General features: G+C 59.0%; 54 protein-coding genes (2 of these 54 cut by a window edge). 29 read left to right on the forward strand and 25 right to left on the reverse strand.

From position 1 onward, the window contains the following. Both B3527_RS16525 and B3527_RS16530 read left to right on the forward strand, forming a co-directional pair. Positions 1–616 carry the 3' portion of an SDR family oxidoreductase gene (locus B3527_RS16525; RefSeq protein WP_290480472.1) on the forward strand. It extends 242 nt beyond the left edge of the window, so 616 of the gene's 858 nt are visible here — the last part of the coding sequence; the start codon falls outside the window, past its left edge; its stop codon occupies positions 614–616. Positions 617–723: 107 nt separating this feature from the next. Next, complete coding sequence (locus tag B3527_RS16530; RefSeq protein WP_206992171.1) at positions 724–2451, forward strand: tetratricopeptide repeat protein; 1728 nt, start codon at positions 724–726, stop codon at positions 2449–2451. 66 nt (positions 2452–2517) lie between these two features. Here the strand turns inward: B3527_RS16530 and B3527_RS16535 are convergent, their stop codons facing one another. Together B3527_RS16535 and B3527_RS16540 are read right to left on the reverse strand one after the other, a co-directional pair. After that, positions 2518–3096 carry a type 1 glutamine amidotransferase domain-containing protein gene (locus B3527_RS16535; RefSeq protein WP_034816447.1) on the reverse strand — a complete coding sequence of 193 codons (579 nt, stop codon included), beginning with the start codon at positions 3094–3096 and terminating at the stop codon, positions 2518–2520. A gap of 135 nt (positions 3097–3231) precedes the next feature. Then, positions 3232–3990: an alpha/beta fold hydrolase gene (locus B3527_RS16540; RefSeq protein WP_290480471.1), complete on the reverse strand. Its 759-nt coding sequence runs from the start codon at positions 3988–3990 to the stop codon at positions 3232–3234. A 55-nt stretch (positions 3991–4045) separates the two neighbouring features. Between B3527_RS16540 and B3527_RS16545 the strand changes: the two genes are divergently transcribed. From B3527_RS16545 to infC, 3 genes are all read left to right on the forward strand, one after another. Further along, positions 4046–5206 (forward strand): glycosyltransferase family 4 protein, encoded by a 1161-nt coding sequence (locus B3527_RS16545; RefSeq protein WP_242517462.1) that lies wholly within the window; start codon positions 4046–4048, stop codon positions 5204–5206. Between the two features lie 17 nt (positions 5207–5223). Continuing rightward, complete coding sequence (locus B3527_RS16550; protein ID WP_206992173.1) at positions 5224–6258, forward strand: glycosyltransferase family 9 protein; 1035 nt, start codon at positions 5224–5226, stop codon at positions 6256–6258. 97 nt (positions 6259–6355) lie between these two features. After that, a complete protein-coding gene (gene infC, locus B3527_RS16555) occupies positions 6356–6895 on the forward strand; it encodes a translation initiation factor IF-3 (RefSeq protein ID WP_290926900.1) in 540 nt (179 codons plus the stop codon). A gap of 303 nt (positions 6896–7198) precedes the next feature. On the opposite strand, the gene B3527_RS16560 is transcribed toward infC, so the two are convergent. Further along, entirely contained in the window at positions 7199–8710 is a 1512-nt protein-coding gene (locus B3527_RS16560; protein ID WP_290480470.1) for a S10 family peptidase, read from the reverse strand. Positions 8711–9119: 409 nt separating this feature from the next. Between B3527_RS16560 and rpmI the strand changes: the two genes are divergently transcribed. The 6 genes from rpmI to B3527_RS16590 all read left to right on the forward strand — a co-directional run bounded on the left by rpmI (position 9120) and on the right by B3527_RS16590 (position 14810). Beyond that, entirely contained in the window at positions 9120–9323 is a 204-nt protein-coding gene (gene rpmI / locus B3527_RS16565) for a 50S ribosomal protein L35 (protein WP_034816462.1), read from the forward strand. Positions 9324–9361: 38 nt separating this feature from the next. Then, positions 9362–9724: a 50S ribosomal protein L20 gene (rplT, locus tag B3527_RS16570; protein WP_034816464.1), complete on the forward strand. Its 363-nt coding sequence runs from the start codon at positions 9362–9364 to the stop codon at positions 9722–9724. Between the two features lie 124 nt (positions 9725–9848). Continuing rightward, positions 9849–10925: a phenylalanine--tRNA ligase subunit alpha gene (gene pheS, locus B3527_RS16575; RefSeq protein ID WP_290480469.1), complete on the forward strand. Its 1077-nt coding sequence runs from the start codon at positions 9849–9851 to the stop codon at positions 10923–10925. A gap of 12 nt (positions 10926–10937) precedes the next feature. Next, positions 10938–11558: a hypothetical protein gene (locus tag B3527_RS16580; protein WP_206992175.1), complete on the forward strand. Its 621-nt coding sequence runs from the start codon at positions 10938–10940 to the stop codon at positions 11556–11558. A 3-nt stretch (positions 11559–11561) separates the two neighbouring features. Further along, entirely contained in the window at positions 11562–13955 is a 2394-nt protein-coding gene (pheT, locus tag B3527_RS16585; protein WP_290480468.1) for a phenylalanine--tRNA ligase subunit beta, read from the forward strand. 30 nt (positions 13956–13985) lie between these two features. Then, positions 13986–14810, forward strand: coding sequence for an ion transporter (locus B3527_RS16590; RefSeq protein WP_290480467.1), 825 nt, complete (start codon positions 13986–13988; stop codon positions 14808–14810). A gap of 5 nt (positions 14811–14815) precedes the next feature. On the opposite strand, the gene bfr is transcribed toward B3527_RS16590, so the two are convergent. From bfr to B3527_RS16610, 4 genes are all read right to left on the reverse strand, one after another. Beyond that, positions 14816–15307 (reverse strand): bacterioferritin, encoded by a 492-nt coding sequence (gene bfr, locus B3527_RS16595; protein ID WP_034816470.1) that lies wholly within the window; start codon positions 15305–15307, stop codon positions 14816–14818. A gap of 193 nt (positions 15308–15500) precedes the next feature. Next, positions 15501–15815, reverse strand: coding sequence for a (2Fe-2S)-binding protein (locus tag B3527_RS16600; protein ID WP_242517463.1), 315 nt, complete (start codon positions 15813–15815; stop codon positions 15501–15503). Then, the gene (locus B3527_RS16605; protein ID WP_290480466.1) at positions 15812–16039 is read right to left on the reverse strand and encodes a helix-turn-helix transcriptional regulator; all 228 of its coding nucleotides are present in this window, start codon (positions 16037–16039) and stop codon (positions 15812–15814) included. The genes B3527_RS16600 and B3527_RS16605 overlap by 4 nt, the downstream gene beginning before the upstream one ends. Positions 16040–16041: 2 nt before the next feature. Beyond that, a complete protein-coding gene (locus B3527_RS16610) occupies positions 16042–16464 on the reverse strand; it encodes a hypothetical protein (protein ID WP_290480465.1) in 423 nt (140 codons plus the stop codon). 161 nt (positions 16465–16625) lie between these two features. On the opposite strand from B3527_RS16610, the gene B3527_RS16615 reads away from it, so the two are divergent. Next, on the forward strand, positions 16626–18218 hold the full coding sequence (locus tag B3527_RS16615; protein ID WP_290480464.1) for a lysine--tRNA ligase: 1593 nt from the start codon (positions 16626–16628) through the stop codon (positions 18216–18218). A 71-nt stretch (positions 18219–18289) separates the two neighbouring features. After that, entirely contained in the window at positions 18290–18628 is a 339-nt protein-coding gene (locus tag B3527_RS16620; protein WP_290480463.1) for a hypothetical protein, read from the forward strand. Positions 18629–18632: 4 nt separating this feature from the next. Here B3527_RS16620 and B3527_RS16625 read toward each other — a convergent pair whose 3' ends face one another. Continuing rightward, positions 18633–22094: an indolepyruvate ferredoxin oxidoreductase family protein gene (locus B3527_RS16625; protein ID WP_290480462.1), complete on the reverse strand. Its 3462-nt coding sequence runs from the start codon at positions 22092–22094 to the stop codon at positions 18633–18635. A 125-nt stretch (positions 22095–22219) separates the two neighbouring features. Between B3527_RS16625 and B3527_RS16630 the strand changes: the two genes are divergently transcribed. Further along, positions 22220–22720, forward strand: a complete 501-nt coding sequence (locus B3527_RS16630; RefSeq protein ID WP_034816488.1) for an Lrp/AsnC family transcriptional regulator — start codon at positions 22220–22222, stop codon at positions 22718–22720. Then, a complete protein-coding gene (locus B3527_RS16635; RefSeq protein ID WP_290480461.1) occupies positions 22717–23844 on the forward strand; it encodes a serine hydrolase domain-containing protein in 1128 nt (375 codons plus the stop codon). The genes B3527_RS16630 and B3527_RS16635 overlap by 4 nt, the downstream gene beginning before the upstream one ends. A gap of 2 nt (positions 23845–23846) precedes the next feature. On the opposite strand, the gene B3527_RS16640 is transcribed toward B3527_RS16635, so the two are convergent. Together B3527_RS16640 and B3527_RS16645 are read right to left on the reverse strand one after the other, a co-directional pair. Continuing rightward, entirely contained in the window at positions 23847–24911 is a 1065-nt protein-coding gene (locus B3527_RS16640) for a DUF2332 domain-containing protein (protein ID WP_290480460.1), read from the reverse strand. Positions 24912–24920: 9 nt separating this feature from the next. Next, positions 24921–26102 (reverse strand): thiolase family protein, encoded by a 1182-nt coding sequence (locus B3527_RS16645; protein WP_034816497.1) that lies wholly within the window; start codon positions 26100–26102, stop codon positions 24921–24923. Between the two features lie 226 nt (positions 26103–26328). On the opposite strand from B3527_RS16645, the gene B3527_RS16650 reads away from it, so the two are divergent. Further along, positions 26329–26883 (forward strand): hypothetical protein, encoded by a 555-nt coding sequence (locus B3527_RS16650; protein ID WP_290480459.1) that lies wholly within the window; start codon positions 26329–26331, stop codon positions 26881–26883. Positions 26884–26903: 20 nt separating this feature from the next. Here the strand turns inward: B3527_RS16650 and B3527_RS16655 are convergent, their stop codons facing one another. The 8 genes from B3527_RS16655 to B3527_RS16690 all read right to left on the reverse strand — a co-directional run bounded on the left by B3527_RS16655 (position 26904) and on the right by B3527_RS16690 (position 36990). Further along, positions 26904–27377: a glutathione peroxidase gene (locus B3527_RS16655; protein ID WP_233347836.1), complete on the reverse strand. Its 474-nt coding sequence runs from the start codon at positions 27375–27377 to the stop codon at positions 26904–26906. A 166-nt stretch (positions 27378–27543) separates the two neighbouring features. Further along, a complete protein-coding gene (locus B3527_RS16660) occupies positions 27544–27906 on the reverse strand; it encodes a DUF1801 domain-containing protein (protein ID WP_290480458.1) in 363 nt (120 codons plus the stop codon). Between the two features lie 9 nt (positions 27907–27915). Next, entirely contained in the window at positions 27916–28158 is a 243-nt protein-coding gene (locus B3527_RS16665; RefSeq protein ID WP_206992189.1) for a dodecin family protein, read from the reverse strand. A gap of 86 nt (positions 28159–28244) precedes the next feature. After that, complete coding sequence (locus tag B3527_RS16670) at positions 28245–28580, reverse strand: PilZ domain-containing protein (protein ID WP_034816508.1); 336 nt, start codon at positions 28578–28580, stop codon at positions 28245–28247. A 151-nt stretch (positions 28581–28731) separates the two neighbouring features. Next, positions 28732–30954, reverse strand: coding sequence for a M13 family metallopeptidase (locus tag B3527_RS16675; protein ID WP_290480457.1), 2223 nt, complete (start codon positions 30952–30954; stop codon positions 28732–28734). 74 nt (positions 30955–31028) lie between these two features. After that, entirely contained in the window at positions 31029–34250 is a 3222-nt protein-coding gene (locus B3527_RS16680) for an efflux RND transporter permease subunit (protein WP_206992191.1), read from the reverse strand. Then, a complete protein-coding gene (locus B3527_RS16685; protein WP_206992192.1) occupies positions 34247–35518 on the reverse strand; it encodes an efflux RND transporter periplasmic adaptor subunit in 1272 nt (423 codons plus the stop codon). Before B3527_RS16685 ends, B3527_RS16680 begins: the two co-directional genes overlap by 4 nt. Positions 35519–35535: 17 nt before the next feature. After that, a complete protein-coding gene (locus B3527_RS16690) occupies positions 35536–36990 on the reverse strand; it encodes an efflux transporter outer membrane subunit (protein ID WP_290480456.1) in 1455 nt (484 codons plus the stop codon). 209 nt (positions 36991–37199) lie between these two features. On the opposite strand from B3527_RS16690, the gene B3527_RS16695 reads away from it, so the two are divergent. Continuing rightward, on the forward strand, positions 37200–38585 hold the full coding sequence (locus tag B3527_RS16695) for a sensor histidine kinase (RefSeq protein WP_206992194.1): 1386 nt from the start codon (positions 37200–37202) through the stop codon (positions 38583–38585). Here B3527_RS16695 and B3527_RS16700 read toward each other — a convergent pair. Next, positions 38582–38881, reverse strand: coding sequence for a hypothetical protein (locus tag B3527_RS16700; protein ID WP_034816515.1), 300 nt, complete (start codon positions 38879–38881; stop codon positions 38582–38584). The genes B3527_RS16695 and B3527_RS16700 overlap by 4 nt on opposite strands. 123 nt (positions 38882–39004) lie before the next feature. Here B3527_RS16700 and murI point away from each other — a divergent pair, with 123 nt between their 5' ends. Further along, a complete protein-coding gene (gene murI, locus B3527_RS16705; RefSeq protein ID WP_290480455.1) occupies positions 39005–39877 on the forward strand; it encodes a glutamate racemase in 873 nt (290 codons plus the stop codon). Here murI and B3527_RS16710 read toward each other — a convergent pair. Further along, positions 39823–41016: a type III PLP-dependent enzyme gene (locus B3527_RS16710; protein WP_206992196.1), complete on the reverse strand. Its 1194-nt coding sequence runs from the start codon at positions 41014–41016 to the stop codon at positions 39823–39825. The genes murI and B3527_RS16710 overlap by 55 nt on opposite strands. Before the next feature lie 266 nt (positions 41017–41282). Here B3527_RS16710 and B3527_RS16715 point away from each other — a divergent pair, with 266 nt between their 5' ends. Continuing rightward, on the forward strand, positions 41283–42383 hold the full coding sequence (locus B3527_RS16715; protein ID WP_290480454.1) for a substrate-binding domain-containing protein: 1101 nt from the start codon (positions 41283–41285) through the stop codon (positions 42381–42383). On the opposite strand, the gene B3527_RS16720 is transcribed toward B3527_RS16715, so the two are convergent. After that, positions 42384–43490: a glycosyltransferase family 1 protein gene (locus B3527_RS16720; RefSeq protein ID WP_349677845.1), complete on the reverse strand. Its 1107-nt coding sequence runs from the start codon at positions 43488–43490 to the stop codon at positions 42384–42386. It lies immediately after the preceding gene. Positions 43491–43717: 227 nt separating this feature from the next. Between B3527_RS16720 and putA the strand changes: the two genes are divergently transcribed. Beyond that, the gene (putA, locus tag B3527_RS16725) at positions 43718–46852 is read left to right on the forward strand and encodes a bifunctional proline dehydrogenase/L-glutamate gamma-semialdehyde dehydrogenase PutA (protein WP_290480452.1); all 3135 of its coding nucleotides are present in this window, start codon (positions 43718–43720) and stop codon (positions 46850–46852) included. Positions 46853–46863: 11 nt separating this feature from the next. Beyond that, a complete protein-coding gene (locus B3527_RS16730) occupies positions 46864–47733 on the forward strand; it encodes a DUF3298 and DUF4163 domain-containing protein (protein WP_290480451.1) in 870 nt (289 codons plus the stop codon). 7 nt (positions 47734–47740) lie between these two features. On the opposite strand, the gene B3527_RS16735 is transcribed toward B3527_RS16730, so the two are convergent. The 4 genes from B3527_RS16735 to B3527_RS16750 form a co-directional block, all read right to left on the reverse strand. Beyond that, positions 47741–49504 carry a hypothetical protein gene (locus tag B3527_RS16735; RefSeq protein WP_290488394.1) on the reverse strand — a complete coding sequence of 588 codons (1764 nt, stop codon included), beginning with the start codon at positions 49502–49504 and terminating at the stop codon, positions 47741–47743. A gap of 83 nt (positions 49505–49587) precedes the next feature. Further along, on the reverse strand, positions 49588–50037 hold the full coding sequence (locus B3527_RS16740; protein WP_290480692.1) for a DUF6265 family protein: 450 nt from the start codon (positions 50035–50037) through the stop codon (positions 49588–49590). Positions 50038–50063: 26 nt separating this feature from the next. Then, entirely contained in the window at positions 50064–50492 is a 429-nt protein-coding gene (locus tag B3527_RS16745) for a PaaI family thioesterase (RefSeq protein WP_206992203.1), read from the reverse strand. An 11-nt stretch (positions 50493–50503) separates the two neighbouring features. Continuing rightward, on the reverse strand, positions 50504–50983 hold the full coding sequence (locus B3527_RS16750; protein WP_290480446.1) for a PaaI family thioesterase: 480 nt from the start codon (positions 50981–50983) through the stop codon (positions 50504–50506). Between the two features lie 90 nt (positions 50984–51073). Here B3527_RS16750 and B3527_RS16755 point away from each other — a divergent pair, with 90 nt between their 5' ends. The 8 genes from B3527_RS16755 to B3527_RS16790 form a co-directional block, all read left to right on the forward strand. Then, entirely contained in the window at positions 51074–52405 is a 1332-nt protein-coding gene (locus B3527_RS16755) for a flavin-containing monooxygenase (RefSeq protein ID WP_290480445.1), read from the forward strand. Between the two features lie 32 nt (positions 52406–52437). Then, positions 52438–53127, forward strand: coding sequence for a M23 family metallopeptidase (locus B3527_RS16760; protein WP_290480444.1), 690 nt, complete (start codon positions 52438–52440; stop codon positions 53125–53127). A gap of 16 nt (positions 53128–53143) precedes the next feature. Next, on the forward strand, positions 53144–53743 hold the full coding sequence (locus B3527_RS16765) for a hypothetical protein (protein ID WP_290480443.1): 600 nt from the start codon (positions 53144–53146) through the stop codon (positions 53741–53743). Next, positions 53740–54429, forward strand: a complete 690-nt coding sequence (locus B3527_RS16770) for a DUF6498-containing protein (RefSeq protein WP_290480442.1) — start codon at positions 53740–53742, stop codon at positions 54427–54429. Before B3527_RS16765 ends, B3527_RS16770 begins: the two co-directional genes overlap by 4 nt. A gap of 60 nt (positions 54430–54489) precedes the next feature. Then, entirely contained in the window at positions 54490–55116 is a 627-nt protein-coding gene (locus tag B3527_RS16775) for a TetR/AcrR family transcriptional regulator (RefSeq protein ID WP_206992208.1), read from the forward strand. Between the two features lie 74 nt (positions 55117–55190). Continuing rightward, positions 55191–56225: an alpha/beta hydrolase gene (locus B3527_RS16780; protein ID WP_290480441.1), complete on the forward strand. Its 1035-nt coding sequence runs from the start codon at positions 55191–55193 to the stop codon at positions 56223–56225. Continuing rightward, positions 56222–57196 carry an NADPH:quinone oxidoreductase family protein gene (locus B3527_RS16785; RefSeq protein WP_290480440.1) on the forward strand — a complete coding sequence of 325 codons (975 nt, stop codon included), beginning with the start codon at positions 56222–56224 and terminating at the stop codon, positions 57194–57196. Before B3527_RS16780 ends, B3527_RS16785 begins: the two co-directional genes overlap by 4 nt. 27 nt (positions 57197–57223) lie before the next feature. Next, positions 57224–57671 carry the 5' portion of a zinc-binding dehydrogenase gene (locus B3527_RS16790; protein ID WP_290480439.1) on the forward strand. It continues 686 nt past the right edge of the window, so 448 of the gene's 1134 nt are visible here — the first part of the coding sequence; the start codon lies at positions 57224–57226; its stop codon lies off the right edge, out of view.

A 57671-nucleotide genomic window follows, 5' to 3' on the forward strand; every position in this document is an offset into this window, starting at 1 on the left:
GGCGCGTGTCGCGACCTATTCTGAACCGGGCGCCGCGAGCATGACCTATCTGTCTACTACTGGGGTCTATGGTGATCTGGGCGGTGGTTGGGCGATGGAATGGAGCCCCGTTAATCCGGGGTCCGACCGGGCCAAGGCGCGTGTGCTGGCAGAGCGGCAGTGGATGGACGCGACCGATGGCGCGGCGCGGATTGTGCGCCTGCCGGGCATTTACGGGCCCGGTCGCTCGCCCTTTCAGAAGCTCAGAGATGGGAGGGCACATCGGGCGGTCAAACCGGGGCAGGTCTTCTCCCGTGTGCATGTAGACGACATTGCCAGCGGATTGGAGGCGTTGGTCCTGCGACCGCACCTGCATGGAATTTTCCATTTGTGTGATGATCAGCCCGCGCCACCGCAGGATGTGACGGCGTTTGCGGCGACCCTCCTCGGCATTGCGCGGCCGCCGGAAGTCCCGTTCGACGAGGCAGACCTCAGCCCGATGGCGCGCAGTTTCTATGCCGAATGCAAGCGGGTCTCCAATGCGCGCGCGAAAGCGGCGCTCGGCTGGCGGCCGGTATATCCGACCTATCGAGAGGGGTTATCTGCTGTATTGACTGCAGAATGCGGATCGGATTGAAAATTTTTTGATGTTTTCCTCCACTTTCGCGGGATTGTGGTAGGCTCCCGCTCAGGGTGTGGCCGTGACGAATGTTCGTCAGCTTCTGACCACATGAGGGACAAAAAATGACTTCAAGATATTTGCTGCTCGCGGCAAGCCTGATCGCGTTATCAGGCTGCGCGTATACTGACAAGTTTGGAAGCGCGGAGGAGCCGGTAGCGGCTGAAACCGCATCTGCGGCTGACGCCGAGATGAGCTTGGCCGAGATCGCAGAGAAAGCTGGCGCGCCATTGTTCGACGGCATGGGGGAATTTCATCGCCCCATCACCACGTCGAATCCGTATGCGCAGAAATATTTCGATCAGGGCATGGTGCTGGCATTTGGCTTCAACCATGCCGAAAGCATCCGCTCTTTCCGGGCGGCTCAGACGCTCGACCCGACCTGCGCCATGTGCTTCTGGGGCGAGGCGATGGCCACCGGCCCCAACATCAATGTGACCAGCAAGGGCAAGGCCGTGATGTCGGACGCAGACCGGCAGTCGGCTTTCGCGGCAATTGTCAGGGCTCAGGAATTGTCAGGTGGTGCGACGGAGCAGGAGAAGGCGCTGATCGTTGCCATGGCTGCGCGTTACAATGGTGATCCGTCCACGTCGCGTGAGCCGCTGGATGTCGCCTATGCACAAGCGATGGGCGACTATGTGGACTCAAATCCGGCGGATGATGATGCCGCGGCAATGTATGCCGAAGCCTGGATGAACACGATGCCGTGGGATTACTGGTCGGCCGATGGCGCGCCGAAGCCGGACACGGTGAAGGTGATCGAATCTCTGGAAGGCATTATTGAGCGGTCGCCGGAGCATCCGCTGGCGTTGCACCTCTATATTCATGCGGTCGAGGCATCCCAGGATCCGGGCCGTGCGGAGGACGCGGCCGACCAGCTCGCCGATCTGGTGCCGGGGTCTGGCCATCTCGTACATATGCCGGCGCACATCTACTGGCGTGTCGGGCGTTATGATGATGCCGCGAAGGCGAACATCACGGCGGCCTCCGTGGATGAAGCCTATATCGCCCAATGCAACGCGCAGGGATTTTATCCGGCGATGTACTATCCCCACAATATCCACTTCCTGTGGGCGGCGGCCAGCATGTCAGGTCAACGCGATATGGCCATCGACGCCGCGCAAAAGGTTGCAGACAATGTGAGGCTGGAGCAGATCGAGCAATTCCCGACCGTGGAATTCTTCAAGACCATTCCGATTCTGGCTCAGGTCCAGTTCGGCCAATGGGATGACATTCTTGCGTCCGATGCGCCGCCGGAGTCGCTTGATTATTCAAATGCCATCTGGCGTTACGCCCGGGGCGTAGCGGCGGCTCGTTCGGGCGACGTGACAAGCGCTTCAGGTGACCGGGCTGTGCTGGCCGGTCTGAAAGACAGTGTCCAGATCAGCTTCCTCGATACGGCGGACTATCCGGCCAGCGTGTTGCTCGGCATTGCCGATGCGCTCCTGCAAGGGGAAATAGCCATGGCAGAGGGCAATCCTGAACAGGCGATCCCGCATTTTGCGGCGGCCGTCACCGCGCAGGATTCGCTGCCCTATATGGAGCCGCCCTTCTGGTATTATCCGACCCGGCAGTCGCTCGGAGAGGCTTACGTTGCCGCGGGCAAGTTCGCCGAGGCCGAAAGCGTGTATCGCAAAGACCTTGAAGAGTATCCGAGAAATGGGTGGTCCATGTCGGGTCTCGTCAAGGCGTTGGAAAGCCAGGGCAAGACCGAAGCAGCCGAAGAGGTCGAGAAGACATTCGCGATTGTCTGGCGCCATTCCGATATCGAACTGGACGGCTCCCGGCTCTAGCCTCACGCACGAAAAAGCCCCCTCCGTGAGGAGGGGGCAGTTGCAGGGGATATTTTCTTCTCTTGACTATGCCGTCACGGAATCGCGCTGGCGCTCGTGTTTGCCTTCGCAAATCTCCTCAACGATCTTGGCGTTGAAGTCGCCAAGGTCATCCGGGGAGCGGGAGGTCACGAGGCCGCCGTCGACGACGACGGACTGGTCCTTCACAATGCCGCCGGCATTCTTCAGGTCCTGCTGGATCGCCGGGAAGCCGGTGACTTCGCGGCCATTCACGAGATTGGCCGAGATAAGAACCTGTGGGCCGTGGCAGATTGAAAAGACCGGTTTCTTCTGGGCGAAGAAGTCCGACACAAAAGACTTCGCCTTGTCATTGGTGCGCAGCGCATCCGGGCTGAACAGGCCGCCGGGAATGAGCAGCGCGTCGAAATCCTCTGCCTTCGCCTCGTCGAGGGACAAGTCGACTTGGTATTTGTCGCCATGTTCGCGGTGTTGATTGGCGTGGATGAAACCCTTCTCTGTCGAAACGATCATCGTTTCGCCGCCAGCTGCCTCGATAGCTTCCTTCGGGCTGGTGAGTTCGATTTCCTCGAATCCATCTGCAGCGAGAATTGCCATTTTCCGACCTTGGGCGCGTTGATTTGACATATAACATGTCTCCTTGATCTGGTGTGGTCACCGCGCTGCGACCTTTGGTGGGGGAGCGCGGGCGGACGGAACATCCCGTCCTGCACAAGATCAATGACTGGCCGGGGCCATCGTTCCGATTAACTCGCGGAAAGGTCAGGGACGCGTTGCAGTGGCGATTTCGGCGCAGGTCGTCTTCAGTCGCGCGATGTCCTGTTCGCGGGACAGGCGATGATCGCCATCCTTGATCAGGGTAAAGACGAGATCCTCGCTCGTGATCGTGTCGACGAGTCGTTCCGCATGCTTCCACGGCACGTCGGCGTCCTGCATGCCCTGCAGGATGCGGACGGGGATGTCGAGCTCGATGGGCGCGTCAAGGATCTGCCAAGTTTGGCCATCCTCGATCAGGGCGCGGGTGATGGTGTAGGGCTCATCATAGTCCGAGGGCCGCTGTGTGAAGCCCTGTTCCATGATCTCTGACTGCGCTTCGGCGGAGAATTCCGGCCACATCAGCTTTTCGGTAAAGTCCGGTGCGGGAGCGATCAGGACAAGACCCGCCACGCGGTCCGGGCGGGCGAGGGCGGCGAGCAGAGCCATCCAGCCGCCCATGCTGGACCCGACCAGCACGATTGGCCCGGTGCTGTGTGTGTCGATGGCGGCAAGAGCATCCTCGCGCCAAGCCGAGATCGTGCCGTCCTCGAAGGCGCCATCGGACAGGCCATGCCCGGAATAGTCAAAGGCGAGAAAGCCATGCCCGGCCTCGGTGGCCCAGGCTTCGAGTTCAGTCACTTTGGTGCCGCTCATGTCGGATTTGAACCCAGACAGCCAGACATAGGTGAGAGGCGAATGGGTCGGGGCCGAGGCGCGATATGCGAGGCGGCGACCCTCGGGAGAGGTGAAATAGGTCGTTGTCATTCCTCTCCCGTTCCGTCATCTGTCTCGCCTGTCAAGCGAGTGGAGGGATTACGACTTGCCCGATTTTCCGGATTTGACTGGCAAGACCATTCTCCAGGTGGCCCCTGAATTGTCGGCTGGTGGGGTGGAGCGTACCGTGCTCGAAGTCACCGAAGCCATCATACAGGCTGGCGGAAGGGCTCTGCTGGCCAGCAGGGGCGGTCGCCAGGAAGCTGCCTTCGAAGCCCTGGGCGGTGAGTTGTTCCGGATGGACGCCAAATCCAAGAATCCGATCACGCTGAAACGGAATGAAGGCAAACTGAAACGCTTGATCGCGCGCGAAGGGGTAGACTTGGTCCATGCCCGGTCGCGCGCGCCTGCCTGGAGCGCCTATTGGGCCGCCAAAGCGATGGATGTGCCGTTTGTGACCACCTATCACGGGGCCTATTCGGGCAAGACCAAACTCAAAAAGCGCTACAATTCGGTCATGGCGCAGGGCGACATCGTGATCGCCAACTCCAACTGGATCGCCGAGCATGTGAAAACGGAGCATGGTGTGCCATTCGAACGCGTGGTGACCATTCCGCGGGGTGTCGACCTGGAGGCGTTTGATCCGACCAATGTGCCGGTCGCGCGGGTGAAAGCCATTCGCGAGGCGCTCGGACTTGCGGATGATCCGCGGAAGATATTGCTATTGCCGGGACGCTTGACCGAATGGAAAGGGCAACTCATTGCCATCGAGGCGCTGGCCATGCTGGCATCGGATGAGCGCGACAAGCTGGTGCTCGTGCTGGCGGGCGACGCGCAGGGGCGCAATACTTATGTTACGCGGCTGGAGCACGCTGTGGTGGCGCACGGGCTCGACCGGGGTGTCATCATGTCTGAACACATTACCGATATGCCCGCGGCCTATCTGGCAAGCGATATCGTGCTGGCGCCATCGGTGCGACCCGAAGCGTTCGGGCGTGTGGCCGCCGAAGCCTCGGCCATGGCGCGTCCGGTGATCGTGGCTGACCATGGCGGCGGGCGGGAAACCGTGATCGAAGGCGAGACGGGCGCACGGGTGGAGCCGGGCAATGCGCAGGCGCTTGCAGGCGCTATTCGGGCCCTGTTGTCGGTCGGTCCACTGGCGCGCGATGGCATGGGCCGGGCGGGACAGGCACATGTTCGACAGCATTTCTCAAAGCAGGGGCTTCAGGCGGCGACACTGGGAGTCTATAAGACCTTGCTGGAGTAGGGGAAATCGAGGCTCGCATGGCAAAACCGGTCAAACCGGCAAGTCCCGTCAATCCGGGCGCAAAAGCCCTCAATGTGCTGGTCATCAAACTCAGCGCACTGGGCGATTTTGTGCTGGCATTGGGCGCGATGAAAGCGGTGCGCGAGATGCACCCGAAGGCGCGTATCACGCTGCTGACCACGCCGTTCTTCAAGGAATTTGCCGAACTTTGCCCTTATGTGGACGCGGTGGAGACCGACGGGCGGCCGGATAGCATGAAGGCAACTGCTGCGCTAATTACCCGTATCCGCAAAGCCAAGTACGACATCATCTATGATTTCCAGACCAGCGGACGCACGAAGAATTATTTCACCGCGTTGAGCAAGACCGGCAAGGCGCCGCTCTGGTCGGGCCATCATGAAAAGGCGGCGTTTTTCCACGACAATGGCGAGCGCGCCACCATGCATTCGATTGACCGACTGGCAGAACAGCTCGAAGTGGCTGGCGTGGCACCGGGCGGCCGCTGGCTGGGCAATTCCGCGCCAAAGCCAGATCTTTCCTGGGTGCGGCCAAAACTGCGCGACGCACCGCGGTTGCAGCCAGCCTATTTCAGCCTTGAAGAGCCTTACATGTTGTTGATCCCGGGCGCTTCGGCCCATCGGGAGGCCAAGCGGTGGCCCGTTGAAAACTATGCGGAATTGGCAAAACGGGTGGCCGATGCAGGCATTACGCCGGTTATTATTGGCGGCAAGGATGAGGGTCCCCTGGCGCATGAGATCGTGCGTAAGGAGCCGCGCACAAAGAGTCTGACCACGCGCACCGATTTGTTTCAGATCGTGACCCTGGCGGAAAAGGCGCTGTTTGTGGTCGGGAATGATACCGGCCCGATGCATATGGCGGCGATTGCCGGCGCGCCGGGCGTTGCTCTGTTCGCGCTGACCGAGAGCAATCCTGACCATGCGGCCCCGCGCGGCGACACGACCATCATTATCAATTCAGCGCCCACGCTGGCCGAGTTGAGCGTCGACGATGTCTGGCAATCGGTTCGGGCTTTGGGTGTGCTGCCATCTTGACGGGATCGCGGAAGTATAGAATGCCCGTCCGCCTTGAAGATGCCTGCATTTACAGGCATATTGAAGCTTACCGAAATAGCGACAAAGGAGATTCGCCATAGCTCGCAGACCAGACACCGGTGGACCACAGAAATCCACTGGCCCACGTATCAATGACGACATTCGCGCCGCCAAGGTTCTCTTGATTGATGAGAACGGTGAAAAGCAGGGCGTGATGCCCATTATGGCTGCCATGGACGCGGCCCGCGAAGCAGGCATGGACCTGGTGGAGGTTTCACCGAACCAGGAAGTCCCCGTCGTCAAGATTCTAGACTATGGCAAGCTCCGCTTCGAAGAACGCAAGAAGAAGGCGGCTGCGAAGAAGAAGCAGAAGTCTTCAGAACTCAAAGAAATCAAGATGCGCCCGAATATCGACACCCATGATTATGGCGTGAAGACGAAAGCGATGACGCGTTTTTTCGAAGGTGGCGACAAGGTGAAAGTGACCCTGCGCTTCCGTGGTCGCGAAATGGCCCACCAGCATCTCGGCATGGAATTGCTGAAACGCGTCCGCGACGATTTCGATGAAATGGCAAAGGTTGAACTCGAGCCGAAGCTCGAAGGCCGTCAGATGACCATGGTGCTCGCACCGCGCTAAAGCCAGCGCTGCTGACTCCAGCACAATAAGCCGGACGGGCCCTGCGCCCTCCGGTTTTTTTTGTGTGTGGCGTGCGGAGAGACAAGGCCGCAGGGAAGGGGCATTCAGGAGCAGAGCAGGTTGCGACCCTGTCTCTTCCGCCTGCCGGGACTCGTCAGGTCCCCATCCCGGAGAATTTGCGCGCCGGGATGACCTTCACAGATTATTGCCTATGGGTCCCTGTCGAGTTCACGGCGCCACTTCTGCAGCAGCAACCGTCAAACGGCGGGGGAAAGCTTGGTCAGCATCCCCGCCGCCAGGCATTTACTGACCCGCTTCGATGAAGGCGCGTACATCGTCGGAGAGTTTCTTTCCGTCGCTTTCGGCCAGGTACATCATGTGACCGGAATCGTAATAATCGAACTGGACCCGGTCGAGCACAACACCGTTCTTGTGCAGGGACATTTCCGCGCCGAAGAAGGGCGTTGCCAAATCGTACCATCCCGAGGCGAGCAGCACGCGCAGATCAGGATTTTCGCGCATGCCTTTGCCGAGCCATGGCGTGACATTCACATAGGATGGCCAGCCGCGCTGGTTCACATCCCAGTTCCACTGCGAGCCGGGTTCTCCCGTCAACACCTTGTACGGGCGGGTGAAGTCCACATTCAGCTCGCGGGTCAGATAGTCATTGATCGCAGCGACATAGGCGACATCCATGCCATAGCCGGACGGGTCGTTTTCGGGAGTGTCGGCCGTACCTTCACTGTCGACGCCCCGGTACCGGCTATCAAAACGGCCAACCGTGAAGCCTTCTCGGCGCAGCAGCTCCTTGCGGAAGCGAGCCGGATCGACGCGGAGATTGGCAAGGCGGATCCATTCCGGCGACAGGCCGATGAACTCACTCATTTCCTGCGCGATGCGAATCTCGTCGGCTTCGCTGAGAGTCGAGCCGCGGATCAGGGCAGGGGCCAGAGTGTCGGTGGCATAGGTGCGGGCGTCTTCGATGAAGGCATCGAAATCATTGTTCCACTTTGCCTTGTTGGCCTTGCCATGATGCCAGGCGGTGGCGGCCTCGGTCGGGAAGAAGGCGAGATGGGCCGTGTCATTGCCAGGCGCAAAGCGCGCAGTCTGGAAATCCAGGATGGCCGAAATCAGGATCACGCCATTGAGACCGATGCCGTTCCAGCCGCCTTGCAGCTTTTCGGTCAGTGCGGCGGCCCGCGTCGTGCCATAGCTTTCGCCAGCCAGGTATTTCGGGCTGTTCCAGCGGCCATTCTCGGTCAGCCAGATGCGGATGAATTCGGCGATGCTCTCGGCGTCTTCATTGACGCCATAGAATTCCTTGCCCTCGGTCTCGCCGAGTGGGCGCGAATAGCCGGTGCCGACAGGATCAATGAAGACGAGGTCGGTGACATCAAGCAGGGAGTTCTGGTTGTCGCGAATTGTATAGGGCGGCGCACCGACATCGGACGCATCGGACGGGGTAATCACCTGTTTCGGACCGAACGCGCCCATGTGTAGCCAGAGCGAAGCTGATCCGGGCCCGCCATTGAAGACGAAAGTGATCGGGCGCTGGGCGGCGCTGGTCGTGCTGGTGTCGATATAGGAGACCGAGAAGACTGAGGCGGTTGGCTCGTCCTTGTCGTCGCGCAGATAGGTCTCGCTCGCGACGGTCTCGTACTTCACCGTCTTGCTGCCGAGCCGGAGCGAATGGTCAGAGGTGAAGACCCGCGCCTCCGGCACCTCAGGCGCGTCTTTCGGCCCGTTCCCGGCGTCTTCAGCTATACTTGGCATGACAAAGATCGCCATGCAGGCGGCGAGAAGTAGCGTGCGCATGAAAGCAGCCCCTGAAACTTTATAACAATTTGCGACTTTATTCAGGCGGGGGCGCAAGGGCAATAGCCGCACGGTCCTGGACCCGTTTGAGTTTTCCGCATTTCGGAGTTACGCTTTCAGGCAGGGGAAAGCCTATGGATATCGTCTTGCTTTTAGGTCTGCTTGCTTTGCCTTTCCTTGTCTGGCGGGCTTGGGTAGGCCTCAAAATGCCAAAGCGGCGAGCCGAACGCGAAGCACGCCGCCGCGCGGTGCGAAATCGCCTGCAGTAACAGCATATTGGCCTCTTGATTCTCTGCCCCTGATCCGTCATAAGCCGCCTCTTCCGAGCGGTTTGGGCGAACGGCATGCCCTCCAGCTCATGAACCCTGGGCCGCCTATACGGTGTGAGCTCGACGACAGGAGAGATGAAATGCCGAAGATGAAGACCAAAAAGGCCGCTGCAAAGCGGTTCAAGATCACGGCAACCGGAAAGCTCAAGCACGGCGTCGCTGGTAAGCGTCACCGCCTGATGAGCCACAATTCGAAGTACATTCGTCAGAACCGCGGCACGAAAGTCGCTTCTCACGCTGATGTTGCTCGCGTTGTGAAGAAATTCCTGCCTTACGGCCTCTAGGCCCGTATCCTTCAAGATCTTGATTTAGGAGGCCTAAGATGCCCCGTTCACGTAACAAAGTTCCCGCCCACGCCCGCCACAAGAAGATTCTGAAGCAGGCAAAGGGTTTCCGTAACCGCCGCAAGAATACGTTCCGCATCGCGCACCAGTCCGTCTGGGAAGCCGGTCAGTACGCTTATGTCGGTCGTAAGGTCAAAAAGCGGAAGTTCCGCTCGCTCTGGATCCAGCGCATTAATGCCGCTGTGCGAATCCACGACGACGAAATGAACTATTCCCAGTTCATCAACGGCCTGACCAAAGCCGGTATCGAAGTTGACCGCAAGGTCATGTCCGACATCGCCATCCGCGAGCCGGAAGCATTTGGCGCCTTGGTCAAACAGGCCAAGGCTGCCCTCGCTTAACCTGCCCGCAAGGCACAAGTGACAAAGCCCGGCCCTCAAAGCCGGGCTTTTTCTTTAAGGGCGTTTGCATGCGGGCGCGAAGCGCCTAAAAAGCCCGCTGGAACAGCAAAGGGAAGCGACCCCCGTGTCCGATATCAATACGATTGAAAAAGAGGCCCTTGCGGCGATTGAAGCGGCAGGCGACCTGGCTACGCTGGATGATGTGCGCGTGGCCGAACTGGGCAAGAAGGGCAGGGTGTCCGGCCTGATGAGTTCGCTGGGCAAAATGAGCCCGGAGGAGCGCAAGGAAAATGGCCCGAAGCTGAATGCGCTGAAGAATCGCGTCGATGCCGCCGTCCGCGCCCGCAAGGAGGCGCTGGAAGCGGCCGCGCTGGAGGCTCAGTTGGCCAGCGAAACGGTTGACCTGTCCCTACCAGCGGCGCCGGGCCCGAAGGCCGGCGCGTTGCATCCGGTCATGCAGGTGTTCGAAGAAGTCGCCGCCGTCTTCGGCGACATGGGCTTCACGGTGGCCGAAGGCCCGGACATTGAAGACGACTGGCACAATTTCACCGCGCTGAACTTCCCCGAAGGCCATCCGGCGCGCGAGACGCACGACACCTTCTTCATGCATGCGCTGGAAGGCGATGCGCCGAAAGTGCTGCGCACGCACACATCTCCCGTGCAAATCCGCACCATGATGAGCCAGAAGCCACCGATCCGCATTCTCGTGCCGGGCCGGGTCTACCGGAATGATTGGGACGCGACGCACACGCCGATGTTCCATCAGGTCGAAGGCCTCGTCATCGAGAAGAACATTCATATGGGCCACCTCAAAGGCTGCCTGATCGATTTCGTGAAGGCGTTCTTCGAAGTGGATGATGTCGAGGCGCGTTTCCGTCCGCACTTCTTCCCGTTCACTGAGCCGTCGGCAGAAATGGACGTCAAATATACCCGCAAGGGCGAGACGATCGAGATTGGCGCAGGCGACAGCTGGATGGAGATTCTCGGCAGTGGCATGGTGCATCCGAATGTGCTGCGCAATTGCGGGATTGATCCGAACGAATATCAGGGCTTCGCCTTCGGTATGGGCGTCGACCGCCTCGCCATGCTGAAATATGGCATGCCGGACCTTCGCCCATACTTCGAAGCCGACCCGCAATGGACTCGCCATTACGGCTTCGCGCCCTGGTCGACACCGTCCGTCAGTGGCGGCTTGAGCTAGGGAGCAGGGGGCATGGGTACCGGCAATAAAGTGGAAATGCTGATTGCGATCTGCGCGGTGCTGACCAGTGCAATTGCCGTCTTCATCGCCTGGGACCAAGGCCGGGTCATGCGCGCGCAGCAGCATGGTGCTGTCTATCCCGTGATCCAGATCGACGGGTTTGTTTCAACGAGTGTCGACACAGCCTCTATGGGTATTCGTGTTTCCAATAGCGGCGTCGGTCCAGCCCTGATCGAGCAGGTCCGCATGCTCAGGAATGGTGAGCCGGTCGCGAGCCTCAACCTTTATGTTGACCGTTTCCCGTCCGGTTATGACCTTTCCTGGACGAGCCTCATCGGCCGGGCCATAGCACCAGGTTCCAACGTGGAGCCGCTCAGGGTCGACTGGTCTCGTGACGATATTTCGGGCGATCAACTTGACGCCGTTGCCGCAGAGTGGAGCCAGCTGGACGCCGAGATCTGCTACTGCTCGGTTTTCGATAGATGCTGGATAACCCGGGGCCTGGGTATGGGGCGCACGATGGGCCGCGCGGAACGCGTTAAACGCTGCGAACGCAGTGAGGTAGACCTTTTTGAAGCAGTGGCAAACGCGCCGCGCGCTTCAGGCACCGAAACGATTTCGGAAGTGGAATAGACAATGAAATTCACCCTGTCCTGGCTGAACGACCACCTCGCCACCAAGGCGACGCTGGACGATATTCTGGCCCTCATGCTGCAGGCTGGCCTCGAGGTGGAGGAGGTTGTGGACCCGCGCGAGAAGCTGGCGGCGTTTACGGTCTGCAAGGTCAAGGCGGCTGAGCCTCATTCGGATGCGGACAAGCTGCGCGTCTGTACGGTCGATACGGTCGATGGCGAGAAGCAGATTGTCTGTGGTGCGCCAAATGCGCGGGCTGGCATGACCGCGATCTATGCGCCGCTCGGCACGTTCATTCCGGGGCTCAACTTCGCGCTCGACAAGAAACCGCGCAAGATCCGCGGCATCGAGAGCCATGGCATGATGTGCTCCACCAAGGAGATTGAAGCGGGTGAGGACCATGACGGCATCGCTGATCTGGATGATTCCATTCCGCTTGGGACGCCAGTTGCCGATGCGCTCGGTCTGAATGACCCTGTGATCGACTTCGAAGTAACGCCAAATCGGCCGGACTGGCTGGGCGTGCAGGGCATCGCCCGTGACCTGGCCGCGGCCGGGGCAGGGCGCTTCCTGCACGCGGACGTCAAGAAGGTCGTTGGCACCAAGGAATGCCCCGTCGAGATCCGGCTGGACGCGCCCGAGGCTTGTCCGGTGTTCGCCGGAGCCGTAATTGTCGGCGTGACGAATGGTCCGTCGCCTGAGTGGATGCAGCAGCGCCTGAAGGCCGTCGGCATCCAGCCGAAATCCCTGCTGGTGGATGTGACGAATTACATCTCGCTTGACCGGGCTCGTCCGTTGCATGCTTACGATGCCGCCAAACTGGCGGGGCCCGTCGTGGCCCGCCTTGGCCGCAAGGGCGAGGTGCTGGAGGCGCTGGACGGCAAGACCTACAAGGTCGGCGAAGAGATGTGCGTCATCACCGATGACAGCGGCGTCATCGGCCTGGGGGGTGTGATGGGCGGACAATCCACGGCAGTCTCTGACGAGACCGTGGACGTGTTCCTTGAAAGCGCCTGGTTCGACCCGCTGCGCACGGCCCGCACAGGCCGCGCAACCGGCATCCATTCCGATGCGCGCTATCGCTTCGAGCGCGGTGTCGATCCGCACAGCTGCCTGGACGGGTTGAACCTCGCCATCGCCTTGATCGTGGAATATGGCGGCGGGGTCGTCTCCAAGCCGAAGGTTGCGGGCGAAGCGCCGGTCAATCCGAACAAGGTGACCTTTTATCCGGCTGATGTGGAACGCCTGACGGGGCTTACCGTCAAGCCCGCTGACATGCGCCGCATGCTGAAAGACCTTGAGTTCAATATCGAGGATGCGGGTGATGCCTGGTATCTTCGCCCGCCGACCTTCCGCTTTGACATGGAACAGTCGGCCGACATCGTGGAAGAAGTTGCGCGCCTGGTTGGGTTTGACCAGCTCCCAACCGCGTCCCTGCCAGCGCCCCAGGGCGGCGTGAAAGCGATTACCACCCCGATGCAGGCCCGCGTGCGCGCGGCCCGCCGGGTGATGGCGTCACGCGGTTTCCTGGAAACTGTCAGCTGGAGCTTCATGGCGAAAGCTGACGCGGCGCTGTTCGGCAAGATCAATGACGCGCTGACGGTTGCCAATCCGGTGGCAAGTGAACTCGACTATATGCGCCCATCCGTGCTCGGAAATCTGGCCAAGGCCGCCCAGCGCGCCGCCAATCATGGCGAGCGCGGCGTTCGCCTGTTCGAGGCTGGGCCAATCTATCTGGGCGATGGCCCGAAAGACCAGCGCAGCGTCGTGGCGGCGCTTGTGCGTCCGTTCAATGAGCGGCACTGGCAGGGCGCGCCTGAACCATATGATTCCTTCGACGCGAAAGCTGACCTGTTTGCTGTGCTTGATGCGCTCGGCCAGCCGGGCGAGCGCTTTCAGGTCGCCGCGCCCGCTCAACCGCACTGGCATCCGGGGCAGGCGGCCAGCCTGAAGCTCGGCCCGAAAGTGACGGTGGCGCATTTCGGCCAGCTGCATCCGGGCGTTCTGAAACAGATGGGTGTCGATGGGCCGATGTTTGGCTTCGAACTGAACCTCAATGCGCTGCCGCAGATGAAGGCAAAGAACACCAAGACCAAGCCAGTCTTCGAACGTGCCGAGTTGACGCCGATCCGCCGTGACCTCGCCTTTGTGGTGGATCAGTCTGTCCCGTCTGCAGATCTGGTGCGCCATGCCCAAGGCGCCGACAAGAAGCTGATCTCGAAAGTGGACGTGTTCGATGTTTATGAGGGCACCGGCGTGCCCGAAGGGCAGAAATCGGTCGCCTTTGAAATGACGGTCCAGCCGCAGGAAAAGATGAAAGATGAAGACATCCAGGCCCTGATGGACAAGGTGGTAGCCTCTGTCGCCAAGGGCACGGGCGGCGTGCTAAGAGGCTAGGCAACAAGAACCGTTCTTAGGGGGACTCGCATGGGGCTGTATCGCTGGTTGCATAATGAGCTGGTGCCCGAAGCCCGTAAGTCCGGTATCTCGGTTACCAACTGGATCATTATCAGCCTCGTTCTGGCGAGTTTCCTGTTCCTGGCGCTCGAGACCGAGCCGACCCTGTTGGCCATTCCCGAATGGAAGATGGTATTTGACTGGTTCAATGTTGCGGTCGTCATCATCTTTGCCGTCGAATATGTCCTGCGCGTCGCCATTGCGGGTCTCAGGCCGGAATATGCGGGCTTTGTTGGTCGTCTTCGCTACATTACGCGCTTCTATTCCATCGCAGACCTGCTGGCCTTTCTGCCGGAACTGATCGTGATGGTGGTTGGCGGGGGCATTCCGCTGATCGCGCTGCGCGTCTTCCGCCTGTTCCGACTGATCAAGATTGCGCGCTTCGTACCGGCTTTTGATGTGCTGGGCGCAGCGATGAAGCGGGCGGGAACGCAGCTTCTCACCACGCTCGCCATGGCGCTGGCGCTCGTCTATGTGGCGGCGGTGCTGCTCTATTTCATCGAAGGTGTGGGGCAGGGGCGTGAGGAGTTTGGCTCCATCCCGCGCGCCATCTGGTGGTCCATCGCGACGCTGACCACGGTTGGTTATGGCGACATCTATCCGGTCACCACGCTGGGGCGGATTGCGGCGTCTGTAATTGCTATTGCGGGGATCGGCGTGGTCGCACTGCCGGCAGGCGTGTTCGCCAGTGCCTTTTCGGACGAGCTGCGCGAGCGTCAGTTGCAGAAGCTTCAGGACCGCGTCGAGGCGGCCGACGCGCAAGCCGGCGCTGCCCCCGAAGAGAGCAGCGCCTGAGCCGTTTAGTCCTGAGCCTTTGAGCCGTTCGCTTCGGACTGTAGCATTGTATACCGCTCGATTCCGATGCGTTCGATCAGGTCGAACTGCGTTTCAAGATAATCCACATGCTCTTCCTCATTGTTGAGGATCTTTCCGAACAGGTCGCGGCTGCCATAGTCGCGGACGCTCTCAGCATATTCCATCGCGTCCTTGAGCAACGGAATCGCGTCGTTTTCCAGTTTCAGGTCGCATTCGAGGATTTCGAAGACTGATTCCCCGATACGCAGCTTTCCGAGATCCTGGAGATTCGGCAGGCCGCCGAGGAACAGGATGCGCTCGATCAGCCAATCGGCATGCTCCATCTCTTCGATAGATTCCTTGTATTCATAATCGCCCAGCTTGCTGACGCCCCAATCGTGCAGCATGCGCGAATGCAGGAAATACTGGTTGATCGCCGTCAGCTCGTTCTTGAGACACTTGTTCAGAAATTCGATGACCTTCGGGTCGCCTTTCATGGGGAGCTCCTGCTTTGTGGATTTCGTATGGGCCAGCACCTAGGGTGATTGTGTCATGGGATCAACAAAAAATCCAATAAAAACAATTGCATATGAAAGTGCGACACAATTGCAGCGGCGCCCGAGAACGGTTTGAATCAGGCGTGCATGGCGGGTGACCGCGCAAAGGCCTGCAATTTCAGGGAGTAGGTGCCTATTCGGCGGCGACGAGCGCTGGCGCGGCCGGGCGTTGGTCCATCTCTTCGGAGATGATTTCGCCGATGGAGCAGCTGCATTTTCCGCACTGGAACTTGCACCCATGATGCGCCTGCACGGCCTTGGGGCTGCGCGCCCCGGCGTCGACGGCGGTGCGGACGCTCTTGCAGTTGATACGGTTGCAGACACAGATGATCATGAGAACCATTTGCACGACTATGCGAATGATTGTCAATCCGGTTTTTGCGCTTTGTTGCAGATGCGGAATGGCCCGGACGGGGGCGCCGCCGGGCCATTCGAATATGAGCGTCATGCCTCGGCGGTCTCATCCCACTGGAACACGTCATCGAGGCCGACGCCGAAGACCCGGGCGATGCGGAAGGCGCTTTCGAGGGAGGGGGAGTAGCGGCCCTGTTCGATGGCGATCACGGTTTGCCGCGTCACGCCGATCTCCTTGGCCAGGGCCGCCTGGCTCATCCCGTCATGGGCCTCGCGCAATGCCTTCACGCGGTTCAGGATAGGGGGGCGTTTGGCCATGCTTACATGCCCCGGCGATAGAACAGGATGGTGAGGGCATATTCGGCCACCTGCGAGGCGATCAGGCTGGCCACCGCGATGTGGAACAACAGATTGCCGTCGCGCTGGAAGTAATAGCTCCACAGGCCAGCAAAGATGCCGAAGCCCAGCACATAGCCGGCAATATTGCCCGCGCGGCGCAGCACCTGCTTGTCGCGCTCATCTTCATCGCCGCTGGCCTCGTCCGGGTTGATGACGCCGATGATAATGTGGCTGATCACGGCCCCGACGATCAGCATGATCGTGGCCCCGGCGATCAGGCCCATGACGGGCGGCGCGGTTTCCCCCAGCGCATCCGACAGGGCCCAGACCCTGGACAGGTACCAGTATCCGGTGAGTGAGAGCAGCAGGCCCATGATCCAGGCCGATTTTTCGTGAAAGGACATTTGATGTCTCCATGTCAAAAATTTCTTACACGACCCATATAGTCAAAGATTTTTGACATGTCAAATATTCTTTACAAGAAAGTTCGCACCGCTTGACCGGAACCCCTGCGGCCTCTAGGTCCGGCGGACCTTTCATTTCTCAGTAAAGACAGACATTTCCGATGACCGATCTCTCCACGCTCGCCCATTCCGCTAAGGCCTGGCCGTTCGAGCTTGCCCGCAAGCTGGAACAGCGCGTGGAGCAGCAGATCAAGGCCGGCCAGCGTGAGGCTGGCGACCCTGTGACCTTCGAGACCGGTTATGGCCCGTCCGGCCTGCCGCATATCGGCACGTTTGGCGAAGTCGTGCGCACGACGATGGTGCGTCACGCCTTTGAAGTGCTGACCGGCGGCAAATACACAACGCGCCTGATCTGTGTGTCGGATGACATGGACGGGATGCGCAAAGTGCCGCCGACCGTGCCGAACCCGGAAAAGCTGGAGCCTTACCTGCAACAGCCGCTGACGGCTGTGCCGGACCCGTTCGGCACGCATGATTCCTATGGCGCGCACATGAATGCGCGGCTCTGTGCCTTCCTCGACCAGTTCGGATTCGAGTATGAATTCCTGTCGGCCACGGAATGTTACAAATCCGGCCGGTTCGACGCCATGCTGCTGGAGGCCGCGCGGAAATATCAGGACATCATGGATGTGATGCTGCCCACGTTGGGCGAGGAGCGTCAGGCGACCTACAGCCCGTTCCTGCCAATCCATCCGGACACGGGCGAAGTGCTCTATGTGCCGATGAAGGCCGTAGACGGAGAGAAGGGGACCGTGACGTTCGAGGATGCGTCCGGCAAGGAATTCACGCTGCCGGTGACCGGCGGCCATGTAAAGATGCAGTGGAAGCCCGATTTCGGCATGCGCTGGGCCGCGCTCGGCGTGGACTTCGAAATGTTCGGCAAGGACCATCAGGCGAATGCGCCGATCTATTCCAAGATCACCCGCATCCTGGGCGTGCGGCCGCCGGAGCAATATGTCTATGAGATGTTCCTCGACGAAAAAGGCGAGAAGATCTCCAAGACCAAGGGCAATGGCATCTCGGTCGAGGACTGGTTGAAATATGCGCCGGATGAGAGCCTCGGCCTGTTCCAGTTCCAGAAGCCGCGCGTGGCGAAGAAGCTCTACTTCGATGTCATCCCGAAGGCCGTGGACGAATACCTGACCTTCCTTGAGAAGTATCCAAGCGAGGAGCCTGCGCGCCAATTGGAAAATCCGGTCTGGCACATCCATTCCGGCAACCCGCCCGCCGAGACCACGCCGGTCAGCTTTGCGCTGCTGCTGAACCTCGTCGCGGTGGCGAACCCGGAAGACAAGAGCCAGCTCTGGGGCTTCATCTCGCAATATGCGCCGGACGCCTCACCCGAGAAGAACCTGTTGCTCGATGAACTCGCCGGCTATGCGATGAGCTATTATCAGGACTTCGTCCTGCCGCAGAAGACCTATCGTGCGCCGACGGACAAGGAACGCGCGGCGATGGAAGACCTCTCCGCGCGCCTCAAGGCGTTTGACGGGGAGCCGACCTCGGAAAACCTGCAGACGCTGACCTTCTCGGTCGGCAAGGAGCATGAGTTCGAGAATCTGCGCGAATGGTTCCAGGCGCTGTATGAAGTCCTGCTCGGCCAGAGCCAGGGCCCGCGCTTCGGCAGCTTCGCGGCGCTATACGGCGTCGCCAATACGGCCCGCCTGATGGATGAGGCGCTGGCGCGGGACTAGTCTGCACGTTTCGTAACATGGCTTAAACATTCATCTGCTCTAGTCTGGCCAGAGCCAGAGGAGCCTTTGCCATGCCTGCCATTCGCCTAGTCCTGATCGCCGGCATGCTCGCCACACTGCCCGCCTGCCTTGCCACCAAGATCGTGACCGTGCCCGTCAGCGTGGCGGGCGACGTGGTCGAGGGCACCGCGAAGGGCGCCTATGCGGTCGGCTCTGGGGTCGTGCACGTCACCGGAGATGCGCTGGACGGCCCAGAGGAGGACGTGAAACTGAAGGTGAAAGTCAAGAAATTTGGCGGCGGCACCAAGACCTATACGCGCACCGTCGAGTCCGACGATATCGAGAAGACGCTCGAAAAAATCGGCAAGAAGGGCACCATTATCGACGTGCAGGTCGAGCCGGCAGAGTAGGGGCCTACTCCGCCGCCGCGATCAGCGTGGTCTTTGCCTTGGGCAGCTTGCCGTCCGGCCAGCCAGCCCAGAGCTCTGCCTCTTTCGCCTTGGCGACTTCGGCGGCAGCTTCCTTCACATGGCCATAGCCGCGAATATCGTCTGGGATTTCGGCGAGCGCCACGGCGAGCTCATGATTCTTCGCGGTCAGTTCCTGCGCGATGCGGGACAGGCCGGCGAGATAATCGTCACGCAGCTGGCGTTCCATCCGGCGCTCGGCCGTGTAGCCGAACAGGTCAAACTTCGTGCCGCGCAGGCCCTTGAACTTCGCCATCAGCTTGAAGACCTGGAACATCCACGGGCCAAAATGCTTCTTCTTGGCGTGCCCGTTTGCATCGGTCTTTGACAGAATGGGCGGGGCCAGCATCAGGCGGAGTTTGCCGCCCTTGAACTGGCTGGCAATGTATTCAGCGAATTTCCCATCCGTGTAGAGACGGGCCACTTCATACTCGTCCTTGTAGGCCATGACCTTGTAGGCATAGGTGGCGGCTGCGCGGGTCAGCTTCTCGCCGAGGCCGGCGCCATGTTCTGCGGCGCGCACCTGAGCGACGATGTTGCGATAGGTCTCCGCATAGGTGGCATCCTGATAAGCGGTGAGGCGCGCTGCCCGGTCATCTATTAGCTCGTCCAGCGTCTTCTCTTCGATATGACCGCGTGGGTCATGCTGGGGCAGGAGCCGTTCCGGGTTCGCCGCAGCGATCCGGCCAATATTGAAGGCGGACATGTTATCTTCCACCTTGGTGCCATTCAGGCGGATCGCGCGGTAGAGCGCGCGCAGGCTTATTGGCACCTGGCCCTTCTGCCAGGCAAAACCGACCATGATCATGTTCGTATAGATCGCATCATGCAGATAACCGACCGCAAGGGCCTCGGCATCGAAGGCAGCGAAGTCGCGGGCCTGCCGTTTCACGCGCGCGGCGAGGAGATCGCTTTCAAAACGTTTTGACCGGTCCCGGATGAATTCACTGGTTGGCGTTACGTCGGAGTTTGCATAGGCCGCCGTGCGGCCAACATCCATCAGGTTCAGTGCGTCGCCCCCCGCCGCCACGACGAGATCGCAAGCAATGATGAGGTCGGCGCTGGCAGGCGGAACCTTGCCGGTCGAAATCAGCTCCGGCTCACGCGCAAAGCGAATGTGGCTAAGCACCGGACCACCCTTCTGGGCAAGGCCGGTCATGTCGAGGCTGGAAGCCGCATGGCCGTCCACATGCGCGGCCATGGCCAGTACGGCGGCGACCGTGGTGACGCCTGTGCCGCCGACGCCGGTGAACAGCACGTTCCACGGCTCAGAGAGGCTGGGGGTTTCCGGCATTGGCAGGCCTGCATCGTCAAATTCCGGACGGGGCTGGTCCTGCCAGGCAGGTTCGCCATCCTGGATCGTCACAAAGCTCGGGCAGAAGCCGCGCAAACAGGAGAGGTCTGTGTTGCAGGTCGACTGGTTGATGCGCCGTTTGCGGCCGAGTTCGGTTTCGACCGGCTCCACTGACAGGCAGTTGGATTTGATCGAACAGTCGCCACAGCCTTCGCAGACTTCGGTGTTGATGACGACGCGCGTACGGTCCGGTGCACGAAGGCCGCGCTTGGACCGGCGGCGCTTTTCGGTGGCGCAGATCTGATCGTAGATCATGACGGAGACGCCCGGCGTGGCGCGCAGCATCACCTGAACCTCGTCCAGCTCTTCGCGATCAAAGATCTTCACGCGGCGCGGCAGGTCTTTCACATTGGCATAGCGGGTCGGGTCTTCGGTGACGATCACGATCGTCTCCACGCCTTCGGCTTCCACCTGCTGCGCGATCTGGGCCGGGGTCTGGCCAGACTCGACTGTCTGGCCGCCGGTCATGGCGACAGCGTCATTGTAGAGAATCTTGTAGGTCATGTTCGCGTCGGAAGTCACCGCTGCGCGGATGGCGAGGCTGCCCGAATGGGAATAGGTGCCGTCGCCGAGATTGACGAAGACATGGCCTTCTTCAGTCGCCCAGTGCTGACCAACCCAGGCAATACCTTCGCCGCCCATCTGGCTGGTCATGTCGGTTTTGCGGTCCGGCATGAAGTTCGCCATATAGTGACAGCCGATCCCGGCCAGCGCGCGCGAGCCTTCCGGCACAACGGTGGAGGAATTGTGCGGGCAGCCGGAGCAATAATGCGGGGTGCGAATGGTTTCGGAGGCATTGATGCGCGCCGCTTCGCCAGTCCGGCCAATCCGATCAAAATAGGCGTTGGCGCGGCTGGTATCCCAACCTTCAGGAAGGATCTTCATCAGCGCGCCAGCCATTTCCGGGATGGAGATGGAGGCGATATCGGAGAGCAGGGGGCGTCCCTCGCGATCGCGCTTGCCTTCTACAGTCGGACGTTGGCCATCCGGCAGATCGTAGAGCACCGAGCGTAGCTGATCTTCGATCAGAGGGCGTTTGTGCTCGATCACGACCACACGTTCCAGACCTTTGCAGAACGCCCGGATCCCTTCGGGTTCAAGCGGCCACGGCATGGCCACTTTGTACACGGAGAGACCCAGGCGTCCTGCATCCTGCGGTGACAGGCCGAGCGCCGCGAGCGCCTCGAACACGTCGCGGGCAGCCTGGCCCGTCACGACAACACCGACACGGGGTTTCGGCGAAGGCAGGATGACATTGTCCAGCTTGTTGGCGCGCACATAGGCCTGTGCAGCCGGCAGCTTCACCTGACGCAGGCGCCGCTCCTTATCGAGCGGGCTGTCGCCACGGCGCAGATGAACGCCGTCTTCAGGCAGCTGGAAATCAGGAGAGACAAAACTGAACCGGTCAAGATCGACGCTTACCACAGCGCCGGAATCCATTGTGTCTGCGAGAGCGACCAGTCCGGCCCATGCTCCGGAGAAGCGGCTCATGGCCCAGCCATGGATGCCGTAGTCCAGCACGTCCTGGATGGAGGCGGGGTTCAGTACCGGGATCTCCGCATCGGCCATCGCGAACTCTGATTGCGAGGGCAGGGTGGAGGACTTGCAATTATGGTCGTCGCCGATGATGGCGAGTACGCCGCCATGGTCGGAGGCGCCAGCGGCGTTGGCGTGTTTGAACACATCGCCCGTCCGGTCTACGCCAGGGGCCTTGCCGTACCACACGCCGAAAAGGCCATCATACTTCGCGCCGGGGAACAGGCCGAGCTGCTGGCTGCCCCACACAGCGGTGGCACCGAGGTCTTCATTCAGACCTTCCCAGAATTTGATGTCATGGGAATCCAGCCATTTTTGAGCGGCGCGAAGCTGTTGATCGTAACCGCCCAGCGGCGATCCGCGGTATCCAGAGATGAAGCCGGCTGTGTTGAGGCCCATGCCCAGATCAAGGCGTTTTCGATCAAGTGGCAGGCGAACAAGCGCCTGAATCCCTGTCATGAAGGCTTTTCCCTCGACAAGCTCGTATTTGTCGTCCAGCGTGACTTCGCGGTGTTGCATAGCATGCCTATCTGATGGGTTTAGGCAGATTATTGGTCAAACCGCGTGAAATTGCTTGCCTATCTTGCGCAAATTTTGCTATTCCGGGGTAAAATTTACCGGATAACCTAAGAGAGCGAGCAAAATTGGCCCAAGAATTAGATGCTGTAGATGCGCGAATACTGGACATCATCCAGCATGATGCCGGCTTGTCTGTCGCCGAAATTGCCGACCGGGTCGGCTTGTCCTCATCGCCTTGTTGGCGGCGTATCAAGCGCATGGAAGAGGCCGGCTTCATTACAGGCCGGGTGACCCTGCTGGACAATAACTCACTCGGGCTGAATTTCGAAGTCATGGCGAGCGTCAAACTGGCGCTTCCGAGCCGGGAAAATCTCGATGCTTTCGAACAGATGGTTCAGGCTTGGCCGGAAGTCATCGAATGCATGACGGTTACAGGTGCGGTCGACTACATGATCCACATCATCACGACCGACATGCACGCTTATGACAATTTCCTGCGGGACAATCTGCTAGGCTCAGCCCTCGTGTCGGATGTGCAATCACGTATCGTGATCCGGGTCGCAAAGCGTACGACTGCCCTGCCGCTTGATCTGGTTGAAGATATCAAAAAGCCTGCCTCTGCTTGACCGATGACGCTAGCGCCTGGACTATGGATGCCATGATCCGCGCCGCGATATCCCTCTCACTTCTTGCCGTACTGGTGCTGCCATCATCGGCCGCACCGCTATCGCCAGAGGAGTTACAACAGAAGGTCGAAACGGTTCGGGAAGATGCCGGGCTGGTGGCTCTTGGGGCTGTCATAGCCAACGCCGATGGGGACATTCTTGGTCTCGCGGTTGATGGAGCCCGCGTGCAGGGCAAGCGGGGGGCTGTCCAGCAGGGTGACGCCTGGCATATCGGCTCCAACACGAAGATGCTGACCGCGCTGCTTTACGGTCGGCTCGTAGAGCAGGGTGAAGCGAGTTGGGGTGCGACCCTGCCAGAGTTGTTGCCAGACCTTGCCGACGAGATGGATCCGGCCTGGGGCGATGTGACGATTGAGCATCTGCTTTCTCACCGGAGCGGACTTGCCGCCAATCCCGGTATAATGTGGTTCCTGACCAGTCGCGGCTCCAACGATCCTGTCGAAACTCAGCGCACTGCTTTGGCGCGAGGTTTTTTGACAAAGCCGCCTGCCGGCGAAACGGGAACATTTACCTATTCCAATCTTGGTTACATGATTGCGGGGGCAGCACTGGACCGGATAGCCTTGCGGCTGGGGCACGAGAATTACGAGACATTGTTCCTGTCCACGCTTGTACTCCAGAATGAAGGTTGGGGGTTCGGACCGCCGCCGACGGGGATTGAAGGCCACGCAAAAGGCCTGTTCGGAGGTTTGAAAGGCCAGGGCACCGGCAGCGGAGCGGATAACCCGGCCGCGCTGGCACCCGCTGGCACGTTACATGTGCCATTGGCCGCGCATGCGCGCTTTGTCAGCGGCTTTCTGGAAGCAGATGAGACCGAGCGGAAACTGCTTACGCCATATCCAACCGCGGGATCCGACTATGCGTTGGGATGGGGCGTTTCAGCGCCGGTGCAGCATGGACGTCTCTTCGCCCATAACGGGTCGAATACGATGTGGTTGTCGTCGGTTTACCTGCTGCCAGATGCAGGTCTCGTCGTAATTGTGAATACAAACAGTTTCAGTGATGAGGGCGTTGCGGCGGTCAATAAGCTCGCTCGGGAACTGGCAGACGCATTTGCCGAATAGTCTTACGGCATGTCCACATATGTGACGTGTCCATCAGATTCATTCAGTATGCGGGGTTCGCCACCCGGCCAGACTTGCAGTCGGGTCTGCATGCGCGGAGACGCGCGGTCTCCTCCAAACAGGGATTCCGGTTCAAAGCAAAGCCAGGCGAGGGAGGCAGTCTCGGTGGCAGCTGCGCCCGCTTCTTCGATCAGTCGCTTCATGCGTGCAACATCTTCTTTTGACGGATAAACAAGGAAGACTGAGTGATAAATGACTGTCAGGCCCTCTGAGGGGCGTTTGGTCAGTTTCTGGGCGAGCCAGTCAACCGCATCCGCCTGTTCCACGCGAACGCCCATATGTCTGGCCAATTCTGCCGCTGCATCCAGACGGGCCAGTCGTCCAGCCTGGTCTGGCCAAGTGTAGGATTTGAGCCGCAGGAAGGCGGCCTCATTTGTCAGGTCAATCGGGTTCAGGTCGCAAGCGGCGCGTGAAGCAATGACTGGAGCGGCGTCGAGATGTGCGGGCTCGGGTCCGTTCCAGATCGTGGATATCGTGACGTCGCTCGCGCCCGGTCGTTGCCAGGTTCCGCCATCATAGGTGAACCGATCCCAATTCTGGTTGAGGCCCGCACTCGCGCCGAGCTCAAGCAGGTGCATGGGCATACGGTAGGTTGCGGCAAGTTCGAGAAAACCGGGCAGGAGCGCTATCGACCGGCGGGTCTCATTGGTCTGCGGGGGACTGTTGATGAAGGTGCGGATGTCGGGGATGTGCGCCGCAAGCCAAGGCTGGGCCTCGGCCCAGACAGCCTCCATCTTCCACTCCGCCAGATGGCCGGGATAAGTCGCGGCAAGAGCAGGTGCTGCGTTGGTTAGCACGGCATGGTGAAGGGCACCGGCGAGCCTGAGGCCAAGGGCATCCTTGCGGGGATTGCCGGTCCAGTCGGCGCAGATATCCGCGACCGGGCCATTGGCCTCAAAATCTTCGGCAAATTTCCGGAGCAGGGCCGCAGTGAAAGGAGAGCCCAGATCCTCGCACCATCTCGCCTGTTCGGTGAAATGGTCGAGGATCCGGGTTTCATCCAGCATGCCGGACCCCTAGTAGCGTTCGAGCGCCATCGCGATGCCTTCGCCGCCACCAATACAGAGACTGGCCATGCCTTTTTTCAGGCCACGATCTTCCATGGCCGCGAGCAGTGTGACGATCAAACGAGCGCCGGAAGCGCCGATCGGGTGACCCATGGCGCAGGCACCGCCATTCACGTTCAGCTTGTCGTGCGAGATGCCCATTTCCTTCATGGCGATCATTGGAACGACCGCGAAGGCTTCGTTGACTTCCCAAAGCTCGACATCGTCGACGCTCCAGCCAGCCTTTTCCAAGGCTTTCTTCATGGCAGGCACTGGCGCGGTCGTGAAGTATTCAGGCTCGTGAGCGTGGCTGGACGAAGACACGATCTTGGCCAGCGGATTGAGACCGCGTTTCTTGGCTTCAGATTCGCGCATCAGGACGAGCGCAGCTGCGCCATCTGAAATAGCTGAGGCATTGGCTGCGGTAACGGTGCCGTCCTTGGAGAAGGCCGGGCGCAGCGACGGGATTTTTTCCGGCATCGCAGTGCGAGGCAGTTCATCAGTGTCGACGACCGTTTCGCCCTTGCGGGTCTTGATGGTGACCGGGGCAATCTCGCGCTTGAACTTGCCTTCTTTCGTTGCGTTCTGTGCGCGCGACAGCGTTTCCAGCGCGTAGGCATCCTGTTGCTCGCGTGTGAACTGGTACTCACCCGCGATCATGTCGGCGAATTCGCCCATGGGGCCGCCCTTGTAGGCGTCGGACAAGCCGTCGAGCGCCATATGGTCCTGAGCGTTCATGGTGCCGTATTTATGGCCCTTGCGGACGTTCAGCAGGTGCGGTGCGTTGGTCATGGATTCCATGCCGCCAGCGATCACGATGTTTGCGTCGCCCGCCAGAATGGCATTGCGGCCCATGACGGCAGCTTGCATGCCGGAGCCGCACATCTTGTTGATCGTTGTGGCTTCAAGGCCCTTGTCCTGACCGGATTTGAAACCTGCCTGACGGGCAGGAGCTTGGCCCTGGCCAGCGGGAAGGCAGTTGCCCATGATGATTTCATTCGCCTCGCCGGGGGCCAGCTTTGCTTCGCTGACAGCTTTCTCGATGGCAATGGCGCCCAACTCACTGGCAGTCAGGCTGGCAAGGTCGCCGAGCAGGCCACCCATGGGCGTGCGGCCCATACCGACGATGACGACGGGATCTTGTTCAGACATGGAGTTTCCTTCCGCTATGGATTTTTTTTGCAGGTGCGAACACAAAGCGCGTCCGGGCCTCACTCGTCAAGAGTTCACGAAACGCGATTGGCGGCGATTTCTTCATCGAACGGGGCGCGCAATCGAGAAGTTGTCGCCGTTCTATTGTAATGCCAGTGCATTTTCGGCTTCAATGAAAGCCACGAGAGCAATCTGGTGAAAATGTCGCTGGGGATGGGTACCTTAAATGGCAAGTTCGACTTATGCCTTGGCGCGCAGAATGCTTCCATCTCGGATGTTCTATGCTGGTCGGCAATTGTCCCGGCGCCTCCGCAAGTTCCGTCTCCACGAACGTTATACCGCGAAATTTCCGAGCCGACGCGATCTGAAAATATTCTCGATATCGCCAGACGCAGAGTTGCACGTCTTCTGGAAAGTCCTGCCCATTGGGCGCGGGCCCGCGTTTTCGCTTTTCATCCACGAAGACGAAGTCCTCCGCTTCGATTGTTTCGGCGAGGATGAGGGCCATTATCACGCGCATTTCGAGCGGGGCTGGAGCGCGGCCCAAACTCGATTGTATTTCTTTGAAGCAAGCGAAAGCGAACAGATAGACCGAGTTGAATTCGAGCTTTTGAACAATCTCGACTACTATCTCCAACGACACCCGTGGGCACGTATTCGCGCAGTGCGCCTGGATAGAGGGCAGCTTGAAACAGCGTGTGCTGCAGCCGGTGAGCAGGCGCGGGCCTTTCTGCGATCCATTCCCGAACTTGCCGTACCGGCAGGATCACTCCGGTCGTGAAGTGGCGCGCCTGATAGGCGTCATCCGCCGAGGGCCGCCTCGATATCTGCCACGAGTTCCGGATCCGATGGGGTAGTGGCAGAGGGGTAGGCCTTGAGCGGTGTGCCGTCGCCATCGACGAGAATTTTATGGAAATTCCATTTCGGCTGCGCGGCCTCGCCAAGCATGTCCACGGCATTCAAATAGAATGGGTGCTCATCAGCGCCCGTCACAGCGTATTTCTTTGTTAGCGGGAATGTCACGCCGAAATTCAGCTGGCAGAACGTCTGGACCTCTTCCTCGGTCCCGGGTTCCTGCCCGCCGAAATCATTTGAAGGGATGCCGAGAATGACGAGCCCTTCCGCTCGCTTCGCTTCATACAGTGCCTGAAGGCCCTCATACTGTTTGGTGTAGCCGCATTTGGAGGCTGTATTCACGACGAGGATCGCCTTTGCATCAAGTGCTTCAAGGTCGACTGGCTTTCCATCAATGCTCGTAAATTGCGTTGCCGTCATGGAAGGGGTTTCCGAATTGCTAGGGGATTGTGCCTGGCTTCCTGTCGGGACTGCCAGGACAAGGCAAACGACGGCGAGGGCTGGGACAAGGAATTGGCGCATGGGGGCAGGTTCCTGTGCATCTGACGTCAGATGATAGGGCAAACCACGCAGCTGTCACGTCTTCCTATCGAACAGGCCGTGGATCGGTTGCATCCAGCCGGATTGCCGCCTCGATGATTTGATCCAGTTGGGCGTCGATCTGATCGACCGAATGGACTTTTACATGGCGCAGAGCCTTGCCGGTGCCTTCGATCCGATCTGGAAAGGACGGCGCAAGCTCGGCACCATAGAAGATCTGGAGATTGCAGCGGTCCTTGTATGCCGCAATCGAGAATATCCGCTCGGTCCCACTCCAACACGGAAAGCCCCAGGCGAGCTTGCAGGTCAGGCCGGGGCCTGCCCGCTCGATGCTCGCTCGAAGGCTTTCCGCAATCTCGAATTGGGCCGGATCGAGTTCCGAAAACCAGGTTTCCGTCGTCTTGGCCACGAATGGGGCCTACTTCTTCTTTGCGCGCTTGGCTTTGTCGTCGGCCTTGGGCGGCATTACTTCGAACGTCATCTGGAGGTTCACGCGATACTTTTCGATCTTGCCGTTCTTGATTGTGGTGTACATTTCGTTGACGTAAGCCGATGCGAGGCCTTTGACGGTGGCGTCAAAGCGTGTGACCGCTGTCTGAATCGCATCCTCGAAGGATTTGGTCGATTCCGACATGATCTGTTCTGATTTCATGATGGCCATGGTGCGTCCCTTTCGCGTTGAAAGGGCCATTCAAGACCTTTTAGGCCCAAAAGCCAAATGAACATTGGGAAGGGACGGGTGCGACCCTAGATGGTCGTGAGTTGAAAACCCGCTTCAGAACCTTTTTGCCAGACAACGCGTGCGGGGCCCTGCAGGCCCACTCCCTTGGCATGAAGGGTCACGAATTCAGGCATGCCCTCATTGGTCGGAAACCGGAGGCGAACGCCTGTGTCAGAATAGTCCAGAACGATACCGCGACGCTTGTAGCCGGATTCGTAAACGACATTTGCTTCCCGATAGACCGATGCACGGACGGGACGTGGCCGTTCTTTTACGGGCGTCACCATCTGTTCTACGCGCGCAGAGGCGGGAGCCTCGGAATCGGAACTTGATGTCTTGAACAGGCGGTTTAGCAATTTCATTTTGGGCGGAATCCTTATCCGAAGATTTTCTTGCAACCGCCATGCCAAATCAGGCTGCTCGGTCAGAATATACCCAAACTTCTTCAAGACAAGTAAAGAAGCAGCACTCTAAAGCGCTGCTTCTGTAGTGTATGCTACGGTTTATAACCGTTTACCAAATCCGGATGCGCTGCTCAGGCGGTAGGTACATCTCGTCATCTTCCGTCACGTCAAAGGCTTCGTACCATTCTGCCATGTTCTGAACGACGCCGTTTACCCGGTAAACGGGTGGGGAATGTGGGTCTGTCAGCAGCTGGCGACGGGTTGCCTCTTCGCGGTACTTGGACCGCCAGACCTGGGCCCAGGCCAGGAAGAAGCGCTGATCACCGCTCAGTCCGTCCAGCACAGGCGCTTCCTCATCCGGGCTGATCGTGCCGTTGCCATCTGTGTCGAGGCTGAGCTTGTAGGCCTTGTATGCCATCGAAAGACCGCCGAGATCGCCGATATTCTCGCCGAGTGTCAGCGCGCCATTCACACAGGTTTCCTCATCATCCAGGGGACAGAAAGCATTATATTGCTCTACCAGCGCGCCGGTCTTGGCCTTGAAATTGGATTCGTCTTCAGCGGTCCACCAATTGCGGAGCGTGCCATTTCCGTCGGATTTGGCGCCCTGATCATCGAAGCCGTGGCCCATTTCGTGACCAATGACGCCGCCGATCGCACCATAATTGACGGCGGGGTCTGCAGTCAGATTGAAGAAAGGCGGCTGAAGGATGGCAGCGGGAAACACGATTTCGTTCCGGTTGGGCGAATAATAGGCGTTCACCGTCTGGGGCAACATGAACCATTCGGTCTTGTCGATCGGCTGGCCGAGCTGGGAGATCATGTCCTTCCAGGCCCAGTCATTCACCGCCATGGAGTTGGCGAAGGCGTCCGGGCCCACATTCAGGTCCGCATAGGTCTCGAAGTTCTCCGGATATCCAATTTTTGGGGTGAATTTGGCGAGCTTGTCATGTGCTTCTGTCTTCGTGTCGTCGCCCATCCAGTCGATCTCATCGAGATTGCTGGCCATGGCCGCTCGCAAATTCTCTACCAGATCGTCCATGGCTGCCTTGTTCTCGCTCGGGAAGAAGCGCTCGGCATAGACTTTGCCGACACCTTCTCCGACGGAGCCTTCGACGGTTGAGACTGCACGCTTCCAGCGCTCGCGCTGTTCTTCGGCACCGCCCAGTTTCTTGCCATAAAATTCGAAGGTCGCCTCATCCAGGCGGCGGGGCAGGACATCGGCGTGATCGATCAGGAAGTGGGCCGCTAGATAAGCCTTCCAGTCCTCAAGTGAGGCGGTTTGCATGATCTCGAACAGGCCGCCTATGCCGCCGCCCGAGACTTTTTCGATCTGTTCCGCGGTGAGCCCGTTTTCTGCGATCTCTTCGGCTGTCGGAGTGACCTGGCGCACGACAAAGGATTCTTCGCTGTTCAGGCCAAGGTCCATGAGCATCGTCGCCACCGGGAAGTCTCCGGCGAGCTGTTCCAACTCTGCGCGGCTCATCTTGTTGTAGGTGAGGTTGCGATTCCGGCCTGTTGCGCGGTCCCAATGGGCGCGAGCAATACGGGTCTCGAGCGCGATCACGCGGTCTGCCGCCGCCTCAGCCTCCTCGTAGCCTGCTTCTGTCAGCAGGCTGGTCAGCATGGCTTTGTAGGCCGCGCGGATTTCAAGGTTTTTCTCTGTATCGTCGAGATAATAGTCACGGTCGCCAATGCCGAGCCCGGCTTGGGTCACATAGAAGATGTACTGGTCGGTCTGCTTGGAATCGACATCGACCCAGCCCGCGATAGGGGAGGCGTAGCCCGTTGCCGCAAACAGCTTGGCGAGGTCTTCCCGGCTATCGATATTCTTGATCTTGCTGAGATAGGGCGTGACAGGCGCGAGGCCAGCGGTTTCGATACCGCTCGTGTCCATATAGGCGTTGTAGACAGAGGCGACCTTGCCTTCGAGTGTGGCTGGATCAGGTTCGGCTTCGGCAAGCTCCTGAATGATATTGAGTACGCGCTGCTCTGACTTTTCAGCCAGCAGAGTGAAGGCGCCATAGCGTGTGCGATCACTCGGGATAACGAAACTGTCGAGCCATTTGCCATTGGCATAGGCGTAGAAGTTGTCGCCGGGTGCGATGGAGTCATCGCGCAATGTGAGGTCAACACCCCAGTCCCCCCAATAGTCAGCAGCAGACAGCTCCAGGCCTTCTGCGGTGACATATTTGCCTGCTTCGTTCGGCGTGTTCGAGGATGTTGATGTTACTGCCGCAGCCTCTGCTGACTGACCAGTGTCTTCCGTGGATGCCGGCGAACAGGCGGTGAGGAGGGCAATGGTCGCTGCCCCGAGCATGAGGTGTTTCATTTAAGGTCTCTCCAGTAATATGGATAAAGGCCCGACGCCTGATCCGGGCGGGCCTTTACCGTGTTGCGTACATTTTATTCGGCGGGAGCCATTGGACCAAGTCCGCCATCTTTGCTCGTGCCAATCAATTCATCCTCGTCGATGGTCACTTCTCCGCTATAGGTCTCACCGATCTGGCGGAAAGGCTTGCCGCCCCAGGTCCAGCGGAAGATCCGGCCAATCTCGACACCGACTGCGTAAAGGGCAGGGACCATCAACAATGAGACAAAAAGCGCGAATGCAACAGCTGCGCCCAATGACACAACCATCGGTTTGAGGAATTGTGCCTGAACGGATTTTTCTGCAATCAGTGGCAGGATGCCGACAAAGGTGGTGACGGAAGTCAACAGGATGGGCCGGAAGCGGGATACGCCCCCATCGACCAGCGCCTGAACGGCACCTGCGCCTTCATCCCGCCGTCGATTCACATAATCGATCAGGACGAGATTGTCGTTGATCACGACCCCTGCGGCTGCAGCAATGCCGAAGAACGAGAACATGGCCATCGGTGTATCAAATATCCAGAGCCCGAAGACTGCTCCGCAATAAGCAAAGGGCAGGGCCATCATCAGCAGCAGTGGCTGAGCGTAGGACCGGAAAGCCACTGCCAACAAGATGTACATCGCGCCGATGGCAATCAGGATCAATCGACCAACTTCTTCCATGAACTTCTGTTCTTCTTCGATGCCGCCCGCCACGCCGCGCTCGACATCCGGGAAGGTCTTCTCGAAGTCTGGCCAGAAATTTTCGTCCATTGAGGCCATGATCTGGTTTCGCCCGCCGTCGCCCAGCACTTCAGAATACACTGAGACTGACCGGGTGCGATTGCGACGAACGATGCGGTTGATCCCTGGTGCGTAATCGAAGTTTGCGACCTGGGTAACCGGAATTTCGCGACCATCGGAAGTGCGAACACGAAGAGAATTCAGGCTGTCCAGATTTTCCCGGGCCGATTCCGGCAAGCGGACCATGACGCGGACATCCTCGCCATCTCTCGGCAAGCGTTGGGCTTCTTCGCCATAATATGCCTGCCGGACCTGGTCGGTGACGCTGGCCAGCGTGATGCCGAGCGTTTCCGCGCCCGGTTTCAGCGAGATACGAATCTCTTCAGCGGCTGAGGAGAGGTTGTCTCCAATATCGTAGGCGTTGGCATAAGTTGCCAGGTGCTCTTTAACTGCGGCAGCCGCTTCACGCAGACGGTCCAGGTCTTGATGGTTGAGGGCAAAGCGCACGCCGCTCTGTTCATCATTGAAGGTAAAATCGAAATTGATTTCTTCAGCATCCTGAATATCACCGACATTCAGGCGTAATTGTTCGGCTATATCCTTGGACCGCAATCCGACAGGCCGGTCTTCGGGTGGCAAGACCCCAATCCAGGCATTGACGCGCGTCCCGGACGCAACGACAGCGGCATCCTTGATCAGGCCACCCTCTATGTTCGGATATTGTTTGATCGATTCCGCCATCGTAACGTCGATACCGGCTTGCAGCTGGTCGCGGATCTGTTCGAGGCGGGTGTATGGCGTACCGTCTGGCATATCGATTTCGACCCGAACAAGGTCTGCTTCGATTTCCGGCATGAATTTGAAGGGTACGATGCCCATACCTGTGATCCGTGTCGCCAGGAAAAACAGGCAGAAGAAGAACATGACGGTTGCATAGCGGTAGCGGATCGCCAGTTCGAGGAAGGGTTTGTAGAGGTTGTTGGCAAACCAGAGCAGGCTGTCTGCAATCGAGTGCTGCAGCTTCAGCAATTTGCCAGACGGGCCGTCGAAGGACTGGCGCTTCATATGTGACAGATGGCTCGGCAGGATCAGCATGCACTCGATGATCGAGAAGATCAGGGCCGCGACCACGACGAATGTGATTTGCTGGGTAAACATCCGGGTCGGGCCGCTAATGAATGCCCACGGCAGGAAGGCGATGATCGTGGTCAGAACGCCGAACACGACCGGTTTGAGCACGAGTTGCGTGCCGACAATGGCAGCGTCCAGGCCTTCGCGCCGTCCGCTTTCGATCTCGCGGTGAATATTCTCGCCGACTATGATGGCGTCATCCACGATCACCCCGATCACCAGCAAGACAGCGAATGTGGAAAGGATGTTCCAGGAAACCCCGAAATAGGGGAGGAGCAAAATCCCGCCCGCAAAAGCGGTGATGATTCCGATCGTGACCCATAGGGCCACAGTTGGACGCAGGAACAGCAGCAGGACCAGCATGACGAGAACGGCCCCGGTCAATGCAGATTGCTGGATCAAATCCATACGGGCATTGAAAGCCACGGAATCGTCAAACAGGATGTCGATCTTCACGGCTTCCGGGAGGATGCCGTTGGAAGGGTCATTGGCGCGGTCCACATATGCCTTGATGTCGTCAGTATATTCGACAATGTGCATCGTGTTCGGCTGGGGAACCTGCACGAAGACGGTTGGCTCGTTATTGTATGTGGCCTTGAACTTGTCTGTTGCGAAGCCGTCATCGATCGTGGCGACGTCGGCCACGCGGATAGTGCCCTGTTCGGTCGATTGGCGGATGATGATGTTACCAAATTGATCCGCTGTGTCGGCCAATTGCCGGGCCGTGATGGCAACGTCGCCGGTTGAAGATTCAATTCGGCCGCCTGACGAGTTCAGCGAGGATTGACGAATAGCACTGGCCACATCACTGAAGCTCAGCCCGTATCGGCGCAATTGTTCTTCCGATACTTCGATGTTGACTTGTTCGTCGATAACGCCGCCCAGCTGCGCCAGCTCACCCCCGTTAATGTTGGCAATGTCATCACGAACCCGGTCGCCGACGCGTCGCAGCGTGCGTGCGTCCACATTGCCGTGGACGGACAGGCCAATATAGTTGTTGCGCTGTTCCCAACGTGTCACCTGCGGCTGGAACGCCGCTTGGGGCATATTGTTGATCTGATCGACGCGAATTTTCACGTCATCCAGAAACTTGTCCATGTCGATATCGTCGCGCCCCTTGATGTTGACGACACCGAAGCCTTCATTCGCGATCGAGGTGATCCGGTCGAGGCCGTCAATGTCCGCGACAGCCTCTTCAATACGTGTAACGATCTGGTCTTCGACATCCTGTGGCGAAGCGCCATTCCAGGTAACCGATACCGAGGCACCCGTGATGTTCACCACGGGGAACATTTCCTGTTCCATCTTGGTGTAGCCGAAAACTCCGCCCGTGAAGGCGACGATCATCAGAAGGTTTGCGGCGACGGCGTTACGGGCGAACCAGGCGACAATCCCCCTCATTGGGCTGCTCCTTCACCTGTGGTTGACGCAATTGCTGCTGGCTCGCCGGAGCTGGAGGATTCCTCGGTCCGCTCGGGCTCGTAAATCGTGATTGTACCATCTTCCATACGTTGCATGACGGTGATGCTCATACCTTCGAACGGGGCTTGGATCGGGCTGGTGATGGCCAGTTCACCGGGCTCGACACCTGACGCAAGATAGGCTCCATCAGGATCGGAGTAGATCAGCTTCACCTGGCGGATCGCCAGCTTGCCTTCGTCTGGCAGGCCGACAAACAGGCGATCATCTCCGCGTAGAGCGCCGCGTGGTGCAATCAGCACGTTTTCGAGTGTTTCCCCCTGAATGATGGCGGTCACGAAAAGGCCGGGTGCCATGGGTGCGTCGCCATCGGCGCCAGCGCCATACGGATCCTGAAGTTCGGCTATGACATTGATCTGGCGGGTTTGCGAATTCACAGCGGCTGCCGTCCGGACGACCTGTCCGTGCCACTCGCGCTCTACGCCGCCAACCGTGGCGCGGAAGGTCACATCCGGACCGGGCTGGGCCTTGCTGGAACTGAAGGCAAGGGGCAGGCCCAGACGCCCCATTTCGGCGTCCTTGAGCGGCAGGGCGACTTCAACAACATCATTGGCGAAGATCTGGCCAAGTGACTGGCCGACAGAGACGACTTGACCAATATCAACATTGCGTTCCCGCACGCGGCCGGCAAAAGGTGCGTAGACGGCCGTTCGGTCAAGCGCCAATTGGGCGTCTTTCAATTGGGCTCTGGCAGATTCCAGCGCTGCGCGAGCGCCTGCCAGCTGAGGTTCACGGCGGGCGAGGGGAGAGGCGTCGGAAATACCGAGGTCCTCAATGTCCTGTAGCGCCAGTTCAGCTTCGGCCTCTTCGAGGGCAAGGGCCTGCTGGGCGCTGGCCACGGTAGACTGGGCGCGTACAACTGCCAGTTCATAGTCAGCCGCCTCAACTCGGACGAGCAGCTGACCTTTGTTGATGAAACCGCCATCGATGAAGTCAGGGGATACGTAGGAAATCCGGCCGGAAATTTGCGGGGCCACGATGATCTCGCGTCGCGGTCTTACCTCGCCTTGCGACTCCACGACGAGCGTCAGGTCGCCCTGGCGAACGGGCTCTGCAAATACATTCAGGCCGGCGCGGGCTTCCTCGGCTTTTTCAGGTTTGGGTTTGATCGCTGACAGAGCGGCCACGCCGCCGATACCAACCACGGCGAGGATCCCGATCGGAATCAAAACTGAAATGAGGCGTCCCATGACTTATTCTCCTGCCGCTATTCTGCGGCGCTTTCTTGCGGGGCTTGAACGGTGGTCGAGGCAGTCTGTACGGGCAGGCCGCCCCCAAGGGCTAGATGGTAGGAAATCCGGTTCGAAGCACGCGATGCGCGCGCGGAAACCAACTGGCTCTCAGAAGTGAGACGCCGGGTCTGGGCATCGATCAGATTGAACACGGTGATCGTACCACTTGTGTACTGGCGCTCGGCCAGTTCTTCGGCAAGGCGAGCCTCTTCCAAGGCGCGCAATTGCGCATCCTCTTGCAGGGCGAGATACGTGTCGGCTGCGATAGCGTCCTCGACTTCTCCCCACGCCGTCAGCGCAATGCCAGCATAGCTCGCAATCGCTGATTCTGCTTGCGCCACAGCGGCATCACGCTGGGCGTCCAGGCGCCCGCCCGTGAACAGTGGCTGGATCAGGCTTGCCACGAGCCGGGCGGCAATCCGCTCTGGATCGACCATGTCTGCAAATTCGGACTCGCTGGTAGAAATAGAGCCGGTCAAGCGCAGGGCGGGCAGCATGGCGAGGCGCGCTTGTTCCGCGCGCAGGCCGGCAGCAATGATACTCGCTTCGGCGCTCGCCACATCCGGGCGACGCGATAGCAACAGCATTGGATTGCCTTCTACGACCAGCGTTTCCAGCACCGGCAATTCAGCCGTGGCTTCGATTTCGGTTGCCGGATAGCGGCCTAGCAGGATTTCCAGCCGACGTGCGGCCTCACCTGATTGCTGACGGCGTTGAGCAATACTGGCTTCTGCGCCAGCAAGTGCGCTGCGTGCGGTGCGCACATCCAATGCTTGGGCCACTCCGCGCTGGAATCGGCGTTCGGTCAGAATGCGAACCCGGTCGCGTGCTTCATAAGTCAGTACTGCCACGCGCTCCTGCGCCAGTGCAGCGTTCAGATTGATCCAGGCAATGGCAGTTTGAGCGGCAACAGACAACTCGGCGGCGGCAAAGTCGGCTTCGGTTGCGGCAAGGTCTGCTTCTGCGGCGGCAATACCACGTCCGAGCCGGTTCCAAAGATCGGCTTCCCAACTCGCATCAAGGCCCAGACCGTAAATTCCGTCCGTCGCTCGATCAAGATCACCGCCAACTTCAAAGGAATTGGATGTGACTCCAGCGCTGATGGAGCTGTCAATACTGACGGAACGCTGAGAACGGGCCGTGCGGATTGACGCAGCAGCTGCCCGGACAAGTGCGGCGCGTGATTCAAGCGTAGGGCTATTGGCCAGAGCCTCGCGCACCAGACTTTCCATGACCGGATCGCTGAACTGGCTTAGCCAGTCGCCGGTATTCGCCTGACCAGCAACACCTGATGCCGCCCAATCCACTGGAGCGTCAGGCGCGATGGCAAAAATCTCCTCGCGATTTCCATCAATGCCGGGCAAATTTGCCTGTGATGTTGCGCAGGCCGCAAGAATTGCCGGGGCTAGTAGTAGAATTGATCGTGTCATGCCGTCGGCAACGCTCCTTTTTCCAGACGTCGGATACGCCCGCTCTAGTCGACTGTCAATGATAAATTATCGTTTTTCAATAATTACATTTAGTTGCACAAATGCCGCTTGTGGTTGTGATACGTCGTGAAGGGCTTGGCAGATGTCTGGTTGCGTATTAGCGGCTTCGAGACCTGAAGTCTTTGAGTAGTTAGTTAACAGGAGCATGAATGAGCGAAGGCATGTCAGCCGACGCAAAACAGTCCGCTCGTAGCGCCCTCTCGCGGCGCGCGAGAGACTTCATAACGCTTGTGTGCTGCTTCGGTTTTATCCTTCTTTTGATGTGGATTACAGGTGCAATTGGCCTGATTGAGGCGATTGCTGCCCTGTTGGTGGCCATGTCCGTCGCGACAGCCATCTTCGTGGGAACCGCGACGATCCTTCCCATCAGTCCACGGCTCTCGGTTGAGCCAGCGCTCGTTCAGCCGAATATTCAGGAATCTGCCATTCTTTTGGATGCATTGCCGCTGCCGGCTTTCGAGATTGATGACGAGCAACGCATTGTCACAATGAACGAAGAGGCGGAGTTCATTCTGCGGCTTGATGGGCGTGTAAACCCCCGTGCCAGTACCGTCATCCGGTCGCCGGGGCTGCTTTCTGCAATCGAGAATGCGATCCAGACTGGCACGGTCGAGCCGATGGCTGTGGAGGTCGAGAGCGGGCCGGACGAGACGTGGCGGGCGCATGTATCGCGACCCGGCCGGGCAAGACGTACGCTCGTCGTTCTGGAAGACCTCACCCCTGTTCGCCGCGCCGCGCGGGCGCGATCAGACTTTCTGGCTAATGCGAGCCATGAATTGCGCACGCCGCTGACTGCGCTGTCGGGCTTTATCGAGACGATGCGGGGCCCTGCCAAGGATGACAAGGATTCCTGGGACCGATTTCTGGCCATCATGGCCGGTGAGACCGAGCGCATGTCGCGATTGATCGCGGATTTGCTGTCCCTGTCGCGGATCGAGTCTTCTGAACATGTATCGCCGCGCGAACGCGAGGAATTTCGGGACATTGTCTCCGATGCCACACATGCTTTCAGCGCCATCGCGGCGGAGAAGGGGGTACGGCTGGTGGTTCAGTCGGATGATGGGCCCATGCCGGTGATCGCCCACCGCGACGAGATGATTCAGGTCGCGGAGAATCTCGTTTCAAACGCCCTGAAGTATTCAAAGGAAGGCGGACAGGTAATCCTGAGCTTTGGTATAGCCTCCGGTATGGCCGAAGCACGCTTGAAAGCGGGGCAGACCTGGGCCAGCAGCGAGCGCATGACCTTGTTGCCCGCGTCAAGCCGGCCAGGCACGCAGGAGCGCGCCATCTGGATGCGCGTAGAAGATCAGGGACCGGGGATCGAGCGTGAACACTTGCCGCGTTTGGGCGAACGCTTTTACCGCGCCGATCAGAGCCGGGGGGGAAAGATCACCGGCACAGGGCTCGGCCTGGCCATTGTGAAGCATATCATGGCCCATCATCGCGGCGGATTCTCGGTAGAGACGCGCATTGGCGAGGGGACGGCTTTCGGAGTCTGGTTGCCTGCTGCCCGCGAGGAGGGTTTGTCCGACTAGTCGCGTGCGCGGCGCGCTGCATCAAACCAGTCGGTCACCATATTGCCTGGCAAGGCGTGCAGATCATGCAACCAGTTTGGCAGATTCTGCAGGGCACCTGCAGTGTCTTCCCAGCGACGCAAATTTACGTCAGCGGCAATCTGAAACGCATCGCGCAATTTGTCTTCGGTCATCGGAGTCGCCATGCCTTTGGGCGCCATGACCGACATGCTTTTCTGAGTGGCAATCAGGGTTTCGAGCGTCGCAGCTGTCATGGACAGGCCCGCGCGCCACGGAGTTAGCCAGAGTTCGAGCATTGCATTACCTCACATTCTTACAACAGACATAGGGCTTAATGCTGCGCTGCACAACAAATCCCGTGCCATTGCGTAATTCATGCCCTGTTTCCGCCACAGCGGAATGCGACTAGGATTCCTGCAATGCCTGCCGATACGCTCCCGCCGAATTTCGTGCCATCCCCCGCCCGGGGCAGGGTTTTGGTATTCGATTCCGGCATGGGCGGTCTGACCGTTGTGGAAGAAATACGCGCCTTGGGACCGGCGCTAGGTATCCATTACTCTGCTGACTCTGCCTTTTTCCCCTATGGTGAGAAGTCCGATGAAGCCTTGCAGGCGCGTTTGCCGGCCGTTGCCAAGGCGCTGTGCGATAAAGTCAAGCCGGATGTCTTTGTGATTGCCTGCAACACAGCGTCGACTCTGGCTCTGCAGGACGTGCGGGCTGCTCTGGATATTCCGGTTGTTGGAACAGTACCGGCTATCAAGCCAGCGGCTCAATTGACCCAGACCGGCACTATCGGTTTGCTGGCAACCCCCGGAACGGTGCGGCGCGCCTATACGGCTGAACTCATTTCCAATTTTGCGCGAGATGTGGACGTTGTGATGCATGGCAGTATCGAACTGGTGAAACTCGCAGAGGCGCATGCGCGCGGCGAGGATCTGCCGATCAATGCCTTCGAGGCAGCCCAGAAGCCTCTGTTCGACGCTCCGGGTGGGGACCGGATCGATACGGTCGTATTGGCGTGCACGCATTTCCCGCTCGTGCGGGCGCAATTGGTGGCCAGTGCCCCGCGGACTGTCAGCTATATCGACTCAGGAGCGGCGATTGCGCGCCAGACCATCCGTGTGCTTCCGCCAGAGACTGAAGCGCAGGGAATTGGGGGCCATGCGTGGCTGACCTCGTTGCCTGAAGACGTGCCAGATCTGGCGCTTGTCCTCAGGCGGTACGGGTTTCCTAACGTTCAGCGTGTGCCGGACGCGCCGATCGAGATCACTTCTGCGCCGACCGCATTGTAGAGACTCGGCCAAGGCGCATCGTGAACGCGGGCGACCAGAGTTTCCCCGAAGCCATTGAAGCGACTGGACATGGCCCGGCCGTAGGCGCCCAGGTTTCCGAATTCCAGATAGTCACCTTCTTCGAGTCCGGCAGGCAGCCAAACTTTGGCAGGGAACTTGTCGGTAGAATCGCAAGTCGGGCCGTACACGGTGTACTCAACAAGTCGGCCAAGCGTGCGTCCATTGCTTGGCAGGGCCCGCATCGGGAACGACCAGCGCTCGTGAACTGCATCATAGAGGGCGCCATACGAACCGTCATTGATGTAGATCGCGTCATCCTTCACCAACTCAATACGAGCAAGCAGGCTTTCCGACTCGGCAACCAGCGCGCGGCCGGGCTCACACCACAACTCGGCGTTTTCAAGAACGAACATGTTCTCGAAGGCCTGCTCAACCATCGCCGCATAGTCTTCCAGAGATGGCGGAGGATTGTCCGCATAGATCGAAGGGAAGCCACCGCCGACATCCACGATATCAACCGTGACCGAAGCCGCGATGATGATGCGGGACACATCGGCCATAGCCGTCCACCAGGCGGTAGGCTTCATCGCCTGGCTGCCGACATGGAAGGATACGCCCAGTTCGTCCGCATAATGGCGGGCTTCACGCAGGATCTCGGTCGCGTCTTCTGCGCTGGCACCGAATTTACCTGCCAGCGGCAGAGCAGCACCGTCACAGGATACAGCGATCCGTACAATGATCGTAAGGTCCTTGGCGTAGCCGGTTTCCTCGAGGATCTTGTGCAGTTCCTGCATCGTGTCGGTGACAAAAATTCGTACACCAAACTCGTGATAAGCGCGCTGGATGGCGCGGCGGTTCTTCACAGGGTGCAGGAAGGCCATGCGGGCGCCCGGGAATTTGCGATGGATCAGTTCGATCTCTGGCAGCGATGCCGTATCGAAACTGCGTACGCCAGCTTCCCAGAGGGCTTCGAGCACATGCTCGCCCGGGTTCGCCTTCACGGCATAGAATGGCTCGCCAGGGAACTTTTCCTTGAACCATTTTGCGGCTGCAGTGACCCGCTCAGGGCGGAAACACCATACCGGCAGATCAGGCTGCGCATCGGCAACAATATTATAGGGGGTAGCATAGGAGTGCATGACACCTAACCTCCAAAGGGCTTTTAACCAGCTTTGGGCGTTAGTACAGGGGGCCCCCAGTTTAAGGGTTGGCCCAGATGTCCGCCACATCGATTTCGAGGGGCGATGTAGGGGACTCTTTTCGGGCATGCAAGCAAAAATTTCGGGCAACCTGATATTTTTGTCACCCACACATCACATTGAACGGGTAGGGACCTTGCTTTATGGGCATCAGGCCGGGTGCCAACGCCCCTCAGCCAGATGTCGTTCGCCGGAGCCATGATCGCATGACAGTCAGAATTGGCAGTATTCTTTTCCCCCTCGTTCTTTTGTTCTCGGCTGCGTGCGGCCGGACTGACCTGTCTGATCTGGACACGGGGGACACCATCCCGCCGCCACCTGTCAGCGCAGACGGCACACACAAAATTCGCATAGTCGGTTCCTCCACGGTCGCGCCGTTTGCAACAACCGTTGCCGAGCGTTTCGGGGCGACCACGCGTTATCCGACCCCCATAGTGGAAACCACAGGGACGGGCGGGGGGTTCAAGACATTCTGCCAGAAAATCGGACCGGATCGTCCGTCGATCTCGGACGCCTCACGCATGATCACTGAAAGCGAACAGGCGCTGTGCGCCGAAAATGGCATAACCGAAATAACGGCCTTGTCGGTCGGGTTCGATGGGATTGTGCTGGCCAATGCTCGCCAGGCTCCGACTCTCGACCTGACGAAGGAGGAAGTGTTCCTCGCGCTTGCGGCTCACATTCCAGATGGGCAGGGCGGTTTCCGCCCCAATCCCTACAAGAACTGGTCCGAGATCAGTCCGGACTTGCCTGACGAGCCAATCATGGTGCTTGGACCGCCGCCTACATCTGGCACGCGGGATGCCTTCACCGAGCTCGGCATGGAGCAAGGCGCGCTTGCCTTGCCGGAATTGGTGGAGTTGAAGCAGGCTGACCCGGCAGCCTTCCGGCTGCGCACGCATACGATTCGTACCGATGGTGCGTGGATCGACCTTGGTGAAAATGATACGGCGATCATCCAGTCGCTGATCAAGACACCAACGGCTGTGGGCGTGCTAGGCTATTCTTTTCTCGAGCAGAATGGAGATCGCGTGAAGGCGGCGCATCTGGATGGCGTACCGGTGACCTTCGAGGCCATCGCGTCAGGCGAGTATGGCTTGTCGCGCAGCATGTACATCTATGTGAAGAACCAGAATATCCCGCTCGTACCGGGCCTGACCGAATTCGTTCAGGAATTTGTATCAGACCGCGCCATGGGGCCGGATGGCTATCTGCTCGAAAAGGGCCTGATCCCGTTACCGGATGAATTACGCATTGCCGAGCAGGAGGTGGCCCGACAGCTCGAGACAAGGGTTGCTCGCGAATAGCTATAGGCTGGGCAAGGTTGGCTTCTTCCGGCGGCGCAGCCTGATCTTTTGCCAGAACCGCTTGCGGGCGGGGGCTGGCAGCGGCTGCAAATTCTCGATGAAGGCTTCGGCGCAGGCGCGCCAGCTATAGGTCTCAGCATAGGCGCGGCACGTGGCGCGGCTGAGCGAGAGACAGGCGACAGCGCCTTCGGCAAGATTGCCGCCAGCAGGTGTAATCGTCCCCGCATCGGAGCCCGGGATAACATCGCGCGGACCGGTCGCATCATAGGCCGCAACCGGTGTGCCGGACGCCATGGCTTCCAGAACAACAAGTCCGAATGTGTCCGTCATGCTCGGGAAGACAAAGACATCTGCGCCAGCATAGCAGGTCGCGAGTTCTTCATTGAACTTTGCGCCCAGGAAGACGACGTCTTTATAGCGCTTCTGCAATTCCTCGCGCTGCGGGCCATCGCCAATGATCACTTTCGTGCCCGGCAAGTCCAGTTCGGCAAAGGCTTCGATGTTTTTTTCCACGGCGACGCGGCCGACATTCAGGAAAATCGGGCGTGGCAGGCCTGCAAACGGGTCGCCCGGCTGACCTTCCTCGATGCGGCGCTCCGGGGTGAACATGTTGGTGTCCACACCCCGGCTCCAGGCGACGAGATTGATGAAGCGCTGAGCCTCCAGCTCCTTCACCATGGAGGGGGTCGGTACCATGACCTTGCCGGAATATTTGTGGAACCAGCGCACAAAGGAGTATCCAGCCCGGGTGGGGACCGGTAGTCGCGCTGAAACATATTCCGGAAATCGTGTATGATAGGCGGTCGAAAAGGGGTGTTTCACCATGAGGCACATGGCGCGCCCGGCCATGCCGAGGGTGCCTTCGGTAGCGATATGGATAGCGTCAGGCTCGAATTCGTGGAACCGATCTTCAATCCTGCGCCGGGCGAACAGGGCCAGCTTGATTTCCGGATAGGTCGGCAGCGGCATGGTTCGAAACCCCTGGCCGGGATGAACAATCTCCCAGACATGGCCCATAGCCTCGGTTTCTTCGATCACGCGCTTCATTGTGCGCACGACGCCATTAACCTGAGGATCCCAGGCGTCCGTAACGAGCATGATGCGCATGAGCGCTCCTTCAACAGCCTCAGCCAGTCCCGCGCCAATGTGGCCGTGTTGGTGCACTGCGTAAAGAGGCCGGGATGCGTTGAACTTCTCTCGCATCGGGTCATGTGAAAAGATATAGATAATTCGGAATTGGTGCAGATCGGGGCAGGACTAACCCGTTTGCACCACATTCAGGCTGATAATTGCTCCTACGCCTACAGGCTCACACTTACCGGACCAGTACCCATATGGCTGACACGCTCGCGCTTGAAAAAATTGACTGGCATGCACTCGACCAGATTAAGTTTGCGGATGAGGAGGCCTTGCTGGAGGATCTGCTCAAACAGACACCACTATCCGATGACTTGCGCCAGGCAACCATGCGTCGAGCGCTGGAACTGGTCGAGACCGCCCGTGCGCGTGGCCGCGATAAGGGCATGATGGAAAGCTTCCTTGAGGAGTTTGGTCTGTCGAATGCAGAAGGTCTGGCCTTGATGTGTCTGGCCGAGGCGCTGCTGAGGGTGCCCGACGCCGAAACGCGCGATGAGTTGATTGCAGAGAAAATCCGCTCCGGCGACTGGAGCGCGCACCAAGGACAGTCCGAATCCTGGCTGGTAAATGCCTCCACCTGGGGGTTGATGCTGACCGGGCAAGTGATTGGTGTGCCTGCAAGCCTGAAGAAAGGACCCGCGAAGTTTATTCAGGGCCTGATCCGCGAAAGCGGTGAACCGGTCATCCGCGCTGCCATGATGCAGGCCATGCGCATCATGGGTGAACAGTTTGTTCTCGGACGGACCGTGAAGGATGCCCAGAAGCGCGGACGCAGAATGGTCAAGGCAGGGGATGCAGCGCATTTCAGCTTCGACATGCTCGGGGAAGGGGCCCGCACCGCCGAAGATGCCGCGCGTTACCTGAAAGCTTACCAGCACGCGATTGATGGCGTTGCCGCCGAAAAGGATAAATCCACCGCGCCGGAACAAGGTAATGGCGTGTCGGTGAAGATGTCCGCGCTTCACCCGCGCTACGAAGCGGTAAACCGAGCGCGGATCATGGATGAAATGTATCCGTCCGTGCTGGAGCTATGTGAACGCGCAGCGAAAGCCAATATCAACCTCTGTCTTGATGCGGAGGAAGCTGACCGGCTGGTGCTCAGCTTGCAGATTCTTGATCGGCTCGCGCGGGAACCTTCGCTGAGGAACTGGAACGGGCTGGGGCTGGCTGTTCAAGCTTACCAGAAGCGCGCAGGTGATGTGATCGACCGGCTGAAAGACCTCGCCGAGCAGACAGGCCATCGTTTCATGGTGCGGCTCGTGAAGGGCGCATACTGGGACAGCGAAATCAAGCATGCCCACGTCGAGGGCTATCCGAACTTCCCGGTCTTCACCACAAAGGCCGGGACCGACTTCAACTATCTGGCCTGCGCGCGCAAGATGCTGGAAGCCAAGGATGCCATCTACCCGCAATTTGCCACGCACAATGCGCACTCGGTTGCCGCGATCGAGATGCTCGCCGATGAGATTGGGAACTCGACATTCGAGTTCCAGCGCTTGCATGGTATGGGAGAGGCGCTCTATGGGGCTGCCGGTCTAGGCCGCCGCGTACGGGTCTATGCACCTGTCGGTGCGCACAAAGACTTGCTTCCATATCTGGTGCGACGCCTGCTGGAGAATGGCGCGAATACAAGCTTTGTACACTCCTTCCTTGATCCGGACGTGCCGCCTGAACAGGTTGTGGCGGATCCCATCGTCAAGGTGGAGGTCGGTCCCCGACGTCACCCGCGCATCCCGACGCCGCCACGGCTGTATGGCGCTGAACGTCGCAACTCCACCGGTCTCGACCTCAGCCAGCGCAGTGTGCGCGATGAGATGGCCGCCGCGATCAAGAGTTTCCGGGACAGCCCTTCGATTGCGGCTGGACCTATCGTGTCTGGCAAAGCGGTCACAGGTGGTGGAGAGATGATCCGCGTGCCGTTCGATACCGAGACCGTTCTTGGCAGCTGCCGGGAAGCGCAGGATGACGATATCGACCGGGCACTAACGGCGGCGACCCGGTTTCAGCCCGGCTGGGATGAGCTCGGCGGCGCGGAGCGAGCGAAACATCTGCGTGCCATGGGCGACGCGCTTGAGGAAAATGCCGAACGGCTGATCGCGCTGATGGCTCGCGAAGCCGGCAAGACGTTGGCGGATGGTATTGCGGAAGTCCGGGAAGCAGTCGATTTTTGTCGCTACTACGCCATGCAGGCGGAAGCGGAATTCACGACACTGCAGAAATTACACGGGCCGACTGGCGAAACCAATCACATCTCCCTGCACGGCCGCGGTGTATTTTGTTGCATCAGTCCATGGAACTTCCCGCTGGCTATTTTCACGGGTCAAGTTTCCGCGGCATTGGCTGCGGGTAACACGGTGGTGGCAAAGCCGGCAGAACAGACGCCCCTGATTGCGTTCGAGGCGGTGAAACTGTTCCAGAAGGTCGGGTTGCCAGGTGACGCCTTGCATCTATTGCCGGGCGGGGGAGAATCGGTTGGCGCCAAGCTGATCGGCGACCTTCGTGTATCCGGCGTATGCTTCACCGGCGGGACGACGACAGCCCGGATCATCAACAAGACACTGGCGGACCGCGACGGTCCGATTACACCGCTGATCGCCGAAACAGGCGGTTTGAACAGCATGTTCGTCGATACAACGGCGCTGAGAGAGCAAGTCATAGATGATGTTATTGACTCCGCCTTTGGGTCAGCGGGCCAGCGTTGTTCCGCGCTTCGGATCGTGTTCCTGCCGAACGAGACTGCAGACCATCTGATCGAAGGCTTGATCGGTGCGATGGACGAGCTCAACATCGGTGACCCCGGTCAGCCAAACACCGATTTGGGTCCCGTGATCGATGCAGAGTCCCGCGTTTCCCTTCAGGCCTATGTCCAGATGATGAAGGACGAGGCTACGGTGTTGCACCAATTGTCGCCCGGCCGGATCGGCGAAACGGGCTATGGGTTTGGTCCCGCGCTGATTGAGCTGAGTTCCATCGACCAGATAACTGAGGAGAAGTTCGGCCCGATCCTTCATGTACTGCGGTACGATCCGGATGACATTGCTGAAGTTGGCGCAATGATGAGAGGCAAGGGATACGGACTGACACTGGGCGTTCATTCGCGGCTCGAAAGCTTTCAGCAGGAGGTGCGCGACGCCTATCCTGTTGGCAATACGTACGTGAACCGGTCAATGACGGGGGCTGTTGTGGGTGTACAGCCCTTTGGGGGAGATGGCTTGTCTGGCACCGGCCCGAAGGCCGGTGGCCCGCACTACTTGCATCGTTTCGCAACTGAGCGCACCCTGACGGTGAACATTACGGCACAGGGCGGGGACGCTGAGTTGCTCAGCCTATAACGGAGTTTTGCATGAAGAGACTTGCCTTGATTGCGTTGACGGGGGCGCTTTTGCTGGCGGCTGGGTGTCAGAAACAGGTTCGGGACTTGTCGGACGTGAGTGAAACGTCAGGTGAGGTTGACGAGGCAGGTGAAGAAGACACCGCGATTGATGTTGCGACCATTGCTTCGGTAGACGAACTTCCCCGCGAGATCATCGTCGATGATGAGTTTCTCAAGGCTGAGGTCACAATTGATGAGGCCGTATTCTCCAAGGCGCCAGCCATTGGCATGGATCTGGTAGAGAATGCACAAATCCGGATCGAGGCGATGTCGGAAGACGCCCAAGCCTACAAAGCGGCAGACCCGGATTACTTCCGAGCCTATGGCCTACGGATCAATTGGGATATCGTAGCTGAGAGTGGAAATGTTGTGAGCCTCGAAGGCTTCCATTATACGTTCACTGGCGGCGCACATGGAAATTACTTCACCGCTGGACGGCTCTATAACGGAGCGACTGGCGAACCGATGCGGCTCAGCAGTTTTCTTCGTGAACCGCAGGCTGCCATTCAGACGCACATGAATGAAGTATGGACGGAAATAGCCCGGCAAAAAGTCAAGAAGAGCGGAAATGTATCAGACCTTGAGCGTTTCAGGAGCGAGGCGATGGAGCTGGTTAGCGCTGACATGGTTCTCGCGGGGGAAGTGAACTTCGTGCCATCGACTCTGCCCGGCAGGTTCGGCGGGTATGCAGTCCACTTTGCCCCCTATGACATTGGCTCATATGCCGAAGGCGCGTACCATGTCACAATTCCTCAATCCGTGTTCCGTGAGTCCGTGAAGCAGCAATATGTATCTTTGTTCGATGGAGAACCTGCCGCCGTTGAACGATTGGGCGAGTAGCGCGAGATTATTCGACCGTATCGTGATCAATCTCGAGAAGTCTCAGACGTGACCCGGTTATTGGTGAGACTTCTACAAGACCCGGCCAGCCCTTGCTGGAACTCAGGGTCGCATAGAGAAGGGCCGCGCTCGGATCAGCGCTCGTCTCAGGCAGGGTGCAAATCGCTACATAGCTATAAGGTGCAAGCGCTTGCTTGCGCAGCTCCGGGTTTGTCAACGCAAAGGTCTGGAAGACGCGTTCGATGCCTGGGGAGGCTCTGTGAAACGGCATCGCGGCAATCTTGTGTGGGGAGCCTGTGTCGGAGATGTATTCCGCCAGCGTGAGAGACAGGCCGAGCGGTGCCATGATCCTAGAGGCCGGTAACGTCTCCAGGCTGGAGAGATCGGCATCCCGGCATGCATCGCCCTCCATGTAATCGATCAAGGTGAGCGCCCGGCCTGTTGGTTTGATGAGCAGGGCGAAGCTGGCCAGCAAGAGCGCGGGCGGCAACAAGACCGCGATGGCTCTTCGTGCGCCCCCATTCTCCCTTACCCTCTCGATGAACAGGGGGAGGAAGAGGGGCAGGAGCGCGGCGGGAAATTTGAAGTTTCGCATTTGCCAGGCTGTGAGCAGTGTGCCCAGCGTAGCTATCAGCAGTAGGATCAGAACGGGAGACCGGTAAGTCTTGGGGTTCATCCATGCGCCGAGTGTGAGCGCCAGTAGAACCATGAAGATGAGCACGAGTAGGTTCTCGCCACGTGCGAAGGCACCTGCAGGTCCCTTTTCCTGGATGACATTCGAGATCCAGTAAGTATGGGCAGTCTCATTGATCATGGTGTAGGGGCCTGCATGGCATTCGGGAAACGCCGTCCACAGAACGCCCAGAACAACAAGCGCACCTGCCACGAGCACTCCTAGTCGCGCGGTCGGGCTGTGCAGGCCAAGACGTTTCCAGATGATAGGCGCGCCCGCAGCTATGACTCCAGCCGCTATCAAGGCGCTGGCCCAAGGGGCTGACAGGGCATCGCACTGCGTCTGGAAAATTGCCCCGCCGGTCAGGAGCAGCCCGGCGGGCAGGGTGAATGCCAACAATGACCATCCAGTGAGGCTCAACCTCGCCACCATGGTTGAATTTGGTGCGAGGGCCGCGTGGATAGCTACTCCTGCAAGGGCGAGCGTAATGTAGGGCGCGCACTCGAGGCCGACAGCGATGGAGAGGACGCTTGCGACGCCGACGAGAATGCCTGCAAACCGATGTTTCGACACGATCCCGAGGCAGAGCGCAAGCAGCAGGACGATCTGCACATTGTGATGGTCGACCCGGTTTGGCATGAACTCGATTACGGCAAACAGGGAGGCGACCGCCGCAGCGCCAATCTGCGGCAGGCTTGGCTGCTCCCCAAGGATCTCCCGGATCAGCCGCACGGCCAGCCACGCATATGCGATGAGCCAGAGCAGTGGAACGACAAAACGAGCTATCTCGAACGCCGCATCCTGTCCAAGAGCGGGCTGGAATAGCCAAGTGACCAGCACATAGGGTAGATCAACCAGACGCGACCAAGGTGAGACGTACGGCTCCGGCATGGCCAGAAAGGGCCACTTCAAATCATGCCACTCACCATCGCGCAGCAGGTCGGCGATTTGCAGCCGCCGGGCGATGTCGTCAATATCCTGAACCGTGCTGCCATTAACGGCGTCGCCAGCCAGCAGACCTATGGCAATGAGCAGAAAAGTCCCTATCGGCAGCAGTGACGAGAGCCGAGAGCGTAGCGATGTATTTTCAGGTTGCACCGCGTGCTGACTCCCCATCGTCCAGGGGTGCACACTAGGCTGAAAACATGAAGAAAAGCCCAAACAGGCGCTGAGGGCCGGTGTCAGTCGCTGCAGGCCTGATAGGAAAAGTCTCGCCGGTTGGACCCGTCTTCCAGCGCAATATGCGCTTTCAGAGTGTCGCCCTCGCGTTGGTAGTGAATTAGCTGCGGATAGTCGTGTGCGCTGTTGATGAAGGTAACCGACTGGTCCCCCTGCAGGCTTTCCACGAATTTCGACGGGCCAACGCCCGCCGGATAGACATTGAGCACGTAGAGCGGGCCGGGTTTGATGCGCATCTGCTCAAAAAAGCTCACGCTGCCATCACCCAGTGTCACCGCATAGCCGAAAACGTAGCCCGCTTCCGGCATTGACCAGACTTCCTTTGATGTTCCGCTTTCGCTGATCCAACAGCCTGTAATCCACGCTAAAGGGTGCGCGGGCGGACCTGGTTCGACTGGATCGGCTGATGTGCAGCCAGCCAGCGCAAGAAGTCCAAGCAAGCTTCGTTTCATGTGATCACCTGCATTCAGCCGGGGCTCTAGTCTCCTGATACCATGAAATGCGCCATCAGAGTCGTAACCGGCTTGGCGCGTTCATCCTGCCACGCCTCTGCGCGGACCGAACACATGCGCCGTCCCATCTTGGTGATTTCTGCGCGGGCGTAGAGGTCTTTGGCGTGACCCTGGCGGAGATAGTCGATCGTCAGATTGATAGGCCGCGGCGGACGCTCAAGATGCTCGGTTACAAGGAAGACCTGCGCTTGGGAAGTCAGTTCCAGAAAGGCGGCGATGGCGCCGCCGTGAATAGCCTTGATCATGAAATTGCCAATCAGCTTTTCCTGATACGGCATGATCATGGTCATTTCGTCGCCCATGACTTCGCATCTCAAGCCCATTTCCTGGGCGAGGGGGGTGCGAGCAATGAAGGCGCGGACTTCATCAGCGCGGGTCTGTTCAGTCGTATCCATGTCATTCGCCACTACATCGTCCTCATGCTGTCAACCGAGCGCGGTTTGTTGATGGCGAATGCACCTGCGGCGGTGGCAATCACCTTGTCGCGGTTCTCATGATAGGCCCAAGCACGGGTGAAGCAGATGTTTCGTGTCACGTGATAGCATTCGGCTTCGCCAATAATGTCGCGTCCCTTGTCAGCCGGGCGCATATAGTCGAGACGCAAGTCCAGTGTCGCCACGAAACGCGGTTTGGGCAGGGCAGAGCTGGCGGCCGTACCGCACAAATTGTCAAGAAATGCGGTCAGGACGCCGCCATGAATCACGCCGGTGTCCGGATCACCCACCAGGCGTTCTTTCCAGGGCTGCAGGCCCCAGACATGACCTTTCTCAATACGGGTAAACCGGAACGCCATGCGGCGTCCCCACGGGATACCGCCACTGATCATGTCTATGTTTTCGTTCATGACCTCCCAAGGCGCGGGAGATGACGCGGCGTCATCGCTCATAATGGTCCTCATTCGTTTGACGAGTCGTTCTGCCCGGATAACATCATTGGCGATAGAGCAAAACAAAGAGCTCATGTGGAGGAAGATGAGATGGCATTTGATGGCGTGACGAAGCCCAAGGTTTGTATCATTGGGGCAGGGTGCTCCGGCTTCACGATGGCCAAGCGTCTGAAGGATTATGACATCCCGTATGATTGTTTCGAGATGTCGGACAATATCGGCGGCAATTGGTATTACAAAAACCCGAACGGCGCTTCGTCTTGCTATCAGTCTCTCCATATCGATACGTCGAAGTGGCGCCTTGCCTTTGAGGATTATCCGGTTCCTGAGGATTGGCCGGATTTCCCCCACCATTCCCAACTGCTTCAATACTTCCACGACTATGTCGATCATTTTGGGTTGCGCGAAACAATCACGTTCAACACGGCGGTGACCGATGTCGCGGACTTGCCCGGCAATCGATGGAAAGTGACGCTATCAACCGGTGAAAGCCGCGAATATGACGCCGTTATCGTGGCGAACGGACATCACTGGGATCCGCGCATGCCGGAATATCCGGGGTCGTTCGATGGTTATCAGGTACATTCGCACAATTATACGGATCCGTTCGAGCCATATGACTTCCGGGGCAAGCGCGCCATGATTGTTGGCGGCGGGAATTCGGCCATGGATATCTCGTCGGAGCTTTCCCAGCGTCCCCTGACCGAGCGCCTGTTTATATCCATGCGTCGAGGTGTCTGGGTCTTGCCGAAATACATGGATGGACAGCCGGCCGACAAGGCCGTGTTGCCAGGCTGGTTGCCATCGGGGATTGGGCGTGCGTTGGCGCGCAAGAAGATCAAGAAAACTATCGGCATGATGGAGGATTATGGACTGCCAAAGCCGGACCATGAGCCGCTCGATGGGCATCCCTCCGTATCCGGTGAATTCCTGACGCGTGTCGGATGTGGGGACATATGCCCCAAGCCGGGTATCGAACGTCTTGATGGAGACGGTGTGGTCTTCACAGATGGGACACGGGAGAAGATCGATGCGATTGTCTGGGCGACAGGCTACAATGTGACGTTCCCGTTCCTGAAGCAGGACGATCTGACCCCAAAGGAAAACGTGTTCCCGCTTTACAAGCGTATGGTGAAACCGGGACGTGAGACCATCTTTTTCCTCGGCCTGGCGCAGCCATTGCCCACGCTCGTGAACTTCGCCGAGCAACAATCCAAACTGGTCGGCGCAGCGCTGAACGGCGAATATGCGTTTCCGTCAATCCAGGAGATGGAGCGGATTACAAAAGAAGATGAACAGCAGCATCTTGGCCATTTCTATGACAGTCCGCGTCATCGGATGCAGGTCGATTTCAATCTTTATTGCAAAGACCTGAAGAAAGAGATTGAACAGGGGGCGAAGCGCGGGCGCGTGGTTGCCTGATGTTAACCGGTCGGGGGGTATAAAGAGGGCCCATGACCCGATTGCCTTTCCTGTCTGCCGCCTTATTGCTGGCTGCTTGTGCGTCGCCAGCGCCGGTGAAGATACACTATCCGCCGGCAGAAACCCCTGACGCGTCTCTCGGTGCGGCGCCCGTGGGCACTGTGGCAGAGCAGGGACCCTTCGCTCCGAACGCCTATTTGCGAGCTTGTTACGGGATCCGGGTCTCCAATTCGCCGATCGTGGACAAGGATGGCTGGGTCGTGAACTACAAGCCGATCGTGGTGGTGAACGGCATACCGCTTGCCGCCGCGCCGGCAAATGATGTCTGTCTCACGTCAGGCTTTGGCCAGCGCTTTGGCAGGCGACACGATGGTATCGACCTGCAGTCTCGCCCGGCGGGGACGATTTACGCCAGTGCACCGGGCAAAATCATCGAGTCCCGTGTCTCGACAGGGTATGGCAACATGGTGCTGATCGATCATGGCAAGGGTGTTTACACGCGTTACGCTCACCTCGCCTATATCCAGCCGGGCGTTACCAAGGGCGCAACAATTGGCTTCGGCCAGCCCGTTGGCTTCATGGGGGCCAGCGGCAATGCGACCGCCATTCATATCCACTTCGAAATCCTGACAGGCGACTACAGGAACCCGCGCGGTTCCAAAGGCCTCATGCCGCGTGACCCTTTTTCATTTCCACCTTATGAGTATGCTCAGGCCTATTAGGGACTGGGAGGACGATATGAGGGGGTTTTGGATCGCGGGCATCGTGTCGACGTTCATGCTTGGGGCATGTACGACAGGGCCCATGCCAGACGGAGAGTCGGTTTCGACCAGCGTACCTATCAGTGAGGAAAGCGCTTTCGCGGCGGATTTCGGTATGCTGGCAGATTTGGTGGGCACGCGCTGGTACGGCGAACCAAGTCAGGCAGACGCAGAGCGCGGCCAGCCGGCTGATTATTCCGAATGGAACTGGGATCTGGGCGGTTCGGTTCTGGTCAATCGACACGTGCTGGCGGATGGCTCTTATGGCGGTTTGACTTACGTCCAGCAGAACCAGAAGTCGGAGAAGCTCGACTATGTCTACATTACCAGTGCCGGCTTCCGGACATCGGGCAGCTTCACGCTCAATGAAGATAACAGCTGGACCGCGTATGAAGAGGTGACCGGCCTGAGCGATATTATTGGCGTGCGCTCGACCGGTCGCATGACTGAAGACGGCGCACTGGTGTCGGAATCAGAATTCGAGACTCGTGATGGCTGGGTACCCGGTCACACCTTTCGCTACGAGCCAACCAGTGACCCCATGCCGAATTTGGTGCCCAATCTGGAGATCGAGTGAAGTCTTTCCTTGATCCTGACCTGATTGCGCGAACCTATCGCGATCCGATCGCGGTGGCTGTTCTCTTGGTGGACTTGTTGCCGATCCTTGCGGTGCTCGTTTTCGGCTGGGGCGCAACGCCGCTTGTGGCGCTCTACTGGCTGGAAAACCTTGTCATTGGCATGTTTACCGTATTGCGCATGGTTGCAACGCTCGCCGGGAACATCGTGAACCTGTTTACCGTGCTCTTCATCGTGCCATTCTTTACACTCCATTATGGCATGTTCTGTTTTGGTCACGGCGTTTTCATCCAGGCACTCGCGACGAGCGGATCTACCACTGGCGGCTCCGGTATGCCGGGATTGGTCTATTGGGCGTTGAGTTCGGGGCAGGGGATGGTCTGGTTTGTTGCTGCGATCATTGCGATCAATCTGGTGATCTACTTCACAGACTTTCTTATGAAAGGCGAGTTCCGGGAAACCCAGCCGATTGTTGAAATGTTCGCACCCTATGGTCGGATTGTGACCCTGCACGTGGCCATCATCCTTGGGGCCGTATTCGCGATTGCGACGAACGAGCCGCTTCTGGGGGTCGTCTTCTTGATCTTCCTGCGCGTCGTGTTCGGCGTGATCGTGTCGGCCATGCGCCAACGCAAACTGGACAGGGCTAGCCATGCGCTTATGAAAGAATTCCCGTCAACAGCGTAAAAAGTTGACGGGTGATGACGCCTTGGTCATGATGTGGGGCTTCCCTCAGGAAAGGCGTGTATGAGCTCCATCGTAAAGACACTGGCCGGTTCAACCGGAAAGCGGGCCAGATCCAAGGCTGCCAACCGACGGGCCATCCTGCAGGCGGGGCGCCGCGTGTTTGCGCGGATCGGCTTCGAGGCCACGACGGTACGCGACATTATCCGGGAAACCGAACTCGCCGCCGGCACCTTCTACAACTACTTCAAGTCGAAAGAAGAGGTGTTCGAAGCGATTGCCGAAGATTCCACGCATCGCTTCCGTTCACGCCTGCAGGATGTTCGCGCCTATGCCACGGACTTTGAAACCTATGTCCATGATGCCTATCGGGCCTATTTCGGTTTCATCGCGACCGAGAATGAAGAACCGATCCGCAATGGCGCGCCGCATCTGGCCCTGATCGGGGTGCGGGTCGATACGCCCGAAATGCTGGCCGTGGCAGAAGAAATCCGCGCCGATCTGGAACATGTCCTGTCCGGCGAGGGCGGCCCCAAGATCGACACAGCCTATCTGACGGCGGCGGCCATCGGAATTGCCCGTGAAATGGGTGAGCACATGTTGCTGCGCCGCCCGGTAGATGTTGACGGTGCGACGGAATTCGCGACGGCCTTGCTGCTGGCGGGCGTGCGAGAGATTGCCGCGAAGTAAGGAGAAACGCCTCTTGGCGCGGACGCGCTTGCAAGGCTAAACTTCTTGTCAACAAGACAGGACGGGAGGCGACCATGAGCCTGCAGCAGATAATCACCAAATTCATCTTCAAACTGCCGGACGGCCTGCTGGTGCGCATGGCCGGCGGCAAGCGGGTCGAAGTGCGGGGCCGCGTCCTCGAGCCGCAATTGCAACTGGTTGCATGGAATGGCCGCAACGCACCGCCGATGTCGACCCTGGAACCGGAAGTCGTGCAGGCGGCTGTGAAAGAGCAGCTCGCCATGTTGGAAGCTCCGCTGGAGCCTAGCGTGACGACGGAGAATTTTACCATTCCCGGGCCCGACCGTAACGAAATTCCGGTGCGCCTGTACAAGCCATCCGGCCAGGATTCCTCTGTGCCATTGCTGGTCTATTATCATATGGGCGGCGGCGTGGTTGGCGACCTTGAAACCTGCAATGCATGGTGCTCGATCCTTGCTTCCGTCACCAAAGGCCCGGTCCTGTCGGTCGACTATCGGTTGGCCCCACAGCACAAGTTTCCGGCTGGTATCGATGACTGTATCGCCGCGTACGAATGGGGCGTGCGCAATGCTGGCAAGTATGGTGCGCCCGAAGGCATGGCGGCCGTGGGCGGGGACAGTATGGGTGGCAATTTCTCGGCCATCATCTCTCAGGAGATGCAACGCGAACACAAGCCACTGCCCGTCTATCAATTGCTGATCTATCCGGCCGTGGACATGGTCGAGGAATTCCCGTCGCGCACCGAGTTCGGAGAAACCTTCTCTCTCAGCACAGACACGATGAACTGGTTCATGGAGCAATACCTGCCGGACGATTTCGACATGTCCGATCCGCTCCTGTCGCCGGGGCAGACCGCCGAGCTGGAAGGGTTGCCCCCAGCGATCATCATTACTGCGGGGCATGATCCATTGTGCGATGAGGGCGATGACTATGCCAAGCGCCTCAAAAGTGCGGGCGTGAAGGTCACTCACAAGCGCTATGATACGCTACCTCATGCCTTCACGGCCTTTTCCGGTTTCTCGCCGGGCTCTCGCAAGGCATGTCTGGAAATCGCCAACATGGTGAAAGACCTCGTCTCAAAATTATGAAGGCCCTCGTCTGTAATACGGTGACGGACGATTTTTCTGGACTGTCGGTTCAGGATGTTCCAGTGCCCGTGGTCGGGAAAGGGGAAGTGCTGGTGCGTGTAAAGGCAGCCAGCGTGAACTTCCCAGACCTGCTGATGAGTCAGGGCCGGTACCAGATGAAACCGGAGTTGCCCTTCACCCAGGGCATGGAATGCGCCGGAATCGTCGAAGCCGTTGGAGAGGGCGTCTCCGCGTTTTCACCGGGTGACCGGGTGGTCGGCGGCAACAAGACTGGAGCCTTCGCAGAATTTGCGTTGCTGCCCGCCTCCAGCCTGTCTCTTGTGCCGGACAATATGGGATTTGCGGAGGCGGCAGCCTATCCTGCAGCCTATCTGACCGCCTATGTCGCGCTCGTGCGGCGGGCCAATTTGCAGCCCGGTGAGACATTGCTCGTGCACGGCGCAAGCGGCGGCGTGGGTATGGCGGCCGTCGATGTCGGAAAGCTGCTCGGCGCAACCGTGATTGCGACGTCTGCATCAGACGCCAAATTGGACAAGGTCATCGCGCATGGAGCAGACTATGCCATCAACGTGGCGCAAGGCTTTCGCGACAAGGTGAAAACGCTCACAGGCGGACGCGGAGCAGATGTCATCTTCGACCCGGTTGGCGGCGATGTGTTTGACGAGAGCGTTCGCTGTATCGCATTTGATGGACGTTTGCTCGTGGTCGGGTTCACGTCCGGGCGCATCCCGGAAGTCAAAGCGAACATGCCCCTGATAAAGGGGTTCTCCGTGGTCGGCGTACGGGCCGGGGAGTATGGCCGTCGCTTTCCGGAGCGCGGCAAGGAGAATATGGAAGCAATTTGGAAATGGGCAGCAGAGGGCAAGACCCGGCCGCGTATCCATGCCGAGCTTCCATTGGAAAACTGGCGGGAAGCCTACCGCTTGCTCACTGATCGCGAGGTTGTGGGCAAAGTGGTCATCAAGCCCTGAATAGAAAATAAAAGAGGAAACGAAGATATGTCGACACTCCCTGAAAAAGGCCTGCAACTACGCTCGCTGATCAAGCCGGAAGGCGAACTTGAACTGTCCCTGGTTGAGGTAGACCTACCAACGCCCGGACCCGGCGATGTGATCATCAAGGTCGAGGCGACCCCGATCAATCCATCCGATCTCGGCCTGCTGATTGGTGCAGGAGATATCCGCACGGCGGTACAGAGTGGCACGGCGGATCGCCCAGTCATCACGGCAAAAGTACCCGAAGCTGGTCTGCGTGCGATGAAGGCCCGGATCGGTCAGTCACTTGGTGTTGGAAATGAAGGTGCCGGTACGGTTGTCGCCGCAGGCGAGTCCGAAGCGGCGCAAGCCTTGCTCGGCAAGCGCGTTACGGGCCTTGGTGGTGAATTCTACTCCGAATACCGCATGCTGAATGCCGCCCAGGTCATGGAGCTGCCGGAAGGTGCTACGG

The sequence above is a fragment of the Hyphomonas sp. UBA4505 genome, assembly GCF_002388685.1.
Lineage (GTDB): Bacteria > Pseudomonadota > Alphaproteobacteria > Caulobacterales > Hyphomonadaceae > Hyphomonas.

Coding starts and splice junctions, on each gene's coding strand:
- B3527_RS16780 (WP_290480441.1), top strand. CDS start 55,191: ATGAGCCTGCAGCAGATAATCACCAAATTCATCTTCAAACTGCCGGAC.
- B3527_RS16730 (WP_290480451.1), top strand. CDS start 46,864: ATGAAGAGACTTGCCTTGATTGCGTTGACGGGGGCGCTTTTGCTGGCG.
- pheT (WP_290480468.1), top strand. CDS start 11,562: ATGAAATTCACCCTGTCCTGGCTGAACGACCACCTCGCCACCAAGGCG.
- B3527_RS16620 (WP_290480463.1), top strand. CDS start 18,290: ATGCCTGCCATTCGCCTAGTCCTGATCGCCGGCATGCTCGCCACACTG.
- bfr (WP_034816470.1), bottom strand. CDS start 15,307: ATGAAAGGCGACCCGAAGGTCATCGAATTTCTGAACAAGTGTCTCAAG.
- B3527_RS16550 (WP_206992173.1), top strand. CDS start 5,224: ATGGCAAAACCGGTCAAACCGGCAAGTCCCGTCAATCCGGGCGCAAAA.
- B3527_RS16560 (WP_290480470.1), bottom strand. CDS start 8,710: ATGCGCACGCTACTTCTCGCCGCCTGCATGGCGATCTTTGTCATGCCA.
- B3527_RS16680 (WP_206992191.1), bottom strand. CDS start 34,250: ATGAGGGGGATTGTCGCCTGGTTCGCCCGTAACGCCGTCGCCGCAAAC.
- B3527_RS16665 (WP_206992189.1), bottom strand. CDS start 28,158: ATGGCCATCATGAAATCAGAACAGATCATGTCGGAATCGACCAAATCC.
- rpmI (WP_034816462.1), top strand. CDS start 9,120: ATGCCGAAGATGAAGACCAAAAAGGCCGCTGCAAAGCGGTTCAAGATC.
- B3527_RS16750 (WP_290480446.1), bottom strand. CDS start 50,983: ATGAGCGATGACGCCGCGTCATCTCCCGCGCCTTGGGAGGTCATGAAC.
- B3527_RS16740 (WP_290480692.1), bottom strand. CDS start 50,037: ATGAAACGAAGCTTGCTTGGACTTCTTGCGCTGGCTGGCTGCACATCA.
- B3527_RS16590 (WP_290480467.1), top strand. CDS start 13,986: ATGGGGCTGTATCGCTGGTTGCATAATGAGCTGGTGCCCGAAGCCCGT.
- putA (WP_290480452.1), top strand. CDS start 43,718: ATGGCTGACACGCTCGCGCTTGAAAAAATTGACTGGCATGCACTCGAC.
- B3527_RS16745 (WP_206992203.1), bottom strand. CDS start 50,492: ATGGATACGACTGAACAGACCCGCGCTGATGAAGTCCGCGCCTTCATT.
- B3527_RS16715 (WP_290480454.1), top strand. CDS start 41,283: ATGACAGTCAGAATTGGCAGTATTCTTTTCCCCCTCGTTCTTTTGTTC.
- B3527_RS16535 (WP_034816447.1), bottom strand. CDS start 3,096: ATGTCAAATCAACGCGCCCAAGGTCGGAAAATGGCAATTCTCGCTGCA.
- B3527_RS16685 (WP_206992192.1), bottom strand. CDS start 35,518: ATGGGACGCCTCATTTCAGTTTTGATTCCGATCGGGATCCTCGCCGTG.
- rplT (WP_034816464.1), top strand. CDS start 9,362: ATGCCCCGTTCACGTAACAAAGTTCCCGCCCACGCCCGCCACAAGAAG.
- B3527_RS16640 (WP_290480460.1), bottom strand. CDS start 24,911: ATGCTGGATGAAACCCGGATCCTCGACCATTTCACCGAACAGGCGAGA.
- B3527_RS16775 (WP_206992208.1), top strand. CDS start 54,490: ATGAGCTCCATCGTAAAGACACTGGCCGGTTCAACCGGAAAGCGGGCC.
- B3527_RS16760 (WP_290480444.1), top strand. CDS start 52,438: ATGACCCGATTGCCTTTCCTGTCTGCCGCCTTATTGCTGGCTGCTTGT.
- B3527_RS16580 (WP_206992175.1), top strand. CDS start 10,938: ATGGGTACCGGCAATAAAGTGGAAATGCTGATTGCGATCTGCGCGGTG.
- B3527_RS16670 (WP_034816508.1), bottom strand. CDS start 28,580: ATGAAATTGCTAAACCGCCTGTTCAAGACATCAAGTTCCGATTCCGAG.
- B3527_RS16540 (WP_290480471.1), bottom strand. CDS start 3,990: ATGACAACGACCTATTTCACCTCTCCCGAGGGTCGCCGCCTCGCATAT.
- B3527_RS16615 (WP_290480464.1), top strand. CDS start 16,626: ATGACCGATCTCTCCACGCTCGCCCATTCCGCTAAGGCCTGGCCGTTC.
- B3527_RS16695 (WP_206992194.1), top strand. CDS start 37,200: ATGAGCGAAGGCATGTCAGCCGACGCAAAACAGTCCGCTCGTAGCGCC.
- B3527_RS16700 (WP_034816515.1), bottom strand. CDS start 38,881: ATGCTCGAACTCTGGCTAACTCCGTGGCGCGCGGGCCTGTCCATGACA.
- B3527_RS16755 (WP_290480445.1), top strand. CDS start 51,074: ATGGCATTTGATGGCGTGACGAAGCCCAAGGTTTGTATCATTGGGGCA.
- B3527_RS16675 (WP_290480457.1), bottom strand. CDS start 30,954: ATGAAACACCTCATGCTCGGGGCAGCGACCATTGCCCTCCTCACCGCC.
- B3527_RS16645 (WP_034816497.1), bottom strand. CDS start 26,102: ATGTCTGAACAAGATCCCGTCGTCATCGTCGGTATGGGCCGCACGCCC.
- B3527_RS16690 (WP_290480456.1), bottom strand. CDS start 36,990: ATGACACGATCAATTCTACTACTAGCCCCGGCAATTCTTGCGGCCTGC.
- B3527_RS16605 (WP_290480466.1), bottom strand. CDS start 16,039: ATGGCCAAACGCCCCCCTATCCTGAACCGCGTGAAGGCATTGCGCGAG.
- B3527_RS16600 (WP_242517463.1), bottom strand. CDS start 15,815: ATGACGCTCATATTCGAATGGCCCGGCGGCGCCCCCGTCCGGGCCATT.
- B3527_RS16720 (WP_349677845.1), bottom strand. CDS start 43,490: ATGCGCATCATGCTCGTTACGGACGCCTGGGATCCTCAGGTTAATGGC.
- B3527_RS16530 (WP_206992171.1), top strand. CDS start 724: ATGACTTCAAGATATTTGCTGCTCGCGGCAAGCCTGATCGCGTTATCA.
- B3527_RS16710 (WP_206992196.1), bottom strand. CDS start 41,016: ATGCACTCCTATGCTACCCCCTATAATATTGTTGCCGATGCGCAGCCT.
- B3527_RS16625 (WP_290480462.1), bottom strand. CDS start 22,094: ATGCAACACCGCGAAGTCACGCTGGACGACAAATACGAGCTTGTCGAG.
- B3527_RS16765 (WP_290480443.1), top strand. CDS start 53,144: ATGAGGGGGTTTTGGATCGCGGGCATCGTGTCGACGTTCATGCTTGGG.
- B3527_RS16650 (WP_290480459.1), top strand. CDS start 26,329: ATGGCAAGTTCGACTTATGCCTTGGCGCGCAGAATGCTTCCATCTCGG.
- murI (WP_290480455.1), top strand. CDS start 39,005: ATGCCTGCCGATACGCTCCCGCCGAATTTCGTGCCATCCCCCGCCCGG.
- B3527_RS16655 (WP_233347836.1), bottom strand. CDS start 27,377: ATGACGGCAACGCAATTTACGAGCATTGATGGAAAGCCAGTCGACCTT.
- B3527_RS16610 (WP_290480465.1), bottom strand. CDS start 16,464: ATGTCCTTTCACGAAAAATCGGCCTGGATCATGGGCCTGCTGCTCTCA.
- B3527_RS16785 (WP_290480440.1), top strand. CDS start 56,222: ATGAAGGCCCTCGTCTGTAATACGGTGACGGACGATTTTTCTGGACTG.